The organism is Streptosporangium sp. NBC_01469, from assembly GCF_036227305.1.
Taxonomy (GTDB): domain Bacteria; phylum Actinomycetota; class Actinomycetes; order Streptosporangiales; family Streptosporangiaceae; genus Streptosporangium.
On the sequence record NZ_CP109465.1, the window covers coordinates 2,463,648 to 2,520,743 of the forward strand.

Genomic DNA, 57,096 nt, shown 5'->3' on the forward strand with positions numbered 1-57,096 from the left:
AAGCGCGTGGTGATCGTCCTGACCGCCAAGTCCAACGACTCCCGGGTCCTGTCCAAGGCCCGCGCGGTGGTCCAGCTGTCGTAGGCACCCCACGGCGGCACCCCACGGCGGCACTCGGCCGCGGGTGCCGCCGGCGCCCACGGGGCACGGCCCGGGGCTCACCGGCCACGGGCGGGCCGGGGCGCGGTTCACCGGCAGGCTCACGAAAGGACGGGGCGCGGTTCACCGGCACCGTCCTCGGCGGGCTGGAACGCGGTTCACCGGCGGGCCGGTGCATGGTTCACCGGCACCGTCCCCGGCGGGCCGGAGTGCGGTTCACCGGCAGGCTCGCGGGCCGGGGCCGAATCTTCTCCCTGTCTCGGGGTAGCCCCCCAGCATGAGCGAAGTACCTCCTAACGTGACCGGCCTGGCCGAGCGGCGGGCCAAGGCACGAGCCGAGCAGGACCACGCCGCCGCCGACGCGCTCCGTGACGAGATCAGAACCGAGGGCTGGCTCGTCCGGGACACCGCGGACGGCTTCGAGCTCATCCCCTCTCCCTCCTTCGACGTGTGGCCCACGGTGAGTTCCCTGCCCGAGGGGGGTTCCCCGGAGGCGGAGCGGGGCGGTTCGAGCGGGGAACCGGGAGCCTCCACGTCCCCGGGACGGGTCAGCACCGAAGACGGGGATGCCGGGGACGCCGCCGCCGGGCGGGACCGGTCGGCCGATGCCGGGCGGGTCGCCGAGGCAGCGGATCCGGGACGCCACCCCGGGCGGCTCGGTGACCTGGACGCGAAGAAGGTCGCCGAGAGCGAGGCGGCGCCCCAGCAGAAGCCCGAGGGTTCGGAGCTGGTCGGCCGGGCCGACGATCTCCACGGCCATCCCGAGCGGATGGTCTCCTCCCAGCTGCTGTGGGACGCGAGCCTGTCGGTCTCCCGGCTCGACGAGACCATCGTTCCCCCGGCCGGCGCCGAGGAGCCGAGAGCCGCGCGGTCGACGGTGACCGTCGCGCTGCTGGTCGACGGCCGCCCCGACGAGCTGCGCGAGTGCGTACGCGCCCTGGTCGCCCGTACGGAGGCCAGGATCCTCGCCCTCGATCTGGGGGACGTGGACGGCGCGGGAGCGGTCCTACAGGAGCTGGTGGAGGAGTTCCCCCGCCGGGTGGAGGCCTGGCACGTGGCCGAGTCGCCGCACTGGAGGGGTGGTTCCGCGGGGTGGGGCGAGAGCCGCGACAAGTTGCTGCGCCTCGACACCTCGGACGTGCACGTCGTCATGGACACCTCCGTGATCCTGGAGGGCGACCCCGTCACCCCGCTGGTCAAGGCGCTGGACGACGACGCGACCGCGGCCGGGTGGAAGGGCGTGAATCCTCGCGAGGACGACAGGGAATGGCTGGAGGCCGAGCCCGGCGAGGTCCGGGGGCTGCTCGGCCACCTGTTCGCGATCAGGCGCGACACCGCGCTCGCCGCGGGGGGCTTCCCCGCCGACGCCCGCTACTACCGCAACGCCGACCTGGAGTTCTCGCTCAGGCTGCCCGGCACCCTCGTCGCCCTGGGGAAGGATCTCCCGGTCCGCCAGGAGCGGCACCGCCGCGACGACGGCGCGGACCTCGAATACCGCGACAGGGAGTCCCAGCGGACCTACGACCGGGTGCTGAAGCTGCTGCGCGCCCCGTAGGCTGGTCCCGGATTTCGGCCGGGTCGCGGGTGGGGAAGCGCATGACGGAGCGGGTGGCGGGGGTGCGGCTGGCGCCGTACACGACGTTGGGGCTGGGAGGACCGGCCGGGGCGTTCGTGGAGGCGGGGTCGTCCGAGGAGATCGTCGAGCTGGTGGCGGCGGCCGACCGGGCGGGCGAGCCGGTGCTCGTGCTGGGGGGCGGCAGCAATCTGGTCGTCTCCGACGAGGGCTTCGACGGCCTGGTCGTACGCGTCGCCTCCCGGGGCGTCGAGGTCGAGGGGGACCGGGTCACCGCGCAGGCGGGCGAGGACTGGGACGCCCTGGTCGAGCGCGCGGTGAAGGAGGGCCGGTCGGGTGTGGAGTGCCTGTCCGGCATCCCCGGGCTGGTCGGGTCCACGCCGATCCAGAACGTCGGCGCCTACGGGCAGGACGTCTCCCAGACGATCGTCGCCGTCCGGGCCTACGACCGCCGGGCCGGTGAGGTGCGGGATCTGACCGCGCGGGAGTGCGGGTTCGCCTACCGGCACAGCACGTTCAAGGATGATCTGGGGCGATACGTCGTGCTCGCGGTCACCTACGAGCTGGCCGGGGACGCGCTGTCCGGCCCGGTCGCCTACCGGGAGCTGGCCTCCCGGCTGGGCGTCGCGCTGGGCGACCGGGTGCCGCCCGCTGAGGCTCGGGCGGCGGTGCTGGAGCTGCGCGCGGGCAAGGGCATGGTCCTGGACGCCGCCGACCCGGACACCCGCAGCGCGGGGTCGTTCTTCACCAACCCGGTCCTGACCGCCGCGCGGGCCGCCGAGCTGGAGCTGCGGGCGCCGGGGTTCCCCCGCTGGGACATGCCGGACGGGGCCGTCAAGGTCCCGGCGGCGTGGCTGATCGAGAACGCCGGGTTCCCGAAGGGTTACCGGCGCGGCCCGGCCCGCATTTCCACCAAGCACACCCTTGCTATGACAAATCCGGAAATGGTGGCCTCGACGGAGGAGCTCCTCGACCTCGCCCGCGAGGTCAGGGACGGCGTCCTGGAGAAGTTCGGCGTCACCCTGGTCAACGAGCCCGTGATGGTCGGCACCCGGCTCTGAGATTTTCCTGGGTTCTGGGGCCTTCGAGGTTCTCCCCAAGGGTTTCCCGCGGTCCGCTGCGATCCTGTGAGCGGGAATGGGCCGGCGTCCCCACCTCACGCAAGCCCCGCAAGAAGTGTCCGCTGCGGTCCTGTGAGCGGGAATGGGCATCCGATTTCTGCTGCTATGGTCTGATGGAAAGACCCGAAGGGGAGTAGTCCCAATCGCGTGATCGACATGCTGGCGCCTGAGGCGCCCGGTCGCGCGGGCCTCGGATCCAGCCGGTTCGGCTCGGCTCCGTGGCGGACGAGACCTTCGGCCTGGCAGGCATTAATGGATGCCGCCGGGCCGAAGACGTGCCCGAGACTCCCCGGGTGTCCCCCTTCCGCCCGGCTGCGTACGCGGGAAGGGCACCTTCGTTGGAAGCGTTCTGGATCAGTCTCGTCGTGATCTTCGTCGCCGAACTCGGCGACAAGAGCCAGCTCATGGCCATGACCTTCGCCACCCGGTTCAAACCGTGGCCGGTCCTCGCGGGAATCACCCTGGCCACCGCGGTGGTCCACCTCCTCAGCGTCGGCCTGGGCGGGCTGGCCGGCGACTTTCTCCCCACCACGGCGATCACGATCATCGCCGGCATCGCCTTCCTGGGCTTCGCGCTGTGGACGCTGCGCGGGGACGAGCTGACCGAGGAGGAGTCGCGAAAGGCGCAGCGCACCACCCGGTCGGCGATCATCGCCGTGACCGTCGCCTTCTTCCTCGCCGAGCTGGGTGACAAGACGATGCTCGCGACCATCACACTCGCCACCCAGTACGGCTGGTTCGGCACCTGGATCGGCTCGACGGTGGGCATGGTCGCCGCCGACGCCCTCGCCATCGTGGTCGGCCGGATGCTCGGCAGGCACCTGCCGGAGAAGGTCATCCGGTACGGCGCCGCCGCGGCCTTCGCCGTCTTCGGGGTGATCCTGCTGCTCGAACCGCTGTTCGCCTGACCGGGGCCGACGGCGAGGGGCGGGAGGCGGTGGTCGAGCGGTCGGCTGATCAGGACGAGGCGGTGGTCGAGAGTCAGCCGATCGGGGCGAGGCGGTGGGTAAGAGGCGGTGGGTAAGAGGTCAGCCGATCAGGGCGAGGCGGTGGGCGGCCGCGACCGCCTCGCCGCGGGTGGAGACGCCCAGCTTGCCGAGGATGTTGGAGACGTGGACGCTCACGGTCTTGGCCGAGATGAACAGCTCGGCGGCGACCTCGCGGTTGGACCGTCCCAGGGCGACCAGCCGGAGCACCTCCAGCTCGCGCGGGGTCAGCGGCGACTCCCCGCCTCCGGCCTGCCCGGTGGCTCCGGCCTGCTCGGCGAGGGAGATCCCGATCCGGCGGGCCAGAGCCTCGATCTCGGTGGCCAGCGGCCGGGCCGAGAGTGCCACGGCGATCGGGTAGGCCGCGCGCAGCCGGGGCGCGGCGCCCTCGCGGTCACCGCTGCCGGCCGCCATCCGTCCCCCGTGGAGCAACGACTTCGCCTGGAGGAAGGGACGGCCCAGCCGTTCCCAGGCGGTGGCCGCGGCGTCGTGGTCGCGGGTGAGACCGAGCCGGTAGGCCTCGGCGACGGGGCTGTCCACGGTCATCGCCGCCGCGGCCTTCCCGACGTGGGCGCGCAGCGCCGCCACCCGCTCGGGCGCGAGCGCCTCGACCGTCTCGCAGATCCCCCCGAGCAGGCCGAGCGTCCGCCAGCCCAGCATGGGCTTGCTCGTGATCTGCGCCTCGAGGGCGACCCGCTCGGCCACCTCCAGCGCGGCCAGCGGCTCCCCGCTGAGCATGTGCAGGCCGATCATGAGCCGGGCGTTCGCCGTCAGCTCCTGCATGAACTCCTCGGGGACGGTGCCGAAGGCGCCCACCTCGTTCAGGACGGATCTGAGCACGTCCGTCTCGCCGCGGGCGACCGCCACGTCCCCGCGGATCCGCCGCAGGTCGTGGCGGGTGCGTAGGGTGGGGTCCATGTCGAGGGCCTGCTCGGCCAGCCGGGCCGCCTCCTCGAACCTGCCCAGCGCCTCCAGCGCCTCGGCCCGGTTGTTGGCGATGAAGGTGCCCTGGGCCCGGTAGCGGCCGTACTTCCTCGCCAGCCGCTCCCCTTCGAGCGCGAGCTCGATCGCCTCGGTGGAGCGGCCCATGTTGTTCAGCGCGTCCACGTTGTTGGCGATGGCGCGCAGGACGCTGCGGCCGGACTCGACACGCTCGCCGATGGCCTGCGCGGTCTCGTTGAGCTCGATCGTGACGTCGATGCGCCCCGCGATCGAGTGGCCCAGCGCGAGGTTGAGCAGCAGCTCCGCCTCCAGGGTCTCCTCACCGTGCTCGCGCGCGATCCGCAGCGCTTCCTCGGTGAGCGCCGTCCCCTCCGCCAGCTCGCCGCTGAATATCAGGTACGAGCCCAGCTTGGACAGCACCGCGGCGCGTTCCAGCCCCGGTTCGGGGACCAGCCGCTCGGCGTAGCGGAGGTCGTCGAGCACCCCCGGCCGCCGCTTGGCCTTCTTGAACTGCGATCTTCGTACGACCAGGTTCGCCACCCGGGCGGGCTCGGTCCGTTCGTCGAGCTCGTTCAGCGCGGCCTTGACGAACTTGCTGCCCCGGTCGACCTCCCCGCACGCGCTCGCGGCCTCGGCGGCGTGCTCCAGGACGGTGGTGTGGTCCACACCGATGCGCTCGGCGGCGTCGGGGACCTTGCTCCACAGCGTCAGCACCCGCTCCAGCAGCTGCATCATCTCCTTGTGGGCGAAGGTCCTGGCGGCCTTGCCCGCCGCCTCCCAGGCGGAGATGAGGGCCCAGAGGTCGTCGCGGGCGGAGTGCCAGTGGTGGGCGATCTCGATGGCGGCCCGGCCGGGAGGCACCAGCGTGCGGTCGTTGCCGATCTCCTCGGCGAAGCGGGCGTGCAGCCGTGCGTGCTCGCCGGGCAGGAGCTCGTCGTGCACGGCCTCGCGGATCAGCGCGTGCCGGAAGACGTAGGCGCGGCCGTCGGCGACCTGCAGCACGTTGGCCGCGATCGCGGTGCGCAGCGCGTCGTCGAGCTCGACGTCCGACAGCGCGCTGACCGCGACGAGCAGAGCGTGGCCCACCCGGATGCCGCCGGCCGCGGCGATGCGCAGCACCCGCTGCGTCTCCTCGGGGAGCTGCTCCACGGAGCCGATGATCAGGTCGTGCAGGGAGTCGGGGAAGGTGCCGCTACCGCCGCACTCCATCAGCGCCTCGACGAACAGCGGGATGCCCTCGCTGCGCTGGAAGACCTTGTCGACCTGGGCGAACTCGGGCGTGGTGCCGAGGATGCCGGCCATCTGGGCCGCCACCTCCGACTGGGTGAGCCGGGGCAGGTCCATCCGGAGGACCCCGTCCAGCCGGCCGAGCTCGGCGAGCACCGGCCGGAGCGGGTGCTGGCGGTGGAGCTCGTCGGAGCGGTAGGTGAGGACCATCAGCACCGGAGCGGTGCGGAGGTTCCGGCTGAGGAAGGCGATCAGGTCGCGGCTGGAGCTGTCGGCCCAGTGGACGTCCTCGATGAGGAGGATCACCGGGTGGCGCTCCGCGAGCCGTTCCAGCAGGGTGAGGATCTGTTCGAAGAGGCGTGCGCGGGCGGTGTCGCTCTCGGTGTCGCCGCTGGGCTCGCCGAACTCGGGGAGCAGCCTGGCCAGGTCGCGCGCCCCTCCCTCGGGGAGGAGGGCCGCGACCTCCTTGGCGCCGCACTCGCGGACGAGCTGGCGGATCGCCGCGGTGAACGGCGCGTAGGCGAGGCCCTCGGTCGACAGCTCCACGCAGCCCCCGTTGAGCACGTGGGCGCCGTCGGCCGTGGCCCGCTCCGCGAAACACCCGATCAGCCGTGACTTGCCGACACCTGCCTCGCCGCCGAGCAGCACGGTCACCGCCGCGTCCTTGCGAGCCTGCTCGAACGCCTCGGTCAGGTCCGCGAGCTCCTTCTCCCGCCCCACGAAGATGGGGCTTACCGCCCGACCCACCATGTCTGCCAGCATGTCATGCCTTAAAGGTGTCATCTCCCTATTTTTCGCTCGGTGAAATCAGCGGTTAGGGAGGCTGTGAGGCCCGGCCGGGCAGATGGTGGCGGCCGGGCTCTCGGGGCGGGGTCATGCCGGGATGATCTTGCCGAAGAGGCCCCGGCGGCGCTTCTCGGGCGAGTGATCCTTCTTGTCCTCCTGTGCCTCACGGGCGAGGCGGTAGTTGTCGGCCTGCTCGCGAAGCTCGGTGGTCCGGTGGGCGATCATCTGAAGGTGGAGCTCGGGACCCATGAGGGTTCCTTCCTGGTGTGGCGCCTCGCGGCGCGCTTTCCTTACAGACTCAAGATTCGTCCTAAGACCCCCGGTCCCACATCGGGAGGATGTCCTATCTCCCGGACACTTCTCGCCCCGGCACTACCTAGGCCGTCCCTAGGCCGTCCCGGCGCACCTTAGACGGCCTCTTCGGGGGCGGTCCCGGCACCGCCCTCGGGAATGACTCCGCGTTACCGCCGGGCCTCCGCAGGACGGGGAGGGCCGGTGGTGTCCGCCCTCGCGCGGGCCGGTCGGCGGATGTTGACGAAAACCGACAAGGCGGCTGGGCAGGGTCCAGTTTGGAAGTAATCACACCAGTAGGCATGCTGGAGAGGTGTCAACTATGACGACCTCGCTCACCGACGTGGCAACGTCCAACGTCACGCTGCGAAGCTTCCTGCACGGCCTGCCCGGTGTCGACCGCGTGGGCGCCGACCAGCGCGCCGCGACGCTCGGCACCCGATCCATCAAGACCACCGCCAAGGCCCAGGCCATCGACCTCGCCATCGGCATGGTGGACCTGACGACCCTGGAGGGGGCCGACACCCCGGGTAAGGTCCGCGCGATGTGCGCCAAGGCGGTCCACCCCGACCCGGCCGACCCCTCCGTGCCCAAGGTGGCCGCGGTGTGCGTCTACCCCGACATGGTCGCCGGGGCCGCGGCGGCCCTGAAGGGTTCCGGCGTCAAGGTGGCCAGCGTCGCGACCGCCTTCCCCAGCGGACGCTCCTCGCTCGACGTCAAGATCGCCGACACCGCCTTCGCGGTGGCGGCCGGCGCCGACGAGATCGACATGGTCATCGACCGGGGCGCGTTCCTCGCGGGCGACTACCTCAAGGTCTTCGAGGAGATCGTCGCGATCAAGGCCGCGTGCGGCACCGCCCACCTGAAGGTGATCCTGGAGACCGGCGAGCTGTCCACGTACGACAACGTGCGCCGCGCGTCCTGGCTGGCCATGCTGGCCGGGGGCGACTTCATCAAGACCTCCACGGGAAAGGTGCAGCCCGCCGCGACCCTCCCCGTGACGCTGATCATGCTGGAGGCGGTCCGGGACTTCCTGGCCGTGACCGGCCGCAAGGTCGGGGTGAAGCCCGCGGGCGGCATCAAGACCACCAAGGACGCGATCAAGATGCTCGTCCTGGTCAACGAGACCGTCGGCGACGGCTGGCTCAGCCCCGACTGGTTCCGGCTCGGCGCCTCCAGCGTCCTCAACGACCTGCTGATGCAGCGCCAGAAGATGGCCACCGGCAGGTACGCGGGTCCCGACTACTTCACCCTCGACTAAGGCGTTCACATGTTTGAGTACGCACCGGCGCCCGAGTCGCGTGACGTCGTCGACATCAGGCCGTCCTACGGCCTGTTCATCGGCGGCGAGTGGGTCGACTCCCAGGGCGAGAACCGCAACAAGACCGTCAACCCGGCCTCGGAGGAGGTCCTGGCGGAGGTCGCCTGGGCCACGGAGGCCGATGTCGACCGGGCGGTCCAGGCCGCCCGCAAGGCGTTCGGCGTCTGGTCGGCGCTGCCCGGCTCCGAGCGGGCCAAGTACCTGTTCCGGATCGCGCGCATCATCCAGGAGCGCTCGCGCGAGCTGGCCGTGCTGGAGTCCCTGGACAACGGCAAGCCGATCCGCGAGTCCCGCGACGTGGACCTGCCCCTGGTGGCGGCTCACTTCTTCTACTACGCCGGCTGGGCCGACAAGCTCGGCTACGCGGGGTACGGCCCCGGCCCGCGCCCGCTCGGGGTGGCCGGCCAGGTCATCCCGTGGAACTTCCCGCTGCTCATGCTCGCGTGGAAGATCGCACCCGCGCTGGCCTGCGGCAACACGGTCGTTCTCAAGCCCGCGGAGACCACCCCGCTGACCGCGCTGCTGTTCGCGGAGATCTGCGCGCAGGCCGACCTGCCGCCCGGCGTGGTCAACATCGTGACCGGCGCGGGCGAGACCGGCGCAGCCCTGGTGAACCACCCCGACGTCGACAAGGTGGCCTTCACCGGCTCCACCGAGGTCGGCCGCCAGATCGCCAGGTCGGTCGCGGGCACCGGCAAGAAGGTCACCCTGGAGCTCGGCGGCAAGGCCGCGAACATCGTGTTCGAGGACGCCGCGCTCGACCAGGCCGTCGAGGGCATCGTCAACGGGATCTTCTTCAACCAGGGCCACGTCTGCTGCGCGGGCTCCCGGTTGCTGGTGCAGGAGTCGATCGAGACGGAGCTGCTCGACGCGCTGAAGCGGCGGCTCGGCACCCTCCGGCTGGGCGATCCGCTGGACAAGAACACCGACATCGGCGCGATCAACTCCGCGGCCCAGCTCGCCAAGATCCGCGAGCTGTCCGACCTGGGGGAGGCGGAGGGCGCCGAACGCTGGTCCCCGGCCTGCTCGCTGCCCGACAAGGGCTTCTGGTTCCCGCCGACCATCTTCACCGGCGTCGCCCAGTCGCACAGGATCGCCCGCGAGGAGGTCTTCGGCCCCGTCCTGTCCGTGCTGACCTTCCGCACCCCGGCCGAGGCGGTGGAGAAGGCCAACAACACCCCGTTCGGCCTGTCGGCGGGCGTGTGGACGGAGAAGGGCTCGCGCATCCTGTGGATGGCGGACAAGCTCCGCGCCGGCGTCGTCTGGGCCAACACCTTCAACCGGTTCGACCCCACCTCGCCGTTCGGCGGCTACAAGGAGTCCGGGTACGGGCGCGAGGGCGGACGGCACGGGCTGGAGGCGTATCTCGATGTGTGAGCATCACAGGGCCAAACGCCGCCCCCGCCGTGCCCAGAGCACCCGGGGCCACGGCTTCGCCCGCGCCGGACGGCCGATGCTGCGTGGCTGGTTCGCCCACCGATGCGGCGTGAGCCGCTGCGGTCAGATCTTCGTGCCGGCTCGGCTGGCGCAGCAGGAGAGCTCGTGGAGAGGGCTGGGAAATGACTAAGGCGGAGAAGCCGGGCAGGGCGAGGGCCGGCAAGCAGTCCGGCGGCCAGACGACCCGGCGGGCCGACGCCTCCGTGGACGCCGCGGCTCCGGCTGCCTCTGGGGAGACCGCAGTGGAATCAGTGGACCCGGTGGAGTCCGCGGACGGCGGTTCCGGCGTGGGCGAGACGGCCCCGGCCCGCGAGCGGGCGGCGCGGCTCGCCGTGCGCAAGACGTACAAGCTGTACATCGGCGGGGCGTTCCCGCGCTCCGAGAGCGGAAGGTCCTACGCCGTGGCCTCCTCCAGGGGCGACTTCCTCGCCAACGCGTCCAGGGCCTCCCGCAAGGACGCCCGCGACGCGGTGACGGCCGCGCGCAAGGCCTTCGGCGGCTGGTCGGGCGCCACGGCGTACAACCGGGGGCAGATCCTCTACCGCGTCGCCGAGATGCTGGAGGGCCGCCGGGCCCAGTTCACCGCCGAGCTGGCGGAGGCGGGGACGAAGAGGGCCGGGGAGGTCGTGGACGCGGCCGTCGACCGGCTGGTCTGGTACGCGGGGTGGTCCGACAAGATCGCTGCCGTCGCCGGATCCACCAACCCGGTCGCCGGGCCCTATTTCAACGTCTCCTCGCCGGAGCCGACAGGCGTGGTCGCGATGGTCGCCCCCGACGAGCCGCTGCTGGGGCTCGTCTCGGTGATCGCCCCGGTGATCGTCACGGGCAACACCTGCGTCGTGATCGCGAGCGAGCGCGCCCCGTTGCCCTCGATCACCCTGGCCGAGGTGCTCGCCACCTCGGACCTGCCCGGCGGGGTGGTGAACATCCTCACCGGCTCGGCCGCCGAGATCGCCCCCTGGCTGGCCGCGCACATGGACGTCAACGCCCTCGACCTCACCGGGGTCACCGACGAGGGCCTGGCGGTCGCGTGCGAGGCGGCGGCGGCGGAGAACCTCAAGCGCGTCTTCCGCCCCGCCGCGACCGACTGGTCCGCCGACCCCGGAACCAGGCGCCTGACGGCCTTCCTGGAGACCAAGACGGTCTGGCACCCCACCGGGGTCTGACCCGCCGGGTCCGACGCGCCCGGCCTGGTCCGTCCAGGCCGGCCCGTCCGTCCACCCGCCCAGGCCGGTCCGTCTGGCCTGATCCGTCTGGTCTGCCTGGTCCCGGTCTGGTCTAGTTCATCCGGTGCGTCTGGTCTGTCCGTCTGGCCTGGCCCGTCAGGTCCGTTCGGCCTGGTACGTCCAGGTCGGCAGGGCCGGTCCGGCATGCCCGCGCGGCGCGGGGTTCTTCCCGCCCGCGCGGCCTCGCCCTCGTTCCGCGTTCCGCGCTCCGGTGGATCGTCCGGGCGAGCGGCTGTCAGGCGAGCGGGGCGTGGCGGGTCCAGGGACGGGCGGCCTCCAGCTGGCCGGCCAGGGCCAGGAGCTGCGCCTCGCCGCCAGGGGCCGCGACGAGCTGGACACCGATCGGCGTGCCGCTGGAGTGCCTGCCGTACGGGACGTTCATGGCGGGCCAGCCGGCCATGTTCCACGCCGCGGTGGCGGGCGCGTACGTCAGGTTGGCGCGGACGTTGGCCAGGAGCCCCCGGCGGCCCCAGCGCTCGGCGGGCGGCGGTACGGCGGCGAGTGTCGGGGTGACGAGCACGTCGGCGTTGCCGAACCACTGGTCGGCGCCGTACGCGCGCCAGCGGTCGCGGCCCGTCGCGCCGTCCGCCCCGAACCTGGCGAGCAGCCGACCCGCCCTGGCCAGGGACCTGGTGCGCCGCTCCAGCCTGCGCGGGTCGAGGCCCTCGACGTCGCCCCTGGCACACGCGAACCAGGTGGCCATGGCGGCGGCGCCGATCCGGAGGGACATCCGCTCGGTGTGGTCCACCACGGTGTGCCCCGCCGCGCCCAGGACCTCCGCCGCCCCGGTCACCGCCCGCTGGAACTCGGTGTCCATCGAGAGACCCGGCGGCAGCGGCATCGGCGCGACCGCGATCCGCAGCCTCAGCGGCTCCGACAGGGTCAGCCCGCCCGGGTAGTCGTCGATGGCGCTGCCCACGCCGAGGGCCTCGCTCTCGCCGGGCGTCGCCAGCGACATGTCACCCGCCATGACGGCGAGGGCGAGGGCGAGGTCGGCGACGGTCGTGGCCAGCGGCCCGTTCTCCGACATCCGGTACCAGTCGTGCTCGGGCGGCGGGACCAGCCCCTGTCCCGGCTTGATCGAGACCAGGCCGCAGCAGGCCGCGGGGATGCGCAGCGAGCCCAGCCCGTCGGCGCCGTGGGCCAGCGGGACCATCCCCGCCGCCACGGCCGCCGCGCTCCCGCCGGAGGAGCCGCCGGGGGTGCGGCTCGGGTCCCACGGGTTGCGCGTGACGCCGTACACGCTGTCTGAGAAGCCGACCAGGCACAGCTCCGGCACGTTGGTGATGCCGACGACCACCGCGCCCGCCGCCCTGAGCCTGGCGACCACGGGGTGATCCTCGTCCGCGGGCACGTCGGGCGTCGCCGCGGAACCGTTGCGCGACGTCTCACCCCGGACCGCGACATTGTCCTTGATCGCGATCGGCACCCCGGCGAGCGGCAGCTCGGACAGGTTCTCCCGCTCCTGCAGGACCCGCGCCTCGGCCAGCGCCCGTTCGGCGAGGACCACGCGGAACGCCCCGACACGCCCGTCACGCTCGGCGATGGCGTCGAGGTGCTCGGCGACCACCACGGGTGCCGTGACCTTCCCCCGTCGCACGGCATCCGCGATCTCCACTGCGGAACTTCCCACCCACGACATGCACCGAGTGTGGTCCGGCGAATGCGTAAGGGGAAGCGTCCCACGTCTCAATCAGATGACTTGTCCGGCTCATCGGCGTTATCCCGCCCGGCCCGTCCGGGCCTTCGGAGCGCCGGGGTCAGCGGCGGTCGCGGTACACCAGCCGGTCGAACGTGAGGCGCATGCCGACCGGGCTCTCGGAGCGCCGGGGTCAGCGGCGGGGGTTGGTACGCCGGGTGGCGGTGGCCGACAGGGGATCGTCGGGCCAGGGATGCCTGGGGTAGCGCCCGCGGAGCTCGGCGCGGACCGCGCGGTAGCCCTCGCGCCAGAACGAGGCCAGGTCGGCGGTGACGGCGGCCGGGCGGCCCGCCGGGGAGAGCAGGTGGATCACCAGCGGAACCCCCGCGACGCGTGGGGCCTCGGCCCAGCCGAACAGTTCCTGCACCTTGGCCGCCAGCACCGGTTGCTCACCCGAGTAGTCGATCCTGATCCGCGACCCGCTCGGCACCTCGACCCGCTCCGGGGCCGTCTCCGCCAGCCGGGCGTTCCACGGGACCAGGCGGTGCAGCGCGGAGACCACGTCGAGGCGCTCCAGGTCGGACCGGCGGCGGGCCCGCGACAGCTCGGGCTCCAGCCAGCGGTCGGCCGCGCCGATCAGCGCGTCGTCGTCGGTCGCGGGCCACGGGTCGCCGAGCGTACGGCGGCAGAAGGCCAGCCGCTCGCGCAGGGCGACGGCCTCGGGCGTCCAGCGCAGGATCGACAGGCCCTCGGAACGCAGGCCCTCCAGGACGGCGGGCCGCACGTCGGCGCCGCGGAGCGCGCGGCTGGACAGCTCGATCGCGCCCAGCCGCTCCACCCGGCGCGCCGACACGTCGCCGCGCCGCTCTCCCGGCGGCACATGCCAGGTGATCTCCTCGGCGGAGCCGTAGAGGGAGGCCGCGGCGATCCTGGCGATCTCCTCGTCGATCACCACCGCCTGCCTGATCCTGGCGGACGCCGCTCCGGTGGGCCGGTCCGCGACCGCGATGGCCAGCCACTCCGCCGTGCCCAGCCGCGACCCGCGCGGCAGCTCCGCGGCCGTTCCCGAGGCCATCAGGTACGATCCGCCGCGCCGCCGCGCGACCCGCTCCGGGTAGGCCAGCGCCACGACCGTCCCGGCCACCGCGTCGTCACCGCCGACCATCCCGATCACCGCGCCGTCACCCCCGGCCGCCCCGGCGCTCCGGGGCGGGGCGCTGTCAACGCCGGCCGCCGCGCCCTCGCTCCTCGCGGCCTTGCTTCCGGCATCCCCCTTGCCCTGCCGGGCCGTGGCAGCGGGCTTCCGCCCCCGGCGCCGATCGGTTGCGGGCACGGCCCTGGCCAGGCGCCCCGCCTCCTGGCGCCACCGGGCGGAGAAGCCGTCACCGCCCTGGCGTGCGGAACGCCAGACCGCCACCAGGTCGTCGCCCGCGTCCCGGGGCAGCTGCTCCGACAGCAGCGCCACGACCTCGGCGGCCCGGGGCCCGGCGCCGATCCCGTCCGTGCCGGTGTCCGTGCCGGCGTCGATCAGGGCGCGCGCCAGGCGCGGATGGACCCCGACCCCGGCCATCCGCCGTCCCCGGTCGGTCACCCGGCCCGCGGGAAGGTCCTGCGAGTGCTCCGGCGAATACCCCGGCGCGTTCGGTGGCCGCGAGGTGCCGGGGGAGTCCAGGGCGCCCAGGGCGTACAGGGTGCGGCGGGCGGCGTCCATCGCGGCGGGTGGTGGCGCGTCGAGCAGGGCCAGGCCGGTGGCCGCGGGGTCGCCCCAGCAGGCGACCTGGAGGGCGAAGCCGGTCAGATCGGCGAGCGCGATCTCCGGTCGCGCGTGCTCGGGCAGCCGGTCGTGCTCGGCCCGCGACCAGCACCGGTAGACCACGCCCGGGGCCTCGCGGCCCGCCCGTCCCGCCCGCTGGGTGGCCGAGGCCCTGGACGCGCGGACGGTGGTGAGCGAGCCGAGACCTCGGGCGTGGTCGGTGCGGGGCTCCCTGGCCAGGCCGGAGTCGACCACGATCCGCACGCCCGGGACGGTCAGGCTCGACTCGGCGACCGAGGTGGCGAGCACCACCCTTCTCCCGTCGCCGGGGGACAGGACCGCGTCCTGGACGCGGGCCGGGGCCTGGCCGTGCACCTGGAGGACGTCGACACCGGGGAGCATCGCGGCCACCCGGCCGATCTCGCCGACGCCCGGCAGGAAGCAGAGCACGTCCCCCTCGTGCTCGGCCAGCGCACGCCGTACGACACCGGCGACGTGGGCCAGGAACGCCGGGTCGACCCGCATGCCGTGGGGCGGTGCGATGGTCCCGGCGGGCGGGGCCCAGACGGGCGTGACCGGGTGCATGGTGCCGGAGGCGTGCACGATCGGCGCGGGGTCGCCGGGGTCGCCGGGGTCGCCCGGGTCGCCCGGGTGGCCCAGGTCGCCGGGGTGGCCGGGGGCGTCGGATGGGGAGGATCCGCCGGGGGGCGGGGGAGCGGCGGGGGAGCCGAGAAGGCGGGCCCAGGGGGCGGCGTCGGCCGTGGCGGAGGTGGCGACGATCCGCAGGTCGGGGCGGAGCGCGGCGCGGACGTCCAGGAGGAAGGCCAGGGCGGTGTCGGCGTCCAGGTGGCGCTCGTGGCACTCGTCGAGCAGGACCGCGTCCACGCCTTCGAGCTCGGGGTCGCGCTGCAGCCGCTGCAGGAGGACTCCCGTGGTGACGACCTCGACGACCGTCCTCGGACCGACCTTGCGCTCGCCGCGTATCGAGAACCCGACCTCCGCGCCCACCTCGGACTCCAGCAGCCACGCCATCCGCCTCGCCGCCGCCCGTACCGCCATCCGCCTCGGCTCGGCCACGATCACCCGCTTCGGTGCCGAGCCGTCGAGGAGCCCGGCCAGCGCGAGCGGGACGAGCGTGGTCTTGCCGGTGCCCGGGGGAGCGGTGAGCACGGCGACGCCCCGCCCGTCCAGTGCCGCGAGCAACTCGGGCAGGGCGTGGCGTACGGGCAGGCCGGACCAGTCGGAACGCACCCGTCCAGTGTCCCCGAGTCCGGTACCGGGTGAGACGCGGTCCGAAACGGCCCATTCCGGACCCCACCCTCGTCCCGTGAGTGGTGCGTGACCGGCGGGGGCCGTTCCGGCATGGGCCGGTGACGATCGGGAGGTGACGGTGAGGGAATCCGTTGTCCGGGACACGACCAAGGGCTCTCGCTCGCGGTGGTGTCGTCGTGCCGGGCGGGGGAATGATCCCTCCGTGATCGGTCTGACCGCTATGTTCGTCGCCGCCGTGACCGCCTACCAACATGCCGCCCGGCTGCGGGCGGAAGACCGGCCGCCTCCCGCCGGAGCCGGAGCCGGGCTCGGGCTCGGAGCTGGACCCGGAGTCGGACTCGGAGCCGAAGTCGGAGCCGGACCCGAAGTCGGAACGGGAGTCGCTCCGGGGAGTGATGCCTCGCGGCGGTCGCCGAGGGGTCCCATGGAGGGCTTCCGCGCGGTTCGGGGAGGTCGGAAGGCCCGAAGAGCCGGAAAAGTTCGTGACGTTCGGGGAGGGAAAGCCCCGCCCGCCCCCGTGTGATCCATAACGCGGAGACGAAGAGTGTGTCTCGTGAACATGTCGAAGGGGTTACGGCGGTTTTAACGTGCGCTGGTAAGGGCCGGTGATACAGGTCACAAGGCCACGAAGGAGCACGTCATGGCCGCAACCTTTCCAGCGGGACTTCTCCGCACCCTCCGCATCCTCCTCACCCTGTCGCTCGGGCTGCTCGGATCACTCGGCGTGGCGACCGCGACGACGGCTCCCGCGCGGGCCGCGTCGCTCGTCCAGGTCGGCTCGTTCGGCAGCAATCCCGGCAACCTCACCATGTTCAGCTACCGTCCCGACGGGTCGACCGCCGGACGCCCGCTGGTGGTGCTGCTGCACGGCTGCACACAGAACGCGAGCGGCTACTTCGCCAACTCGGGATGGCGCAAGTACGCCGACCAGTCGGGATTCACCCTCGTGCTGCCGCAGACCGGCAGCGCGAACAACTCGTCGAGCTGCTTCAACTGGTTCGAGACCGGCGACACCACCCGGGGCCAGGGCGAGGCCGCCTCGATCCGCGCCATGGTCGCCTACGCGGTCTCCAACTACGGGACCGACCCGGCGCGCGTCTACGTCAGCGGGCTGTCGGCGGGCGGCGCCATGTCGGCGGTCATGCTCGCCACGTACCCGGACGTCTTCGCGGGCGGCTCGATCGGGGCGGGGCTCGCCTACCGGTGCGCCGCCAGCCTGCTCCAGGCCTCCACCTGCCAGTACGGTCCGGTCAGCAAGACCCCGCAGCAGTGGGGCGACCTGGTGCGCAACGCCCACTCCGGCTACTCGGGGCCGTATCCGCGCGTCGCGATCTGGCAGGGGCTGTCCGACTACACCGTCGTCCCGGCCAACGCGGCCCAGCTGCGCGACCAGTGGACGAATGTGCGGGGGGTCTCGCAGAGCCCCACCTCCACGCGGAGCCTCACCGGCGGCACCTCCCTGAAGGTGTACGGGAGCGACGCGGTGCGCGTGTACGAGATCACGGGCATGGGGCACGGCCTGCCGATCGATCCCGGCGGCGCCGCCGACCAGTGCGGCAGCGCGGCGGCGTACTTCCTCGACACCATCTGCTCGGCCTATCACGACGCGCAGTTCTTCGGCCTGACCGGTGGGACGCAGCCGACCCCGCCCCCGACCGCCACGCCGACCCCCACCCCGACGGTGCCCCAGACCTGCGTGCGGGCGAGCAACTACGCCCACACCACCGCCGGACGGGCCTACCAGTCCGGCGGCTACACCTACGCCAACGGGTCCAACAACGCCATGGGCCTGTGGAACACCATGGTCACGCACGGCCTCAGGCAGACCGGACCCAACCACTGGGTCCTCGCCGACAGCCAGTGCTGACGAGTCACCGGACGAGGGGAACCTGAGGGCGACCCGGCCGGCCGGTCCGGCCGGCCGGGTCGCGCAGCGGACGCAGGCCGCCGCCGGCCGGGACGCCGGCGCGGAAGCCGTGGCAGCCCGGTACGTCGAGGTTCGCGTGCCTGAGCGGGCGAAGCCGGGCGACGTCCTCGTCAGGGACGTCGTGCTCACACTGGTCAGCGGGCGGCACGCGCAACCGTGCGACGGCTGCGTCCGGATCCAGAGCCACTCCGAGAGGACATTTGTCCTGGGGTGCTCGGGATCGATGAATCTGCCGGAGCAGCCCGTCCATTGACAGCGTGGAGGGCATGAGACGGAAAGCGACGAGTGCCGCGGTGGCGGCGACGATGCTGGTGTCGGCGTGTGCGAGCGTGCCCGAGGGCCGGGCGCCGGAAAAGGCCGGCGAGACCTTGGTCCGGACGGACGCGGGAGCCGTACGGGGGACGGTGACGAGTGAGCACCGGATCTTCCAGGGGATTCCCTACGCGGCCCCGCCGGTGGGTGAGCTGCGGTGGAACTCGCCGGCGCCGGTGCGAGCCTGGACCGGGATCAGGGAGGCCACCAGGCCGGGCAGCGTGTGCCCGCAGGTGGGAAGTGACTACGCCAAGGTGACCGGCTCCGATGAGGACTGCCTGTTCCTCAACGTGACGGCGCCGCGCACGCCCGAAAAGAGCCGGCCGGTGATGGTGTGGATCCACGGCGACGGAGCCCTGGGCTCCGGCGACCTCAGCGACGTGCGCCGGATCGCCACCCGCGGGGATGTGGTGGTCGTCACGATCAACTACCGGCTCGGGGTGTTCGGCGGCTTCGGGTACCCGGGGCTTGGGGGATCGGGCACGTACGGTCTGCAGGACCAGCAGGCGGCTCTGCGCTGGGTTCGCCGCAATGCCGCCGCGTTCGGCGGGGATCCGGCGAACGTGACGGTGTTCGGCGTCTCGTGGGGCGCGCTGAGCATCAGCGGGCACCTGACCTCGCCGGGCGGCGGAGGGCTGTTCGACCGGGCCGTCATGCAGAGCGGCGAGGGCATGATGGACATGCTCGCAGGCAGCATGGGTGAGGGCGTTCCCGCCTACCCGTCCTACGCCTGGCGCACGGTGGCGGAGGTCGAGAAGATGGGAACGTATGTGGCCCCGCGGCTCGGCTGTAAGGATCTCCGCTGCCTGCGGGCCCTCCCGGTGAAGAAGATCCTCGAAGTGCCGCAGATCATGAACATGTTCCAGACATACGCCTACGGAAGCGAGACGCTGCCCAGATCGCCGTCCGCGGAGTTGCGGGCGGGTCGTTTCCACCGGGTTCCGGTGATCTCCGGGGCGACTCGCGACGAGCACCGGATCTTCGTCGGGTTGTTCCACGACGTGGCGGGCAGGCCGGTTACCACCGAGCAGTACGACAGGCTGCTGAAGACCGCGTTCGGCAAGGACGCGGCGAGGGTGCGCGCGCGGTATCCGGTAGCCCGGTACGGCTCGCCGGGGCTGGCGTGGGCCGCCGTGATCACCGACCGCATGTGGGCCAGGGCCACCTTCGAGCAGAACGAGCTGCTCAGCGGGAAGACACCAACGTACGCCTACCAGTTCGCCGACCGCCGAGCCCCGATGTTCCTGCCGTTGGGGACGGACTTTCCCTGGGGCGCCTACCATGCGGGCGACATGCCGTACCTGTTCGCCGAGAAGACGGTCACGTTCACCCCGGCCCAGCGGAGGCTGTCCGACCAGATGATCGCCTACTGGACCAACTTCGCCCGGACGGGTGATCCCAACGGAAAAGGGCTGCCTCGCTGGGAGCGCTTCGACCGTGCCCTCCCCGTCCCGCACACCCAGTCTTTGGAGCCGGACGCGATCAAATCGGTCGACTACGCCGCCGACCACAATCTCGGCTTCTGGCCGGCACCGGGCGTCGGATCCGCGCCAGGCTCGTGAGAACGCCAGGCCCGTGAGAACGCCAGGCTCGTGAGAACGCCAGGTGAGGGCGACACCCTCGTCGTACCGAGTCTGGACGGCCGGTCGCGCTCCCCGCGGGAGATGATCGTCATGGTGGCCGAACCACGACGGCGCGTCATCCGCCCAGCCGGGAGAAACCGCCGCGGTTTCTCCCACTCCTCCGCTGTCAGCTCATGGCGCCGGATCATGCCGGAGATGACGGCGGGCCTGGCTCACCCTGAAGGCACGGCCTAGGCCGAAGGGTCGAGGACCCCGAAGCTCACCAGGGCGATGATGATGATCCCGAGGGCGATCCGGTAGATCACGAAGCCGGTGAAGCGGTGGGTGCTGATGTACTTCAGGAACCACGAGACCGCCAGGTAGCCCACGATGAACGAGATCACGGTGGCCAGGATCGTGGGACCCCACTCGGGAGCCTTCCCCTCGCCGATCTTGAACAGCTGCAGGAAGCCCGCGCCCAGCACGGCCGGGATGGCGAGCAGGAAGGAGTACTTGGCGGCCTCCTCGCGGCGGTAGTCCAGCAGCAGGCCGGCGCTGATCGTGCCGCCGGAGCGGGACACGCCGGGGATCAGGGCGAGCGACTGGGCGAAGCCGTAGATCAGGGCGTGGGTGAAGCTGAGGTGCCGCTCCAGGGTGAGCCTGTTGCGCGCGGTGTGGTCGGCGAACCACAGGACCAGGCCGAAGACGATCAGCGTCGTGCCGATCAGGCGCAGGTCGCGGAAGGCGTTGTCGATGGAGTTCTCGAAGAGCAGGCCGAGCACCACGATCGGGATGGTTCCCACGATGACGTACCAGCCCATCCGGGCGGCGTAGTGGGCGCGCAGGTCGGGGGTCCACAGGGATCGCGTCCAGGTGGAGATGATCTCCCAGATCTCCTTGCGGAAGTAGATCACCACCGCGGCCTCGGTGCCGAGCTGGATGACCGCGGTGAACGCGGCCCCCGGGTCCTGCCAGCCGAAGAACGCCGACACGACCCTGATGTGGGCACTGGAGGAGATCGGCAGAAACTCCGTCAATCCCTGAATCAGTCCGAGGACCACCGCTTCGAACCAGCCCATCACATGAGCACCTTCCGTACCAGCGCGTGCGTAACCTACGCGAGGCTAGCGGAGCGGCGGGGCAACTGTGACCCGGCCGTTCGGCCGAGACCCGCCGGACTCTTTCCTGATCGGCTGTAAACCGGACCCACCCGCCAGGCGGTAGTCATCGTCGGAGCACCGAGGCGGAGGCACGATGACTGAGTTCGCGGAGTACGTCGAGCAGCGCTACGAGCGGCTGCGGAAAACGGCGTACCTCCTCACCAGGGACTGGGCGATCGCCGAGGACCTGGTGCAGACCGCGCTGGCCAGGGCCTGGCTCGCCTGGCGGCGGATCGACGGCGATCCCGACCCGTACGTCTACCGGATCATCGCCAACACCCACGCCTCCTGGTGGCGGCGGAGCTGGCGGCGGGAGATCCCGACGGGAGAACTGCCCGACCGGGCGGACGGACGGGACTTCACGAGCGACGTCGGCGACCGGGACGCGCTGTGGACGGCGATCGGCACCCTGTCGGGGCGCCAGCGCGCGGTGATCGTCCTGCACTACTTCGAGCACATGCCGCTGACCCAGGTGGCGGGGGTGCTCGAATGCTCGGTCGGGACGGTGAAGAGCCAGCTCAACAGGGCTCTCACCCGGCTCAGGGTGGATAAGGGGATCCAGGCGACGACGGGAGTACGGCGATGAGCAGCACCGAGAACGACCTCAGGACGCTCCTGGAGGAGCGCGGCGCGGGTGGTGGCGGGGGCACCGCCCAGCTGGAGGCGATCCTTGCCAGGGGCCGGGAGATCCGGCGGCGGCGCGCGGTGGCCACGGCCGCGGCGATCGTCACCGCCGGGGCGCTGGCGGTCGCCGTGGTGGCGCCGTCGCTGTCCGCCGGGGACCGGGGAGAGGCGCCGATCGTGGCCGTCGCCGCCGACCCCCCGCCCGTTCCCGGCAAGGACCTCCCCGCGACCGTCAAGGACGTCTTGAACAAGGAAGTGCGGCTGCTCCAGACGTACCGGGGGAAGACCTTGGGATCGCGGCGCATCGTGAAGTTCACGCCGACCAGCACCTTCACCGGATTCCGGGTCGTCTGTGAGGACCCGAGGGCGATGGTGGTCACGATGAGCGGGATGGGGAGGTACCGCTCGGGCTCGGCCGGCGAATGCGGCAAGGACCTGCCGGGACTGTCCATACAGAAAAACGAGCGGTCGCTGCTCGCCGACTGGACGTCGAACCAGCAGAGCATGACGATCTGGGTTCTTCCCCCCGCACCGCCCATCTCCCGTGAGGCAATGCAAAACCTGAAATGTCCGGAAAAGGAAACGGAGAAAACGGGGATGTGCGGCGGGCAGTACGTCACCGGGGCTCTGGTGAACCCGAGGACAGCCGAGCGGGTGATCGAGCGGGTTGCTGCGAAGGTGGGCACCAAACCCGGCCGCTGGGCGATCGGCGTATACGACCGCCCGTCCTCCTGACCTGGGCTCTCGCCCTCGAAACGACCAGGGCCCTCGCCTTCGAAGCGGCCTGGGCTCTCGCCCTCGGAACGACTTGGGCCCTCGCCTTCGAAGCGGCCTGGGCTCTCACCCTCGGAACGACCTGGGCTCTCGCCCTCGAAACGGCCAGGGTCGAGATCTCGTCAGACGGCTCGGCCGCGGGCGTACCTGGCCGCCATCGTGTGGAAGACCTTCTTCGGCGCCCAGCGCTCCCGGTCGAGCATCCTGACCACGCCGTAGGAGGCGACGTCCCTGTCCCCGATGTGGCTGAAGCCCGCGAAGGTGAACCAGAGCGCGGTGTCCACCCCCTCCTTCTCGAAGACGTCCAGCAGCTCGGTGAGGTAGCGGACCTGCTCGCCCTCGTCCCGTACGGCGTCCTCGGGCGGCTGCCAGGCCATGCCGCCACGCTCGCCCGCGCCCCGGTAGGCGCAGGTGCCGAACTCGGTCACCGCGACCGGCTTGCCGTGTTCGAAGTGGCGGCGCAGCTCCTCCGAGAAGGTGTCGGCGTTGTAGGCGGCCCGGTAGGCGTCGACGCCGACGATGTCGAACGGGGCCCAGTCGACGGACGACTCCCAGGGGGCCGACGCGTAGGTGACCGGGCCGCCGAAGCGGGTCCTGACGACGCCCGCGCTCTCGGCGAGGAAGCCGTTGAGCCGTTCCAGGACGGGGCCGAGCGATTGCCACCACTCGATGTCGGCGCCCGCCATCGCCGTCATGCGGTCGTGGTACGTGGCGCCGGGGATGAAACCGGCGCCGAACGCGCTGATCTCGCACCCGGTCACGAACACCACCTCGGCCCCGCCGCGTCGTACGGCCTCGGCCCGCTCCGCGCAGTCGGCGAAGGTCGAGAGCATCGCCTCCGGCGGGAGATCGACGGGGAAGGGGGCGAACCAGATCTCGAGCCCCTCCGCCGCGGCGTGCCCGGCGGCGACGCTCAGCCGCGCGGGATCGCCACCGGAGATCCGTACGGTGTCGCAGTGCAGCTTGTTGGCGATGACGTCCATGTCGCGCCGGACGGCATCGGGGTCGAACACCTTGCGGGTCGTGCTCTCACCGGGGAGGAACCCGGTGTCGTAGTTAATCCCTTTCGCGCGCATTACTCTCCCGATTGGTCGAGACCGTTTTCCAGTAGATCGAAGGCGAGTTCGACGTCCCCGCAGAGGCGGCGGCCCGCCTCGTCCAGCGAGGCGCCGGAGACCAGGTGGCGGAAGAACCGCTCCTGGAGGGTGAGCACGGAAGCGGTGATCTGGGCGGCCATCAGGGCGGCCGTCAGCTCGTCGCGTTCTTCGGCGAGCACCCGCGCCAGCGCCTCGCGCTGACCGTGGAGCAGGTCGTTCGCGCCGCTGCTGAGCGTGGGGCTGGCGAAGATCACCCGCATCTGGATGATCAAGGTGTCCCTGTCCATCGCCTCCGCGGGCTCGGTGGCGAACCCGCGGTAGTACTCCCGCAGCGCCTCCAGCGGCGACCGCCCGGGTGGCCGCGCGGCGACGATCCCCGCCAGGTCCTCCTGGCCCACGTCACGCAGGACGAGTGACTCCTTGGTCGGGAAGTATTTGAACAGCGTCACCTTCGCCACCTCGGCGGCCTCGGCGATCTCGTTCACGGTCACCGCGTCGAAGCCCCGCTCGGCGAACAGCCGCAGCGCCACCGCGGCGATCCGCCGTTGGGTCTGTTCCTTCTTCCGCTCCCGCAGTCCTGCCATGCGAGAATCATAAATATGAACCGGGTTCAAAAGCAAACCCGGTTCATATTTTTACGAGGGGAGGGGAGAGTCGGGTTGGCTCCGGCGCGCGGTTCGGCGAAGGTGGCACAGTGCTCGGGCGCTGCCCGGGGACGACGATCGGAGAGCTGGGGATGACGATCAAGACGATCGCGGACTTCTGGTTCGACCCCTCCTGCCCGTACACCTGGATCACCTCCCGGTGGCTGGTGGAGGTGGAGAGGGTGCGGCCGGTCGAGGTGCGCTGGCACGTGATGAGCCTGTCGGTGCTCAACGAGGGCCGCGACGAGGACCCCGAGGGTGACACGGAGGGGTACCTCTGGGTGCCCGTGCGCGTCTGCATGGCCGTGCAGCAGGAGTACGGGCAGGAGGCGCTCGGGAGGCTCTACACGGCGATGTGGACCGTCGGACGCGCTCGCGGTGAGGACTGGGCCGGTTCCCTCCACGACTCCCTGGTCGCCGCGGACCTGCCGCCGGAGCTGGCCGAGGCCGGCACGTCGACGGCCTACGACGAGGCAATACGCGCCTCGCACGCGGAGGGCATCGGCCTGATCGGCGAGCACGTCGGCACCCCGGTGGTCGCCGCCACCGGCCCCGACACCGGTGGCGAGCGCGTGGTGTTCTTCGGCCCGGTGATCTCCCGGATCCCCGAGGGCGAGCGGGCGGGCCGCCTGTGGGACGGGACGCTGCTGGTGGCCGGGACCCCGGGCTTCCACGAGCTCAAGGGGACCTCGCACGAGGAGCCCCGGCTCGACGATCCGAGCTGACGGGCCGCAGGTCCGAGAACGGTCTTTCCGAGGGATCTTTCCGCGGCGAGGGGGGCTTCAGGGGGCTTTACGCGGCGCGAACGGTCTTTCCGAGAGCGGTCTTTCCGAGACGAGAGGTCTTTCCGAGAGGGGTGCGACCCGCGTGGCGGGCCGTCCGGAGGGGGTCCGGACGGCCCGTGGAGGGGGAAGGCGCGGGCCGCACCCGGTCTCGTCTACTGCCGCCGGTTCACCGTCCCGCTCACTGGCGGGTCAGCTTGACGTCGTCCACCCCGGCCTCGACCAGGGAGGCGCCGGAGGCGTCACCGGCCTCGACCAGGATCCGGACGCTCTGCCCCGCGAAGGCGGAGACGTCGACGTCGGCCGCGCCCCAGGCACCGTTGCGGTTGGAGGCCGCGCCGAGCTGCTGGAACACCTGGGTGGTGGTGGAGCCGACGACCTTCACCCGAAGGAAGTCGGCGCTGGAGGCGTTGGAACCGTGCGCGAGATACCAGGAGAACGCGAGCTTGAGCGTTCCCGTCGACGGCAGGGTGACGGCCGGCGACCGTACGCTGGTGATGCCTCCGTCGAGGTCGTAATCGCCCGCCGCGGCGCCCGCGAGCCTGCCGGTGACCAGGTCGTTGGTACCGCTGACGGTGGTGCCGAGCTGCTTGGCGCCGCTGGAGGTGGTGGCCTCGGGGTCACCGCGCTCCCACAGGCCGAGCGTGGCGGTGTCGGTCCCCGAGGGGTTCACCGTCCAGCCGGTCGCGGTCTCGAAGGTGTCCTGCCAGACGACCGTCGGAGGTACGGCGGTCGCGGTCGTCCACACCGCGTAGGCGATGGCGTCGGCGTTGCGGTTCAGCGCGGTGTCGTTGATGTTGGACGTGGTGTCGCACGCCCGGTGGTAGCAGGGATCGAACGCCTGCCCCGCCGTACCGCCCCAGAGGGTGGCCTGGGCGCTGGACTTGACGCCCTCGGCGCCGGTGAAGGTGCCGCCCGCGGGGATGCCGACGGCGATGAACGGCCCGTAGTCGGAGCGGCCGTCGAAGTCGGTGCCCCGGGTGGCCACGCCGATCGAGGTGAAGTACGCCTGGAGCGTCGACTCCAGCTGCGCCGAACCCGCCGGGCCGGGGCCCGAGCCGACGCCGTCGGAGTTGTCGCCGTCGTAGACGAAGTAACCGGCGTTGGGCGAGCCGACCATGTCGAAGTTGTAGTAGCCCTTGACCTTGGCCCGCTCGGCGGCCGGGAGGTTGTTCACGTAGTACTGGGAGCCGCGCAGGCCCAGCTCCTCCGCGCCCCACCAGGCGAAGCGGAGGTGCTTGGTGGGTGCCAGCGACTGGCGGGAGACCTCGAGGGCGGTCTCCAGGATGGCGGCGCTGCCGGAGCCGTTGTCGTTGATGCCGGGCCCGGCGGTCACGCTGTCGAGGTGGGCGCCGACCATGAGGATGTCGTTCGGGTCGCCGCCCGGCCAGTCGGCGATGACGTTGTAGCCGGTCGCGCCGTTGTAGGTGAACGACTGCAGGGAGGTGGTGAATCCCGCGCCGTCCAGCAGGCCCTTGACATAGTTGGCCGAGGCCAGGTAGCCGGGGCGGCCGTGGGCGCGGTTGCCGCCGTTGGCGGTGGCGATGGACTGGAGCTGGGTGAGGTGTGCCTTCACGGCGGTCAGGGAGATGTCCGGTGGGACGGCGGCCGACGCCGATGGTGCGGTGAACGCCAACGGGATGGCCAGGATCGCCGCCATGCCCATGGTCCACAGACTGCGCATCATGCTCCTCGGGTTTGAGGGTGTGTGGTTCCCCCGAGCGGCGCGCACCCGTGGCGGGTGCGCGCCGTACAGCGTGGTGGTGCGCTTGCGGAGCGGTCCCTAGCGGGCGGCGCCCTCGGGTGCCGCCGCGGACTTCGCGGCGGACTTGGCGAGTGCCGCGTTGCGGTCGGGAATGCCGGTCAGGTCGTAGGCGAAGAACGCGGTGGAGTAGCCCACGGCCTTGGAGTTGCGCTCGAGCGCGGCGGCGTTGATGTTGTTGATGCCGTCGCAGGCGGCGTGGTAGCAGGGGTCGTAGGCGAGGCCCGCGGTCCCGCCGAACTTGGCGGCCTGCTCGGGGGTCTTGATGCCTTCGGCGCCGGTGAAGATGCCGCCGGCCGGGATGCCGTTGGCGATGAACGCGCCGTAGTCGGAGCGGCCGGTGAAGTCGGTGCCCTCGAAGGGCAGGCTGCGCTTGGCGTAGAACGCCTCGAGACGCTTCTCGATCTCGGGCGATCCGGCCGGGCCCGCGGGGGCGCCCTCGGCGTCGGAGTCGTCACCGTCGTACAGGAAGGTGCCGTCGTTCGGCGAGGCGATCATGTCGAAGTTCAGGTAGAGCCTGATCTTGTCCTTCTCGGCCTGCGACAGGCTCGCGACGTACTGGTCGGAGCCGAGCAGACCCAGCTCCTCGGCGCCCCACCAGGCGAAGCGCACCTTGTACTTGGTCGGCACGTGAGCCAGCTTCAGCGCGGTCTCCAGGACGGCGGCGCTGCCGGAACCGTTGTCGTTGATGCCGGCGCCCTCGGGCACGCCGTCCAGGTGGGCGCCGACCGCCACGATCTCGCCGGACTTGCCCCAGCGGGAGTCGGCGATCAGGTTCTTGGTACGGCCGACCTCGGTCTCGGCGTCGACCTTCAGGTGGACGGTGGTGTTCGGGCTGTCGGCCAGGTCCAGGCCGACGGCCGTGCTCGCCATCACGATGGGGAAGCCGAAGCGCCACTCGACGATGTCGAAGACGAGCGGGTCGGTACGGCCGGGCTGGCCCTCGTTGAAGAAGATCACACCGGCCGCGCCGGCGGCCTTGGCGTTGGTGGCCTTGTCGACGAACGGGCAGGTGCCGCGCTGGATCAGCGCGATCCGGCCGGGGACGAACCCGGCGAAGTCGGAGGTCTCACAACCCGCCGTCGAGGTGTTCGCGACCGGCGCCGGCGGGATGACGGCGTCGACGACCTGGACCTGCGCGGTGACGTCGCCTCCGCTGGAGGAGATCACGGTCACGAAGTCGGCCGGGTTGGCGTAGGTCTTCGCCTCGGGGGCCGTCTGCTGCAGGACGGAGGGGCTCGCCTCCTCCCAACCCAGCGGGAACTCGACATCGGTCGTGGAGGTCTTGTACCCGGCCTTGCGCAGCTTGTCCTGCACGTAGGCCAGGGAGGCGTCGTAACCGGGCGTACCCGCGGCGCGGTTGCCGCCGTTGGCGGTCGCGATCTGCTGGAACTTGTCCAGGTGCTTCTTGACGTTACTGCCCTTGATCTGTGTCGCGAACACGTTGGCGAGGACGTCGGTGACGCCGGGTGACGTGGTGGTCGCGATGGTCGCGCTCGCCGGGACGGTGAGGGCGAGAGGGAGGGCGATGGCCGTGACCAGGGTGGCGGCCTGGACCATGCTGCGTCGTAACCTCAGGCGCATAGCGCTCCTCGGGGTGGAACGGAGGGGGATCCCCTATTACGTACATGGCGGAACGTACCGTGATCAACAGGTTTCGCCTAGATGCGTCATCGCTCAGGTGCACGAAAAGTTATCAAGCCGACCCTGACAGGGTTTTCTCAGGGGTGTCTCGGGAACGGGTGGGTTCCGGTCGTTCGTTTGAAGAGACGAAGAACACCGATTCGGGGAGAGGTACCGTGCACCGTTCGAGAAACCACAAGATAGTCGCCGGAGTCTGCGGCGGGATCGCGGAGAGCCTCAACCTGCCGCCCACCCTTGTCCGGGTGTTCTGGCTGCTGCTCTCGCTCATCCCGGGACCCCTGTGGGTCGCCTACGTGCTCATGTGGATCTTCGTCCCCAAGGCGCCGGCGGTCCGATACTGAAAATAGGCTGGGGGCATGAGGCGACGTCCACTGTCCCTGGTCCAGGACGACCTGGTCGACTACGAGAAGGCGATGGAGCGGATGACCGACCTGGTCGGTCGGCGGCAGCGCGACGAGCGCTCCGACACGCTCTGGTTGCTCAGCCACCCGCAGGTGTACACCGTGGGCAGGCGAACCCCTGAGCAGCACCTGCCCGACCCCGCTCACGGCATCCCGGTCGTGAGCACGGGTCGCGGCGGGCAGCTCACCTACCACGGCCCCGGCCAGCTGGTCGGATACCTGATCGTCAAGCTCGGCGAGGACGAGGGGATCGTCGACTACGTCCGCGAGGTCGAGCTGAGGCTCGTCGCCGCGCTCGGCGCGCTGGGCGTCCCGGCCGAGCGCCGCGACACCCCGCCGGGCTCGGAGCTGCTGACCGGCGTGTGGACGATCGAGACGGGACGAAAGATCGTCTCGATCGGCATGCGGCAGAGCCGGGGCGTCACCAGCCACGGGTTCGCCCTCAACGTCGACGGCGACCTCACCCCGTGGGGCTGGGCGGTGGCCTGCGGCATGCCCGACGTCGACATGACGTCCATGGGCCGGGAGGCCCCCGCCGCCGCCGCGATGGACCGGGTCCGTGCCGCGGTGGCGGAGGCCTTCGAGGCGAGCTGACCGGTTTCCCGGTCCTCTCGGTGATCTCTCAGCCGATCGGCTCCTTGCCGGTCGGGCCGGTCGGGTCGAACGCCTCGGCCATGTCGACCGTGCGGCGCGGGCCGGTGAACCAGTGCCTGGCCGACAGCACCCACCACAGGCCCACGGCCAGCACCATCACGCCGACCACGATCGGCGCGTAGTTGACCGCGGTCCAGGTGAAGTCGTCGCTGAACGGCACGGCGGCCGGGACCAGCGGCATGATGAAGTAGATCGAGACGATGACGATCTCGACGATGGCGATCCAGCACATGACCTTGTACTTCGACCCCAGCGTCCAGGGCCCCGGCTGGAACCGGTCGCCCATCCGCAGCCGGAGCCAGATCGGGATCGCGAAGGCGATGTAGAGGCCGATGACCGCCACCGACACGACCGCGTAGAAGGCCAGCGGCAGACCGCCGGGGGCCTCGTACAACGCGGGCAGGGTGAGGATCAGCGCGGCCGTGCAGCCGAAGACGATCGCGTTGACGGGGGTCCGGTTGGCGTCCACCCTCGACCACAGGCGCCAGCCGGGGATGGCGCCGTCGCGGGAGAAGGCGTAGGTCATCCGGGACATCGAGGTCACGCAGCTCATCCCGCAGAAGAACTGGCCGATGGTGGAGATCGCGAAGATCGCCGTGGCCAGGTTGCCGGGGAGCGCGCTGTCGAAGATGGCGCCGACGAAGCCGCCCGCCTCGTTGACCGCGTCCACGTCGGTGGCCGCGAACAGGAAGGCCAGCAGCAGGATCCAGCCGCCGATCGCCGAGTAGAAGATCGACTGCCACAGTCCCCTGGCGGCGGCGGTGGAGGCGCCCTGGGTCTCCTCCGACACGTGCGCGCACGCGTCGAACCCGGTGATCGTGTACTGGGTCAGCAGGAAGCCGAGCGGCAGCACGTAGAACCAGTACGAGGAGTCGGAGAAGCCGGAGTTGTTGATCGTCTCGGTGAAGACGAACGACATCGACTGGTGCGAGTCGGGGCCGAAGATCAGGATCAGCACGACCACCGCCGCGCCGAACACATGCCACCACACCGAGACGTTCTGCAGCGTCGAGATCAGCCGGTGGCTGAAGATGTTGATCAGGCCGTGCAGGACGAGGATCACCGCGAACAGGATGAACGCGTTGGTCAGGCTGGGGTCCCAGCCGGGGAAGAACCGGTTGAGGGTGATGTTCAGGAAGGTCGCGCAGCCGTAGTCGACCGAGGCCGTCACGGCGATCAGGCCGATGAGGTTGAACCAGCCGGTGAACCAGCCGTGGATCGGCTTGCCCATCTTGGCGGCCCACCAGTAGATGCCGCCGGCGGTCGGATAGGCCGAGACCAGTTCCGACATGCACAGTCCGATGATCAGGATGAAGATCGAGATCAGCGGCCACCCCCACGCGATGGCGATGGGCCCACCGTTGTTCCAGGCCTGGCCGAACGTGGTGAAGCAGCCGGCCAGGATGGAGATGATCGAGAAGGAGATGGCGAAGTTGGAGAAGCCGCTCCAGGTCCTGGAGAGCTCCTGCTTGTAACCGAGTTCGGCGAGGCGTTTCGCGTCCTCGTCGACCGGTATTGGCTTGGTCACTCAAGCCTCCTTGCGTGGTGGTGCGGGGGGTGGGGAGATCCGGTGCTCGCGCCCCGGACGTCATCGACGAGCCGCCCGAACCCCGGGTCGTCCAGGTCCCGTACGGCTTGTGAGAACTTGTCGGCCGCCTCGGCCTCGTAGTCGAAGTCGGCGTCGGCCGCCTGCTCCTTGAGCAGCCCGTGGTGCACGGCGAACCAGAGCGTCCAGGTCAGGTTGGACATGATCAGGTTGAGCCGGACCCTGGAGATGAGCCGCCGGTCGTCGGTGCCGAAGTAGGCGCGGGCCAGCCGGGTGGTCAGGTCCGGGTCGTAGTCGGCCTCGGCGGCGATGTCGCCCAGCTCGAAGGCCGGGTCGTTGTTCCCCGAGAGCTGGTAGTCGACGATCCTGACCTCGGTGCCGCAGCGGATGAAGTTCTCCGGCAGCAGGTCGTTGTGGCACGGCACCGTGGGCAGCGGATCGGCGGCCAGTGCCCGTTCGATCTCCGCCGCCGCGGGAAGACGGTCCTCGTAGCCGTCGGGTGTGCCCAGTTCGTGGGTACGGCAGAGGGCGAGGAACTCGTCGAGCTTGCGGAAGATGGAGAAGTCGTTGACGAACCGGGGCCCGGCGTGCAGCCGGCGGCAGGCCGCCGCGACGGGGCCCGGGATCGTCCGTACGGCGTGGGCGTCCAGGGTGACGCCGTCGAGATACTCCAGCACCAGCGCGCCCGGCAGCCGGTGCAGCACCCTGGGGCCGACCCCCGCGTCCGCCGCGTGGATCGTGTTGGCGATCTCCTGGTCGAGCGGTATGCCCAGGCCGGCCTCCGAGACCCGGGGATCCAGCACGCGCAGCACCCATCGCTGCCCGTCGGCCGTGACGAGCCGAGAGATCCGGTGGCTGAGGCCACCCTTGATCGGTGTCTCGGTAACGGGCTGGTCAGCCCATTTACGGACGTCCGCTAGAGGATCTGGCATGCCGCCCTCCTTTGGCCTACCTTCATACCATTGATCCGATTCTGTGGACTAGTTGTTACAGAGGGGTTGCGCGCCTTGAAACTTCCCAGCTCCGCGCGAGCCGTCGTGATCGGCGGCGGGGTGGCCGGTTGCAGCGTGGCCTACCACCTGGCAAGGCTCGGCTGGACCGAGGTGATCCTCGTTGAGCAGCACGAACTCACCGAGGGGACCACCTGGCACTCGGCCGGGTTCGTGGGCCAACTCCGCTCCACCGTCACCCAGACCAAGATGATCATGTATTCGGCCGGTCTCTATCCCGAGCTGGCGGAACTCACCGGACTGGACCCGGGATGGCACGGGGTGGGCGGCCTCCGACTGGCGACCACGCCCGAGCGGGTGGAGGAGTCGCTGCGGCTGGCCGGGGCGGGGGAGACCTACGGGCTGGGCCTGGAGGTGATCTCCGGTGCCGAGGCGAAGGAGATGCTCCCGCTGCTGCGCGCCGACGACGTGCGGGCCGCGCTCTGGCTGCCCGGGGACGGCTGGCTGGACCCGGCGCTGCTGGCCAGGGCGCTGGCGGCCGGGGCGCAGAAGCTGGGCGTGCGGATCCACACCGGGACCCGCGTGACGGGGCTCGACGTGGCGGGCGGCGCGATCACCGGGGTACGGCTCGCGTCGGGAACCGGGGGCTCCGGGGGATCCGACGACGTCGAGGAGTGGTCGGTCCTGGCGGAGACCGTGATCGTCGCGGCGGGCGCGGCCAGCAGGCGGGTCGGGCGACTGGCCGGGGTGGACATTCCGGTTGTGCCGATAAAACACCAATATGTGGTCACCGAATCATTCGGGGTTCCGTCGTCCATGCCTACGGTGCGGGATCCGGATAACATTGTCTATTTCCGGGAAGAGAATGCCGGCATTTTGGTAGGCGGATATATTCGAAATCCGGAGATCTGGGACACGACCGCTCCGCTGGAGGAGTCTCGAACCCTTTTCCCGCCGGATATGCCGAAATTTCAAGAATCGTGGGAATCGGCGGTGCGACGGGTCCCCGCCCTGGCCCGTACCGAGATCACGAAGGTCGTCCACGGCCCCGAGGCGTTCACTCCCGACGGCGAGTTCCTCCTCGGCGAGACCCCGGTCCGCGGACTGTGGGCGGCGGCCGGATTCTGCGTCCACGGCCTGGCGGCTGCCGGAGGCGTGGGCAAGGTGATGGCCGAATGGATCGTGGATGGCTCACCCGAGTACGACGTGTTCGGCATGGATCTGCGGCGTTTCGGGACCCACGCCCGTTCCGCGTCGTGGACCCGCGCCAAGGCCCTGGACTCGTACTCGAAGTACTACGACATCGTCTACCCCGGCGAGGAGCGCACCGCCGCCCGGCCGCTCCGCCGCTCTCCCGCCTGGGTGCGGCACGTGGAGCTGGGGGCGGCGTTCGGCGAGAAGTCCGGCTGGGAACGGGTCAACTGGTACGAGCCCGGCGGGCGCCCGGCCGTGGAGTCCGGCGGGGACCTTCCCGCGGACGACCGGGGCCTGCGCCCGGCCGGCCATGACGTCCCCCCGGACGTCCGAGACGTCCCCTCAGACGTCCATGACGTCCCCCCGGGTGGCCGGAGCCCCCGTCCGGACGGCTGGGCGGGCCGGGTCTGGTCGCCCGCCGTACGCGAGGAGTGCCTGGCCACCCGCGACGCCGCGGGCCTCTTCGACCAGACCTCGTTCTCCAAGCTGGAGGTGTCGGGACCCGGGGCCCTGGAGGGGCTGCAGCGGGCGTGCGCCGGGCAGCTCGACAGGCCCGTGGGCTCGATCGTCTACACCCAGCTCCTCAACGGTCGCGGCGGCATCGAGGCCGACCTGACCGTCACCCGCCTGGCGGACGATCGCTTCCGCCTGGTCACCGGAACCGCCTTCGGTGTTCACGACGCCGCCTGGCTCCGGGGCCAGGGCCTCGACGTCCGCGACGTCACCTCGGCCCACGCCTGCTACTGCCTGTGGGGTCCGCGGGCGCTCGACATCCTCGGTTCCGTCTCCGGTGACGACCTGACCTTCGGCTACATGAGGGCCAGGGAGATCAGTGTCGGGAACGTCCCGGTGCTGGCCCAGCGGGTGACGTTCGTGGGCGAGTTCGGCTGGGAGCTGTACTGCCCGTCGGAGTACGGGCTGACGCTGTGGGACACGCTCATGGAGGCGGGAACGCCGTACGGCATGCGTCCGGCCGGGTACCGCGCGATCGACTCGATGCGCCTGGAGAAGGGCTACCGCGTCTGGGGCATGGACATCACCCCGGAGACCACCCCCCACGAGGCGGGCCTGGGGTTCGCGGTCGCCCGCGACAAGGACTTCCTCGGCCGCGCGGCCCTGGACGCCGCCGACCGCCCCGCCGCCGACCGCTCAGCTGACGATCGTCCAGCCGTCAGCCGTCCAGCTGACGACCGTCCCGCTGACGGCGGTCCCGCTGACGGCCGCTCTGCCAGCGGTTCCGCCGACGACCGCTCAGCCGACGAACGTCCCGCGCGGCGGCTGTTCTGCCTGGTCCTGGACGACCCCCGCCAGGTCTGCCTCGGCGGGGAGCCGGTCCGCGCCGGTGGGCTGCCCGCCTCGCGGGTGACCAGCGGCGGGTACGGCCACCGTGTCGACCTCTCGATCGCCTACGCCTACCTGCCCGAGGGCACCACCCCCGGCGACCGTGTCGAGGTCGGTGTCACCGGCACCTGGGTGGGCGCCTCCGTCACCGCGGACCCCCTCTACGACCCGTCCTCGGAGCGCGTCCGGCGCCTGCCGTCCTGACCACGCCCCGGGCGCGCCGGGGAAGGCGCGTCCACCGGGCCCGAGGGGGAGACGCGCAGGATCCGCGGAGAGGCGCGCAGAGTCCGCGGGAAGGCGGACCCCCGGGAAGGCGTACCGGATCAAGGGGGCGTACCGGGCCCCGGGAAGGCGCGCAGGGTTTCCAGAGAAGGCGTACCGGCCTCCGGGGAAGGCGTACCGGACCGGCGGGGAGGCGTACCGAGCGCGCGTCCCCGCCCCGCCGCTTCAGTCCCCGCCGCTTCAGTCGTCGGCGGTCAGGCCGGCCGCGACCCTGGTCAGCTCACGATCGATCGCCCTCTCGCCGCCGAGGTCCTTCGCGTAGTCGGGACTCATCAGCACCTCGACCACCCTTTCCTCGCCCACCCGTACGAAGGCGGTCGGGGTTCCCTTGCCACCGTCCTCGCCGACCCACTGGGTGGAGATGAGGCCGGTCCGGCCGGCGCCGAGGGACACCGTTTTCGCCGTGCCCTTGTCCTGGTACCCCCGCCACGACTTGTCGGTGGCCGCGACGGCCAGGCCCTCGAAGACGTAGATCTGGATGCGGTAGGTGCCCTCGCCGTCATCCGGGTAGTGCCACGCGGCGGTGTACTGGTCGCCGAGGTTCGCCGCCCACACGTCCCGTACGAGGCCCTCAGGCATGTAGCCCACGTGGACCCGTCCCACCGTGTTACCGCTGCCGATGTCGATGGGCGGCCGAGAGATGCGCGGGGTGGCGGTGGGCGTCGACACGGGTGGTGGGAGCTGGGTGAAAAGGGGCTGCGGTGCGCTCTGGTCGGCGGTGTCCGGCCCCGTCGTTCCCGAGGTCGCGGCCGGGCCCGGTCGCGCCGGGGTCGTGTCGAGGACCAGGTAGGCGGGGACCGTGATCCCCACGACGGCCGCGGCGGCGGCCACGGCGGCGATCCCGAGCCGCCTGGCGTTTCTGCGCCGAGAGGCACGGATCACCCGCTCGGCCAGGTCGGGGGCCGCGCGCAGCCTCGCCGTCTCCTCCGCCATGATCTGGTGCATTTCATGCTCAAGCATGGGCATTCCTGACCACCTTCTCCGGGGACTCCCCGCCGATCGCCGGCCGCAGTTTGGCGAGCGCCTTGAACGCCTGGCTCTTGACCGTTCCCGTCGAGCAGCCGAGGATCTCCGCGGTCTGCGCCTCGCTGAGGTCCTCCCAGTAGCGCAGGACGACCACCGCGCGCTGCCGGGGCGGCAGGTCGCGCAGCGCGTCCATGAGCGCGTGGCGGAGCGGGATGTCGGCCTCCCGCGACGGCTGCTCGGGCGGGGTGCTCATCGGGACGATCCGCAGAATGGCTCGGCGCCGGGCACGGCTGATGGCCGTGTTGACGATGATGCGACGGACGTAGGGCTCGGGATCGTTGTCGTCGCGCACCCGGCTCCAGTTGCGGTACGCCCGCTCCAGCGACGTCTGCAGCAGGTCCTCGGCGTCCTCGGCGGCGTCGCAGGCGAGATGGGCGATCCTCAGCAGGCTGGTGCCGCGTGCGGCGACGAAAGCCGAGAATCCGGCGTCGTCCCGGCCGCTCACCTCAGTTCATCCGATCTCATACACCCTCATACGCCTGGGCGGGGGGAAGGGTTGCCCGCCCTCGACATCCCAGGATCCCCGAGATCCTCAGAATTCCGGTAAGTCCCGTCATCCTCCTGCGCATCGGCCACCCTGTGACCTGGAGACCGGCGTCAGGTATACCCCCCTGGGGCTGCTGCCCTCTACGACCCGTCCTCGGAGCGCGTCCGGCGCCTGCCGTCCTGATCGTCCAGGCGGGAGGCCGCCGCCCGGCCGGCCCCGCCTGGACGCCCTGGTCTTGAAGGCGCGCCCGTCCGTGCCCGGCGAGGTTATTTCGGTACTTCCCTAATATGCCCACAAAGTGGCCTATACGATCATTTGGCCCTTCGTCCCCATGAGGCCACGGGCCCCGGGGGACGGCGATGATCGACAGAAGGAACGAATCCCCATGAGAACTCGAAGCAAGATCGCCACTCTGGCCGGTGCGGCGGTGCTGGTCTCCACCTGGCTGGTGTCCGGCGCCACTCCGGCCAGTGCGGCCGGCCCCTGCGGCGGCGGCTACAACCGCGTCGGCGTCTACCCCATCCCCGCCGGTGGTGCCAGGACAGGCACCCTGGAGGTCTACTACAACTCCAGCTCGGGCAAGAACTGTGCCCTCGCCTACGGCTACGGTCGCTACGCCGGTAGCAAGAACCGCAAGCAGGTGGCGATCAGCCTCAGCGGAAAGACGTCCTGGGCAGACGCCGACAACGGGTTGTTCGTGCACTACGCGGGTCCCGTGTACGTCTCGGCCCGTGGTAAGTGCATCAGCCTCCGGGGGCAGGTCGCGAGCGGGGTGCGGCAACTGTACAAGGCGCACTGCCGCTGAGCGAAAGAGCGGCCGCACGACGCCCACGGTTCGCCGGGAGGTCGGCGCGTCGGCGTGTGAGGTGTCCGGTCGGCGCGAAGCGGGATGACGTGCCGGCCCTTCGAGAAGGCCCGGTCTCCCAGCCGGCCAGGTGAGTCGGAGTGACGTATCCCGATCACGAGAGTTTCCTGAACGGAAACGACGGCTCGCAGGGGATCTGTAGGTTCGCCGGGGTTCGTGCCGCAGTTACGAACCCCGGCGAACTTTGTTGAGAACTTCCCTCTCTCCCCTTGGTATCGGCGATCCTGTGTCCTGGAGACCGCGTCAGATATACCCCCCGGGGGTTGCGAAAAAGGTGGTGGTGTGGCACTGTAGCCGAGCGAGATGATACCCCCATAGGGTATTGAGGAAGGGTGGTCAAGATGAACGGCGCGATCAAGGTGGGTGCGTACGCGCTGGGGCTGGCCGTGGTGTTCGGCGGCGCCCTGGGGGCGGGCCGGGTGGCCGGGCCGGTCGGAGGCGCCGCGGCGGAGAGCTCTCAGGGAGCCGGCGTCGGGCGGGGCGCGGGCCAGGACGCCGGGCAGGGCACGGAGCACGGCGCCCATCAGAGCGCCGGGCCGGAGGCGCCGGCCGCGAAGGCGCCGACCGTTCCCGCGGGGCTCCAGGTCTCCCAGGGCGGATACATGCTCATGCCGGAGACCGACGAGGTCAAGGTGGGCAAGCGGACCGACTTCCGCTTCACGGTGATCGGCCCCGATGGCTCTCCCGTCACCGGGTTCACCACGCAGCACGACAAGAAGCTGCACTTCATCGTGGTCCGCCGCGACCTGACGGGCTTCCAGCACCTGCATCCCACCCAGCTGGGAGGCGGGGTGTGGTCGGTCCCGCTCAAGCTTCCCGTCGCGGGGGAGTACCGCGCGTTCGCCGACTTCGCCCCCGAGGGGGCGGGACCCCTGACACTCGGCATGGACCTGTCGGTGGCGGGCGACTACCGGCCCGAGCCGCCCGCGATTCCGGCCGAGACCGCCAAGGTGGGCGACTACACCGTCACCCTGAGGGGGGATCTCATCCCCGGCCGTACGAGCATGCTCACCCTCTCGATCGCCAAGGACGGCGAGCCGGTCACCGACCTCCAGCCCTACCTGGCCGCGTACGGGCACCTGGTCGCGCTGCGTGACGGCGACCTGGCCTACCTGCACGTGCACCCCGACGGCGCGCCCGGTGACGGGCGCACCGTGCCCGGTCCGGACATCACCTTCTACGCCGAGGTGCCGAGCGCGGGGACCTACGGCCTCTACCTGGACTTCAAGCACGCCGGGACCGTGCGCACCGCCGTGTTCACCGCCGCCACGAGCCCGGATCCCGAAGGGGGCGGGGCCACGGGGCCGTCCGGGGACGGCCATGGGCACAGTCACCAGCCGTGAAATACCCCGTAGGGGTTACGCGTTCTCATAACGAGGAGAGACACATGCCTGGGCACACCCACTCTGGGGACGCCATCTCGTGCCGGGCCGGGGGCCGGGCTCGCTCCCGGACGGCGGCACCGGGCCGCGCACGACGACGGACAAGGCACGAGGCAAGGTACGAGGAGAGGCCGTGACGTCCATGACCACCGGCGAAGCGCCCGCCCACGGCGAGATCGAGCTCGCCATCGGCGGCATGACCTGCGCCTCCTGCGCGGCCCGCATCGAACGCAAGCTCAACAAGCTGGACGGCGTGACCGCGACCGTCAACTACGCCACCGAGAAGGCGAAGGTCGCCTACCCCGCCGAGGTCACCCCCGGCGACCTGGTCGCGGAGGTGGAGAAGGCCGGATACACCGCCGAACTGCCCGCGCCGCCGGTATCCACCGGGACGGACGGGACGGCCGGGGAAGGGGAGGAGGGAGAGCCCGACGGGCTCGCCCCGCTCAGGCAGCGCCTGACCACCTCCGCCGTGCTGTCGGTGCCGGTCGTCGCGATGGCGATGATCCCGGCGCTGCAGTTCGACAACTGGCAGTGGCTCTCCCTGGCCCTGGCCGGTCCCGTCGTGGTCTACGGCGGGTGGCCCTTCCACCGGGCGGCCTGGACCAACCTGCGGCACGGCGCCGCGACCATGGACACGCTGGTCTCGCTGGGGACGATCGCCGCCTTCTCCTGGTCGCTCTGGGCCCTGTTCTTCGGCACGGCGGGCATGCCGGGCATGCGGCACGGCTTCGAGTTCACCCTGTCCAGGGGCGACGGCTCGGGAAACATCTACTTCGAGGCCGCCGCCGGGGTGGTCACCTTCATCCTCGCGGGCCGCTACTTCGAGGCCCGCTCCAAGCGCCGCGCCGGTGCCGCGCTCCGCGCGCTGTTGTCGATGGGCGCCAAGGAGGTCACGCTGGCCTCCGGGGAACTCGTCCCGGTCGACCGGCTCAAGGTGGGTGACCTCTTCGTCGTACGACCGGGGGAGAAGATCGCGACGGACGGCGTGGTCGAGGAGGGCTCCTCGGCCGTGGACGCGTCCATGCTGACCGGCGAGTCGGTCCCCGTCGAGGTGCGGCCGGGGGACGCGGTGGTCGGCGCCACCGTGAACGCCGGGGGGCGGCTCGTGGTCAGGGCGACCCGGGTCGGCTCGGACACCCAGCTCGCCCAGATGGCCAGGCTGGTGGAGGACGCGCAGAACGGCAAGGCCGCCGTGCAGCGGCTGGCCGACCGGATCTCCGCGGTGTTCGTGCCGATCGTGATCGCCCTGTCCGTGGCCACCCTCGGCTTCTGGCTCGGTACCGGTTCCGGCGCCGCCGGGGCCTTCACCGCCGCCGTGGCGGTACTGATCATCGCCTGCCCCTGCGCCCTGGGTCTCGCCACGCCGACCGCGCTGCTGGTCGGCACCGGCCGAGGCGCCCAGCTGGGAATCCTGATCAAGGGCCCGGAGGCGCTGGAGTCGACCCACGGCATCGACACCGTGATCCTGGACAAGACCGGCACCGTGACGTCGGGCACGATGACCCTCAAGGACGTCTTCCCCGCCGCCGGTGAGGAGCGCGAGGAGGTGCTCCGGCTGGCCGGGGCGCTGGAGGCCGCCTCCGAGCACCCCGTGGCCCGCGCGGTCGCCCGCGCGGCGGACTCCACCGCCGAGGTCGAGGACTTCGCGAACATCGAGGGCCTCGGCGTCCAGGGCGTCGTCGACGGGCACGCCGTCCTCGTCGGGCGGCCCCGGCTGCTCGCCGACTGGTCGCAGCACCTGCCGTCCGAGCTGGAGGAGGAGCTGGAGCGGGCACGGGCGCGCGGGGAGACGGCCGTCGCGGTCGGCTGGGACGGGAAGGCCCGCGCGGTGCTCACCGTCGCCGACGCGATCAAGCCCACCTCGGCCGAGGCGGTCGCCGCGCTGCGCGCGCTCGGCCTGCGCCCGATCCTGCTGACCGGCGACAACGAGACGGTGGCCCGTACGGTCGCCGAGGCCGTCGGCATCGAGGACGTGGTCGCCGACGTGCTGCCCGCCGACAAGGTGGAGGTCGTCAAGCGGCTCCAGTCCGAGGGCCGTACCGTGGCGATGATCGGCGACGGGGTCAACGACGCCGCCGCGCTCGCCCAGGCCGATCTCGGCATGGCGATGGGCACCGGCACCGACGTCGCGATCGAGGCCTCCGACCTCACCCTGGTCCGGGGCGACCTGCGGGTCGCCGCCGACGCGATCAGGCTGTCCCGCCGCACGTTGCGCACCATCAGGGGCAACCTGTTCTGGGCCTTCGCCTACAACGTCGCCGCCATCCCGCTGGCCGCGTTCGGGCTGCTCACCCCGATGATCGCCGGGGGTGCGATGGCGCTCTCCTCGGTGTTCGTGGTCAGCAACAGCCTGCGATTGCGTCGTTTCAGGTGAGGTCCGGGATCACGACCGTGTTCGGGTCGGCCGCGTGGACGACCGGCAACGGCCTCCGACCGCGCCGCTTCAGGTGAGGGGCGCCCTCGCGGAGTGGGCGTCATCCCTTGAAGGTGACCAGGACGAGGGCGATCAGGACGGCTGAGGGTGACCGGGACGGCTGAGGGCGATCAGGACGGCTAAGGGTGGTCCGGACGGCTGAGGGTGACCGGGACGGCTGAGGAATGACCGGGACGGCGCTCTCGCGGCGCGGGCGTTATGGTGGAGGCCGCGCGGCAGGGCGCACCCGGTCCGCGGGAAGGGCAGAGCCCACCTGAGCGTCACCCCGCTCATGCGGCCAACCTCCTTTTCGGCCCGATCACGCGGACATCGGGCGCGACGAAAGGGAGGCACCCGTGCCTGTTCGCCGTCTTCCCGACAACCCCAGCCTGGAACACCTGAGAAATCAGGCCAAGCGCCTCAGGAAGGCGGTCCGCGCCGGCGACACCGCCGCGCTGGAGCTGGTCGCGGAGTTCCACCCCCACCCGGCACCGGGGCTCCCGGTGCGCCCCTCGGTATCGCCGGGGGGTGAGGACCACCCGCGCCCGCCGGAGGGGTCCACGACGCGGGGGCTGCCCGCGCCGCCACCGCCGGTCGGGGGAGGTCCGCGCCCGCCGGAGGGATTCACGCTGGCCGACGCCCAGCTGACGGTCGCGAGGACGTACGGCTTCGCGAGCTGGCCCCGGCTCCGCGCCCACCTCGACGTCCTCGCGCGGCACTCCCGCTCTCCCCACCTGGTACCCGAGAGCGCGGACCCGGTCGCGGAGTTCCTCCGGCTGGCCTGCCTGCCGTACGGCAACGACCCGTACGGCAACGACCCGTACGGGAACGACGACCCGTCGCGCGGTCGCGGGGCGGCGCGGGCGCTGGCCCTGGACCCGGGACTCGCGGTCGCGAGCGTCCACACCATGGCCGCGACCGGTCAGGCGGAGGCGATGGCGGCGACGCTGGCGGCCGACCCGGCCCAGGCGCGGGCCGAGGGCGGGCCGCACCGGTGGGAGCCGCTGCTCTACCTGGCGTACTCGCGGGTCGAGGGCGGCGACGCGCTGGAGACCGCCCGGGTGCTGCTCGAACACGATGCCGACCCGGACGCGGGATACCTGTGGGACGGGCTGCCCTCGCCGTTCACCGCGCTCACCGGGGTCTTCGGCGGCGGCGAGCGCGGCGAGCCGCCGCACCCGCGCTCCGCCGAGCTGGCCCGGCTCCTGCTGGAGGCGGGCGCCGATCCCAACGACAGCCAGGCCCTCTACAACCGGGGGCTCAGCGGGTTCGGCGCCGACGACACCGAGCACCTGGAACTGCTCTTCGAGTACGGTCTCGGCCGGGGGGACGGCGGGCCGTGGCACCGGCGCCTCGGTCCCGCGCACGCGACACCGGAGCAGATGCTCCAGGACGAGGTGCTCGCCGCGGCCATGATGCGGCGGCCCCGCCGCCTGCGGCTCCTGATCGAGCACGGCGCGGGCGTGAACGGCCCCGGTACCGGCCATCCGATCTTCGAGGGCCGTACGCCCTACGAGCTGGCCGTGCTCGGCGGGAGCACCGAGCTGGCCGGAATGCTCGCCGAGGCCGGGGTGAGGGTCTCCCCCTGACACGCCCACCGGTCGCGCGCCGATCCGGCGGCCGTCGCCGCGATCACGGGCCTCTCCCTGACACGCCGACCGGTCGCGCGCCGATCCGGCGGCCGTCGCCGTGATCAGGGGTCTACCCCTGACGCGCCGACCGGTCATCGTTATCCCCTCACCCGCCGGAACGGCGGGAGCCGGGAGACGACCGGTCGTCGCGTCGGCGGTCCGCACGGTCAGAAGATGGGGCAGGGCCGATGATCAGGGTCCGGTACCGGGTCTCCCGCGCCGGGCCCGTCGCGCTCCGACAGCTGGAGGATCCTCTCGACCGTCGCCTCGTCCGCGGTGTAGATGTGCGGCACGTCGACGAAGACCCTCATCGATCCGCAGCCCACCGTGAGGCCGTCCGCGACCTCGCTCTGGATGCCGCGCAGCGGTACGTAGTTCAGATATGAGGTGAAGACGTTCTGCGACCGGAAGGCGGCGGTCATGACCAGCCGCCCGGCACGGAGCCTGAAGGCGAGACTGGTCAGGCAGGGCACCGCGTCGGGAGGCTCGCCGGGAACGGTCAGCGAGATCCAGCCGCTCTTGGTGTACGGCTTGGCGCGCAGCACGTCGGCGATCCAGCCGAGCTGGTCGACGCCGAGGAACTGGCGGAGCCGCCCTCCGTAGCTGTACTTGAACGGCGGGACGATCGACCGCTCGCTGAACTTGCTGGAGTACAGCGGGATCTTTCCGGCGTCGCCGTAGCATTTCAGGACAGGATCGTCCCAGGCCAGGCCGGTGACCTCGAACAGCACCGCCGGAGCCTCGATGATCGGGCCGCGGTCGTCCAGGGCGGGCCCGCCGTTGTCTGTCACGTGTCGCATCAGCCAGATCCACGTCTCCCCACAAGACGCGAATCTGAGGAGGTCGGGCATTCAGGTCTCCACGTTGGGGAAATGGAAGGGGTTGTGTGGGAGTCGGCGTTGCCGGGAGACATTGGCGCGGACGTAGTAGACGAAATAGTGGACCAGTGCGAGCAGCCCGATGATCACCAGGAGCAGGGCGGCGGTCGGCGCGGCCCCGATCATCCCGAGCACGCCGACCGCGATGTAGGAGCTGTTGACCAGGGCCAGCATCATCACGTTGATCCCCGGCCAGGCCAGTGGCGCGTACGTCTCCGGATAGCGGGGGTCCACCGGCAGGTTGGGCGTCCAGCCGAGGGCCGCGAACTGGTCCTTGAGGTGGACCGTGTAGAGCAGGCGGAAGTTGTTGAGCGCCCGCGCGGTCCTCATGTGCGCGTTGACCGCCTCGACCAGTCGCAGGAAGGGCAGCACGCTGAGCAGCCCGAACGCGGCGACCATCGCGAACAGGTGCCAGGGAACGCTGTGCCAGGTGGTCAGCATCTGCGGGCTGACCACCTTCGCGCTGGCCAGCGCGACCGCGGCGGCGAACGGGGCGGCGAGCAGGCTCATGGACAGCCGGGTCATCTTGATGCGCTCGTCCTTGGCCGCCAGGTAGACCTGGTACGTCCCGGTGAAGTCCACGGACACAAGGGCGAGGAATTCCCCGGGTTTGACGGGTAGCCCGTCCAGGTTCTCCGGCAGTGCTTCCGCGGTCGTCCGCGGCGACATTCTCCGCATCGGGACCCCACTTTCGACGGATAGTGGATTTTCCCGTAAGAAGATATTGACCCACTTGTCAGGTGAATGAGTGGGTTTTAACGACATATGTCTCAAACTTCTGCGGAGGTCTGTCTCGCGGGACCGTCGTCCACCCGCGTGTCAGTGCCCTTCCGCCGTCCTGAACTCCTCCCCGACAAGTGCCGCCTCCACGGAGGGGGCCATCGCGAAGTAGGCCAGGAGCCCGGTGGTGGCCATCATGTGACGCAGTGTCCGGCTCGCTCCGGCCACCACCAGGCGGGTTCGCGTCTCCTGGCTCCTGCGCAGGATCCACAGCAGCTCCGCGAGCCCGGTGGAGTCGCAGAAGGTGAGCCCCTCCAGATCGAGGATGATCCAGGGCGCGGTCTCGGCCGGCGTATCCGGGGACGTCTCAAAGAAGGAAGCAGGGGCCTGGGGTGACGGAGAAGTCATCGTGGAGAGCGACGGCTGCCCGTCCGGTGGTGGCGTGTCCGGGGAGAGTGGTGGCGTGTCCGGGGAGAGGGGAGAGGGGCCGTCGGGGAAGAGCGGCGGCGGACTTCCCGGGGCGGGGGGAGGCGGGCTGCCGGGAAAGAACGGCGAAGGGGGCTCGGGTGACAGCGGTGACGGCGGCCCCGGGGGGAGCGGGCCTCCCGAGGTCAGCGGGACGTCCGAGAAGAACGGCGTCTCCGGGAGGAGCGACGTCTCCGAGAAGAAGGACGTCTCCGGGAGAAGTGGTGACGGGCTGGAGAGCAGCGGTGCCGGAAGCCCCGGAAGCGCGGATGGCGAGTCGAGTGAGGGGGACGCCGGGAACTCGGGGGGCGGGTCAAGTGAAGGAGGTGCCGGGAACCCGGGTGGCGGGTCGAGCGAGGGGGGCGCCGGAAGTCCGGGTGGCGAGTCGAGCGAGGAAGGCGCTGGAAGCTCGGAGGACGAGTCGCCGGTGCCCATGCTCCAGGCCCGGGTGAGCTCCCTCCGGAAGATCGGTGCGTAGTCGTAGTCGAGCTCGCCGATCACCCGGACCACGATGGCGCTTCCGCGCACGTCGGCCGATATCGAGAGCGTGTTCACACCTTCGGGTGGCATGGAAAGACTCCTTAGACCCGCAGTTCACAGGGCGGGCGTTCCCTCCGTCTTACCAGGTATGCAGATCTGGTCGCCCCGGTGGGGGAATTACAGTGTACTTGCGGGTTTTCGTCCTATCTGGCGTACCGCAGGGTGCGAACCGGCCGCCCGACGCGCTCCGGACCGCCGTCACGGGCTGGGCCGGGCGGAGACGTGGATCTCCGCCAGCTCCGCGAGATCTCTTCTTATCCCCCACGATGTCTCCTTCATCCGAGGCGCCGTCCCCCGCAGGCCGTGGCGGATCGCCGGGACGGCAGGCGCTAGGTTGAGTCGGCCCGTATCATTTATCTCACGAGCTAAGCTTCTTGGATAGTAAGGAGATTTTGTGGTGGAACGCAAATCCGAAGCCGATGCCTCGCCGCCGGAGGTCCTGGCCCGGATGGACCGGTTGATCGCGTTGAGCCTGGTCGGGCAGCACACGCTCGCCGAGCGCCTCGGCATCAACGTCACGGACCTGACGTGTCTCGGCTTCGTTCTCGGGGCGGGGGAGGAGGCGCTCACCGCGGGACGCCTCGCCGAGCTGGCCGGTCTCACCACCGGGGCCGTCACCGGGGTGGTCAACCGTTTGGAGAGCGCGGGCTACGCCCGGCGCGTTCCCGATCCCCACGACCGGCGCCGTGTCCGGATCGTCCCGGAAGGGGACTCGGCCGCCCGCATCGCGGCGGCGTACGAGCCCACCTACCGGCGGCTCACCGAGCTCTTCGAGAGCTACGGCCCGGACGAGCTGGCCGCCATCTCCGACTGGTTCGCGCGTGCCGCCGACGCCATGCGGATCTCCCTGGCCGAGATCCGCGAATCTCCGGCCCCCTGAGGGGTGCCGTACCCGCGGTGCCCGACGACGCCGTTTCGGATGAACAGGTGGAAAGTGGGCGGAGGTCGGCGACCTCGAGGGGTGGGGCGGCCTTCGCGCGAAGAGGCGTCAGGGTGAGGGCGTCATAAAGTGGTCCAGCGTGGAAAGGCTCTTGATTCGTCGCTCTCGACGGCGGTGCCGGTGTTTCACGCGCTTTCCGGGAGGTCCCACCGGTGGCCACGGAGGATCGGCCGGCACTCACATCAAGACGGGTCCCGCGGCGACCCGGGGTGTCCACGGGTCGTGGCGTCGATCATGGCGTATGACGCCGATCGGAGTGTCGATCACCGGCGCGCGGGCGAGCTCGCGGCCGGTTCCCGTCGAGCGTTCATCCTCCGTCGCGGCGTGCGTTCTGCTTCGCGATTCCCTGGAGGACCTCGGTGACATGGGGGGCGCAGACCGGATCGCGGGAGTGCCTGCCGGAGAACCAGCGCGTTTCGATCACGTAGTCGGCCGGATGGCCGCAGAGACACTTGCCGGGCGTTCCTGAATCTGCCGGTACGACCGCCGTGCGGTGAGTCACCATGAGCTAACTTTAGACTCGTTTGACGCTTTTATGATATTTCCTCGCTTTTTTTGCTGATAAATCAATTGAGGTTTGCCTGGAACCGTTCCGGCCTCCGGCCCGGAGGGCTCCCCGGGCCGGAACGGCGTGCGGGCGGTGGTTCACCTGACGCCGGCGGGCAGCGGTTCCGCGATCCGCGCGCCGGCCAGATCGGCGCTGACGGCGAACCTCCCCGACAGCCCGCTGGCCTTCAACAGCCCGCGCACCACCGGCGCCGGCGCGATCAGCCGCAGCGTGCCGCCGTGTCGTACGGCCCTGCGCAGGGTGGAGAGCAGCACGGCCACCCCGCTGGCGTCCATGGCGGTGACCATGGACATGTCGAGGAGGAGCCGGTACCCCGGGCGGCCCAGCGCGGCCAGCAGGTGCTCGCGAAGCGCGTGGGCCGTGAAGATGTCAATCTTCCCTGCGACGTCGCAGACCATCCAGTCTGGGTGGGCGTGCGTGGACAGGTCCATACGGACCTCCGATCGGCGGCTGCGGGCATCAGCCCGTGGCGCGTCCGTTGGAATGGGGCGGGCGGTGTGACCGATCGATGCCGCTGTGGCGATGTCGAAAGTGTGCCACACCGGGGTGCGTTTCCGTGGCGCCTGTTCGACACCACCGACGTGTCCTGGGCCGGTGAGCCCGCTTTCCACCGATACTCGACCCGGCGAATTCGCTTTCCATCGAGGCTCGATTCGGCGGACCCGCTTTCCCGTGACGCCCGGACTTCCGCTGGGCTTCACGTCGGTTTTTCGGGTTTCGCCGGGCTTCACGTCGATCCTTCGGTTTCCGCCGAGCTTCACGTCGGTCCTTCGGATTTCGTTGGACTCGTATCGGTATTCAGGTTTCCGCCGGACCTCACGTCGGCGGGTTCGCCTGCCGCGCGGCTCACCCGGCCGTCGGCAGGTCGGCGCCGAGCGCCGCCAGCGCGGCGGCCACCGCCGGAGGGCCGAGCGTCGTGGCCGGTACGTCGGCGAACTCCACGGTGCAGTCCGAGAGCCCGCCGATGGCCACGACCGCGCGGGCGCGGGCGGCCAGGTCGGGATCCGGGCCGAGCAGCAGGGTGATGAGCCGCCGTCGCCAGTGGCCCATGCGGGGCCCCAGATCGAGGTGGGCCAGGGTGGACAGATCGCGTACCACCATCACGGTCACCTCGCGGTGCCGGAAGGTGATGTCGAAGTAGCCCTGGAGGAGCTCGCGAGGACTCTGCGGAGCGTTCGCCTCGGTGTCGGCCAGGAAGGCGTCGACATCGTCGATCAGTGGCTGGACGATGCTGCGGAGCAGGTCCTCCCGCGAGGTGAAGTGGTAGTAGAGCGCGGGTTTGGTGATCCCGAGCCGGTCGGCGATGTCGCGCAGGCTCGTCTGCTGCACGCCCTTCTCGGCGAACAGTTCCCTCGCGACCGCCTGGATGCGCGCCTTGGTGTCGGACGGCCTCGCCACCTGTTGTTCTCTCCTGTCCTCGCGCCGGACTCCCGCACGCTCGGGCGTCCTCGTGCTCGGACCAAGGGTACCGGCACGGCGAAGGTGACTGACTTAACGATAGGTAAGCACTTGTGCGTGGCCGCCCGAAGGACTTACCTTCCGTTAAGTAAAACAGTCGAGAGGGAGGGAGAACCATGCGAATCCTCGTCTCCGGAGCCAGTGTCGCCGGGCCGGTCCTGGCGTACTGGCTGGACCACCACGGCTTCGAGGTCACCGTGGTCGAGCGGGCACCGGCACTGCGCATGACGGGCGGGCACGCGGTCGACCTGTTCAGACCGGCCATGGAGGTCGTGGAGCGGATGGGCCTGCTCCCCGCGATCGAGGAGAGGAAGACGGGCACCCGGCACGTCACCCTCGTCGGCGCGGGGAGCGAGCGGCCCGTGCGCGTGGACGTCGGCCGCCTGGTCGTCGCGTTCTCCGATCGGCATGTCGAGGTCATGCGCGACGACCTGAGCGAGATCTTCCACGGGGCGACCCGCGATCGTGTGGAGTACGTGTTCGGCGATTCGATCGTGTCCCTCCAGGAGGACGCCGGCGGGATCGACGTCACCTTCGAGACGGGCGCACCCCGCAGGTTCGACCTGGTGATCGGTGCCGACGGCGTCCACTCCAACGTGCGCGGCCTGGCCTTCGGCGAGGAGTCGAGGTTCGCCGACTTCGTCGGCACCTACCTCGGGGTCTTCTCCCTGCCCGACTACCGCGACCTCGACGCCGAGATGCTCGCGTACAGCGACGTGGGCAGGATGGCCGCGTTCTACAGCGCGGCGCACCTGGACGAGGCGCGGGCGATCCTCCTGTTCCGCAGCGAGGAGCTGGACTACCACCACCGTGACGTCCCGCGCCAGAGGCGGTTGCTGCGGGAGGCGTTCTCCGGGGCGGGCTGGGAGGTGCCGAGGCTGCTCGACGAGATGGACGCGAGCTCCGCCTTCTACTTCGACTCGATCACCCAGATCCGGATGGACTCCTGGTCGCGCGGCCGGATCAGCCTGGTCGGCGACGCGGGTTACTCACCGGGCGCGGCGGTCGGGGGCGGCACCAGCCTCGCGGTGGTCGGCGCCTACGTCCTCGCCGGAGAGCTGGCGGTGGCCGGCGGCGACCACGAGCGGGCCTTTCGCGCGTACGAGAGCGAGCTGGGCGAGTACGTGAGACGCAGCCGGGAACTGGGCCGGGGGATGGCGAGGACCCTCGTGCCGGACAGCCGGTTCCAGCTGTGGGCCACCCTGTGGGGCACCCGGCTGCTCGCACGCCTTCCGCACGGCGTGATCCGCGCCCTGGCCGGGCTCCGGCGTACGAGCGTGCGCCCGCACGACACGATCGAGCTCAGGGACTACTCCGGCGGGGAGCAGGCCGGGCGCGAACGGGTGTGACGCCGGTCGGCACCGGTCACTCGAACCGCCAGCGCGTCGCCGTCATGCCGTCCGGGCCGTAACCGAAGGCCCGCGTGGGCGTGACCTGGTAGAAGCCGTACTCGGGTGAGCCCGGGAGGCTGTCCTCGTAGACGGAGCCGTCGCGCACCGCGAGCTCCCACCGGTACTTCGCCTTGAAGGCGTCGGCCACCCGCCGGAGCTCGTCCTCGTCCCGCGCCCGGGTGGCGTTGCCCTCGACCACGAGGTCGAGGCTCTCGCCGGCGACGGTGAGGACGCAGTGGGAGTTGACGGCGAGGTTCTTGGCCTTCCGGGACCTCGGGCGGGTGGGGATCCAGGGGGTGCCTCCGGCCCACACCAGCAGCACGGGCATGGCGTGCGCGCGGCCGTCGGGCCGCACCGTCGAGAGCCAGGCCTTCGGCGCGGACTCCAGGCACGCCCGCGCCTCGTCCCACGGTTTGATCGTCGCCTCGTCCGTGCTGATCGGTGTCGCGTCGGCCTCGCTGAACAGGAGTTCGGCGACGGGCGTCGTCTCGGTCATTGCGGGACTCCTCATCATGGGCTCGCCTTCGGTTAGTTCCCTCAGGGAACTGACGGGAAGACGGTAACAGGTGATCGTTCCCTAAGGGAACCCTCTCGTTAGACTGCTCTCATGCAGCGAACCCGATTCGGTGACATGGCCTGCTCGATCGCCCGCACGCTGGATGTCATCGGTGAGCCGTGGTCGCCACTGATCCTGCGGAACGTCTATGTCGGTATCAGTCGCTTCGACCAGATCCAGCAGAGCCTGGACATCTCACGCAAGGTGCTCACCGAGCGGCTCAAGTGGCTGGTCGAGAACGGCGTACTGGAGCGGCAGGAGTATTCGAGCCGGCCGCCCCGCCACGAGTACACGCTCACCACCAAGGGGCTGGAGCTGTGTGACCTGCTCCTGGTGATGGTGCGCTGGGGCGACCGGTGGGCCGCGGGCGAGTCCGGTCCGCCGGTGCTCTACCGCCACCACGCCTGCGGCGAGATCAGCCATGTCGAACTGCACTGCGCGGTATGCGACCGGCCGATGCGCGCCACCGACGTCGACGTGCTGCCCGGCCCCGGGGCCGAGACCCCGGCCGCCTCGCCTGATCAGGCCCGCACGGACCGGTACGAGCACGCCACGCCCTGAAACACGCGCCGGTCACCGGGGCGACGGCGGCCGGTGAGGGCGTCAGCCGCCCGCGGCGGTCGCGCGGGCGAGGAAGAGGGTCCGCTCGCGCTCGTTGCGGGTGAGCCCGGCGGCCCGTTCGAACTCCTCGCGCGCCTCGTCGAGGCGGCCCAGCTTCACGAGCAGATCACCCCGGACGGCGGCGAGCAGCGGATAGTTCCTGAGCGCGCGCTCCGTCACCAGCCCGTCCGCGATCTCCAGGCCACGCTCGGGGCCGTACGCCATGCCCACCGCGACCGCGCGGTTCAGCTCCACCACGGGCGAGGGGGCGACGTGGGCGAGCACCCGGTAGAGGGCGGCCATCCGCTCCCAGTCCGTGTCGCCGGCGGACGGCGCGCGGGCGTGGCAGGCGGCGATCGCGGCCTGCAGACCGTACGGGCCCAGTGTGCCGAGCGCCTCGGCGCGGGCGAGCGACTCCAACCCGCGGCGGACAAGCAGCCGGTCCCACAACCCCCGGTCCTGGTCGAGGAGCAGGACGGGCTCGCCGCCGGGTCCCGTCCTGGCGCGCGTGCGGGACGCCTGGATCTCCATCAGGGCGACGAGGCCGTGCACCTCGGACTCTCCCGGCATGAGACCCGCCAGGATCCGGCCCAGGCGCAGCGCCTCCTCACAGAGCGAGGGGCGCATCCAGTCGTCACCGGCGGTCGCCGAGTAGCCCTCGTTGAAGATGAGGTAGACGACTTCCAGGACCGACGAGAGCCGGTCACCCAGCTCGGCCGGGGCGGGCATCTCGATTCGGACCCGCTTCTCGGTGAGGGTGCGCTTGGCCCGGAAGATCCGCTGCCCGACGGTCGGCTCGGGCACCAGGAAGGCGCGCGCGATCTCCTCCGTCGTCAGGCCGCCGAGCAGGCGGAGGGTGAGCGCCAGGCGCCCTTCCGTGGACAGTACGGGGTGGCAGGCCGTGAAGAGGAGGCGCAGCACGTCGTCGCCGATGTGATCGTCGAGGGTGTCGTCCAACTCGGCCTCGGCCGCCTCCCGGCGGATCTCCATGTCCCGGCCGACCTCTTCGAGCTTCCGCTCGTACCGGTTCCTGCGGCGCAGCAGGTCGATCGCCCGATGCTTGGCGGTGAGCATGAGCCAGGCACCGGGGTTGTCCGGTACGCCGGTCTTGGGCCACTGCTCCAGTGCGATGACCAGGGCGTCCTGCGCCAGCTCCTCGGCCAGGCCGACGTCGTGCACCATCCGGGCGAGCCCCGCGATCACCCTCGCGGACTCGATCCGCCAGACCGCCTCGATCACCCGATGAGGATCCCCAACCGTCATGCCTCCCGATCCAAGCACGTCGTCCCCCGCCCGGACAGCGCGGTGCCCCGGCCGGAGTCCTCGCGGGGATCCGGCCGGGGCGACGGCGACGGTTTCACTCGGTGGCGGCGAAGTCCTCGGGGCCGAAGACGCGGTGGAGGTCGGCCTCGCCCTCCCAGCCCTCCCAGTGGTCGCGGTGGAGCCTCATGAAACGGGAGGTCCACTCGACGGCCTCCTCCTTCGTCCGGACCTGGTAGACGGCATAGCTGATCAGCTCCTTCGCCTCGGCGAACGGGCCGTCCGTGACGCTCAGCCTGCCCCCGGTGAGCTCGATCCGCGCGCCCTGGGCGCTCGGGGCCAGCCCGCCGTTGTCGAGCAGCGCGCCCGCTCCGGTGGCCTCCTCGCCGAGTTTGTTGATCGCCTCCATCAGCTCGGCGGGCGGCGGGGTGGCGGGCAGGTGGGTGACCTTGAGGGTGACCATGTATCGCATCGAATTTCTCCTTGATCTTGTTTTTGAACGGTCTGGTCGCGGGTCGAGTCAGGCGCGGTGCGTCGGTCGGCCGGTTTTCGTGTTCCTCCCGGCGTTCCTCCCGGCCCTCTGACCACGCTTCGAACGAGCACGGGCCGATTCGACACGGCGACGGGATTTCTTTCAAGATTTTTTTCCGGGCCCGGACCGCCTCGCTGTCTCCGGGCGGTTCCCGCTGCTCTGAGCTGCTCTGAGCCGCTCTGATCTGTGAGAACAGGGGGCCGAACCGGGACGGGCGGAGCCGGTCGCGAGCCGCGGTGGGTGGGACGACCCCGGCGCGCGGTGGCGACGAGGGCGCGAATCGCCCCGTGGGCCTCGGACTTCGCACCGCCGGGGTGGCGTGGGATGATTTTCCCATCATGCCCGCGACGTTGCCCTTCCGCCTCGCCCGCGCGGCCGCCTTCGCCGCGGTCTGCCTGGGGCTGGGCGTGATGGCACACGTCCTCGCGGGAGGCTCGGTCTCCGTGCCGACCGCGACCGCCGCCCTGGTCCTCGCCTTCGTCGCGGCCCTCGCCGTGTCGGGGCGCGAACGGACGCTGGCGGTGATCCTGCCGCTGCTGGCGAGCGTGCAGGCCGGATTGCACGTGCTGTTCTCCCTCGCGCACGCAGCCTCCCCCGCCGAGATGATCGGGCATGTTCACTCGGGTCTGCTGCCCGGTCTGGGCATGCTGGTGGCGCACGGCTGGGCCGTCGGGCTGACCGCGCTGTGGCTGGCGCGCGGTGAGGCGGTGCTGTGGGCGCTGCTGCGACGGCTCGGTGTCCGGCTGTGTCGCGTGCTCGTCGTGGTCGTGGTCCCGGCGTACACGTCCTTCCTCACCGCGGGCGCGATCGAGCCGGGAGCACTCCGCTCCGCCGTGCTGCGCCACGTCGTCAGCAGGCGCGGCCCTCCCCGGATCGTCACCGTCACCTCCGGCTGACCACTCAGGTCACCCGGGGGCCCGATCCGTTCCCGAGCCCGCGCGTACGTACGCGCGGGCCCGCGCCGATGCGGCCTTCCGGCTGCTCGGCGGACCGAATCAGCGTGACAATCCCGGCCGCGTGTCCGGCATGGCCATATCGAGGCGGCGTTCGTCCGCGGCCCTGCCGGTCCGGCCAGAAGAAAGGCCTCAGCGTGTCTGCTCGTCGTATCAATCGTGCCGGAAGCACCCGCGCCGGAATCCTCCGTGCCGGAAGCACCCGTGCCGGAATCCTCCGTACCGCTCCCGCGGGAATCCTGATCGCGGCCGTGACGGTCCTGGGCGGATGTGGTTCCCAGGACACCACGGCACCGGCCGCCGCCCCGAGTACCGCCGCCGCACCCGCCGCCACCCCCGCCGTCGCCGTCGCCTCCGCGTTGACGATCACCGATCCCTGGGTGAAGACCGCGAAGAAGGGGATGAGCGCAGCTTTCGGCACCCTGGTCAACAACACCGACGCCGAGGTGACGGTCGTCTCCGGCGCCTCACCACTGTCACCGAAGGTCGAGCTGCACGAGGTCGTCGACTCCAAGGGGAAAATGATCATGCGGCCCAAGGAGGGCGGGATCGTGATTCCCGCGAGGGGCACCCACCTGCTCCAGCCCGGTGGTGACCACATCATGCTGATGGGCGTCACCGAAGCGGTGAAGCCCGGCGCGCAGATCCCCTTCACCCTGACCCTCAAGGACGGCAAGACCGTGGAGTTCACCGCGGTCGGCAAGGACTTCGCCGGAGGCAAGGAGAACTACCAGCCCGGCATGGACATGGGAGACGGTCACGGCGACACGGGCGAGAGCGACGGCTGAGCGGGAAACGGAGAAGAACTCATGCGGGAACCCCGACTCAGCCGCAGGGGACTGCTCGCCGGAGGCGCCGCCACCGCGGTCGGCGCCCTCGCCGGGTGCGCCCCCGACCAGGCTGTCCCCTCAGTCGCCCCCCAAGCCGCTTCGGCGGCGTCCCCCGTCTCAGGAGGTTCCGGCGGTTCCGCCACGGAGCCCTTCGACGGCGTCCACCAGGCGGGGATCGCGACGGCGCCCCAGACGTACGGGGTGTTCGTCGGCCTGGATCTGCTGCCGGACACCGACCGCGAGGCGCTGGTCCGGATGATGCGGCTGCTCACCGACGACGCCAGGCGGTTGACCCAGGGCAGGCCCGCCCTGGCCGACACCGAGCCGGAGCTGGCCGTCCTGCCCGCCCGGCTGACCGTGACCTTCGGGTTCGGTCCCGGCTTCTTCACGGCGGCCGGGCTGACCGACCGCCGTCCGGAGGCGGTGGCGCCGCTGCCCGCCTTCGGGATCGACAGGCTCAGGAAGGAGTGGAGCGGCGGGGACCTGCTGCTGCAGATCTGCGCCGACGACGCCCTCACCCTGGCCCACGCCCTCCGCATGGTCGTCAAGGACGCCCGCTCCTTCGCGAAGGTCCGCTGGACCCAGCGGGGCTTCCGGCGCGGTGCGGGAACCCAGCCCGCCGGGCTGACCCAGCGCAACGTCATGGGCCAGCTCGACGGGACCGTCAACCCCGCACCCGGTTCCCCTGACTTCGACCGGGCCGTGTGGGTGAGCGGCGGCCCGGAGTGGCTGCGCGGTGGCACCACGCTGGTGCTGCGGCGCATCCGGGCGGAGATGGAGACCTGGGACGCCGTCGACCGGGTCGCCAAGGAGTTCACCGTGGGCCGGCGCCTGGACAACGGCGCCCCGCTCACCGGACGCGACGAGCACGACGGTGCCGATTTCGAGAAGCTCAACGCGATCGGCTTCCCCGTCATCTCCGAGCAGGCCCATATCCGCCGGGCCCATGTCACCGACCCGAACCTGCGGATCCTGCGCAGGGTCTACAACTACGACGAGGGGCTCACCCCGGAGGGGCACGCCGACTCCGGAATACTGTTCGCCTCCTACCAGGCCGACGTCTCCCGGCAGTTCGTCCCGATCCAGCGCAGGCTGGCCGAGGCCGACCTGCTCAACGAGTGGACGACCCCGATCGGCTCGGCCGTCTTCGCCATCCCGCCGGGCTGCTCACCCAACGGCTGGATCGGGGACGGCCTACTCACCTGACAGGAGTCGCCGTACGCCTGTGGCGAGCATGCTCGCCGCAGGCGTACGGCGGCACTTCCCGCGGCTCGCCGGCCTCCTCGGGACCAACGGGCCCGATCCCCGATCGGTCAGGACCCGACCGGCGGGCTCCGGTCTCCAACCACCGGGCCTTGGTCCTCGACCACCGGGCCTTGGTCCTCGAACCACCGGGCCCGGTCCCCGATGCCGGGGCCCGGTCCCCGATGGCCGGGATCGGGCCGGCCGTTCGGCCGGAAGGGCCGGGTCTCCGACGGCCGGGATCCGGTCAGCCGTTCGGGTGGATGACCGAGAAGCGCCCGCCCTGGGGGTCGTTGAGCAGCGCGACCCGCCCGGCCGGGATGTCATGGGGCGCCACCGCCACCGTGCCGCCCAGCTCGGCGGCCCGCGCGGCGGTGGCGTCGCAGTCGGACACCGTGAAGGTGACCGTCCAGCGGGGTGGGATCTCGGCGGGCCATCGCTCGTCCATCTGGGTCATCCAGCCGGCGGGCGTGCCGCCCGGTGTGCGCCACTCGGTGTAGGCGGCGGGGCCGGACGCGTGGGTGTCACCCTCCCAGCCGAGCACCGTTCCGTAGAACGCCCTGGCGCCCTCGACGTCGCGTACGGCCAGCTCGCTCCAGCAGTACGCGCCCGGCTCGCCGATGACCCCGGCGCCGTGGAAGTCCCTGGCCTGCCAGAGCCCGACCAACGCGCCCTGCGGGTCGAACAGCAGCGCGAAGCGGCCCAACTCCCCGGCGTCCGTCGGCCCCATGAACACCTGGCCGCCCGCACCCCGCACGAGCTCGGCCGTGGCGTCGACGTCGGCGACGCTGACGTAGGTCGTCCAGAAAGCCGGGGTTCCCGGCGGCGCTTCGGCGGTCATCGGCATCAGCGCGGCCACCGGACGGCTCAGGTCACCGTCCAGGGTCAGCGTGATGTGGCCCGCGACCAGCGGATCGGGGTCGACGTGCGCGTGCCAGCCGAACAGGCCGGTGTAGAAGGCCGTGGCGGCGTCCGGATCGGGCGCGTTGAGGTCCGCCCAGCAGAACGTCCCCGGCTCGTATGAGATTCTCCCAGGCATGGCCGATTCCCTTCCTCCGTATGCTGCGCTCGCCCGGCGGCTCACGCGCAGACTGAAACGACCACCCGGACGCTACCGAACAACGCGCCCGATCCGCGGAGTTCGTCAAGACCACGTGACGGGCGGCTAGCTGTACTTGCCGAAGCCGTGCAGCAGGGTGTCGACGAGGCGGGTGGCCAGACGGCGCCCGGCAGCCAAGCTCGGGACCGGTCACCTACACGACCGCGAAGGCGGCGCTGACGGCGTTCGGGAAGGCGTTGAACGAGGAGTTCGGGCCTCGGGGCGTGCGGGTCAACACGATCTCACCGGGACCGGTGCGAACCTCGCTGTGGGAGGACCCGGCGGGGTACGGGGCGGAGCTCGCCAGGTCGATAGGGGTGCCGCACGAGGAACTGCTCCGGCTGCTGCCGGAGCAGGTGGGCATGACGACCGGCCGGTTCGTCGAGCCCGCCGAGGTGGCCGCGCTGGTCGCCTACCTGGCCTCGCCGCTCGCGGGCAGCGTCGCCGGGTCCGACCACCTGATCGACGGCGGCGCGATCAAGACGATCTGACCGTCCGGCGGCGGTCGGCTCGCGGGCCACGACCGGCCGTACCGGATCGACGTCTGAACCAATCCGCTCAGGAGCCGTACCGGCGAGGACTGTACCGGTGGAGTCACCGGGAGCATGGTGATCCCTGTCTCTCGGACCTCGCGGGATCCAAGGGCGCGGTGACGGCGCGGGACCCTCGTCCCTCCCGTCAGGTCTGCTCTGAGGGATCTGAGGGAGGGGCGAGGGGCAGATCCACCGGACTCGATCCGGTCACACGCGATGACGAAGGCAGTCTCCTCACCCGGAGAGGCTGCCCGGTCAGAGAACTAGCGGTACTGGACGAAGACCGGGTTCGAGTAGAACCACAGGTCTTCCCAGGGGCTCTCCTTGCCGTCGGCGAGCGGCTCGGCCTCGTCGGTGCTCGTGCCACGTACGCGGGCGTAGAAGTCGCCTTCCAC

General features: G+C 71.1%; 49 protein-coding genes and 1 pseudogene (2 of these 50 running past the window's edge). 26 read left to right on the forward strand and 24 right to left on the reverse strand.

The features are described 5' to 3' along the window. The 4 genes from OG587_RS11245 to OG587_RS11260 all read left to right on the forward strand — a co-directional run. Positions 1-84: the final stretch of a MaoC family dehydratase gene (locus OG587_RS11245; RefSeq protein ID WP_329089425.1), read on the forward strand. It extends 345 nt beyond the left edge of the window; 84 of the gene's 429 nt are visible here — the last part of the coding sequence; its start codon lies beyond the left edge, outside the window; the stop codon is at positions 82-84. A gap of 292 nt (positions 85-376) precedes the next feature. Then, positions 377-1,654 carry a glycosyltransferase gene (locus OG587_RS11250; RefSeq protein WP_329089427.1) on the forward strand — a complete coding sequence of 426 codons (1,278 nt, stop codon included), beginning with the start codon at positions 377-379 and terminating at the stop codon, positions 1,652-1,654. 41 nt (positions 1,655-1,695) lie between these two features. Further along, positions 1,696-2,733, forward strand: a complete 1,038-nt coding sequence (locus OG587_RS11255; protein WP_329089429.1) for a UDP-N-acetylmuramate dehydrogenase — start codon at positions 1,696-1,698, stop codon at positions 2,731-2,733. A gap of 398 nt (positions 2,734-3,131) precedes the next feature. Further along, complete coding sequence (locus OG587_RS11260; protein WP_329089431.1) at positions 3,132-3,701, forward strand: TMEM165/GDT1 family protein; 570 nt, start codon at positions 3,132-3,134, stop codon at positions 3,699-3,701. A 120-nt stretch (positions 3,702-3,821) separates the two neighbouring features. Here OG587_RS11260 and OG587_RS11265 read toward each other — a convergent pair whose 3' ends face one another. Together OG587_RS11265 and OG587_RS11270 are read right to left on the reverse strand one after the other, a co-directional pair. Further along, a complete protein-coding gene (locus tag OG587_RS11265; protein WP_329089433.1) occupies positions 3,822-6,698 on the reverse strand; it encodes a helix-turn-helix transcriptional regulator in 2,877 nt (958 codons plus the stop codon). Between the two features lie 123 nt (positions 6,699-6,821). Continuing rightward, a complete protein-coding gene (locus OG587_RS11270; protein ID WP_329089435.1) occupies positions 6,822-6,983 on the reverse strand; it encodes a hypothetical protein in 162 nt (53 codons plus the stop codon). Between the two features lie 364 nt (positions 6,984-7,347). On the opposite strand from OG587_RS11270, the gene deoC reads away from it, so the two are divergent. The 3 genes from deoC (at position 7,348) to OG587_RS11285 (ending at position 10,949) form a co-directional block, all read left to right on the forward strand. Then, complete coding sequence (deoC, locus tag OG587_RS11275; protein WP_329089438.1) at positions 7,348-8,286, forward strand: deoxyribose-phosphate aldolase; 939 nt, start codon at positions 7,348-7,350, stop codon at positions 8,284-8,286. A gap of 9 nt (positions 8,287-8,295) precedes the next feature. Further along, positions 8,296-9,723 (forward strand): aldehyde dehydrogenase family protein, encoded by a 1,428-nt coding sequence (locus tag OG587_RS11280; protein WP_329089439.1) that lies wholly within the window; start codon positions 8,296-8,298, stop codon positions 9,721-9,723. 182 nt (positions 9,724-9,905) lie between these two features. After that, positions 9,906-10,949, forward strand: a complete 1,044-nt coding sequence (locus tag OG587_RS11285) for an aldehyde dehydrogenase family protein (protein ID WP_329089442.1) — start codon at positions 9,906-9,908, stop codon at positions 10,947-10,949. A 295-nt stretch (positions 10,950-11,244) separates the two neighbouring features. Here the strand turns inward: OG587_RS11285 and OG587_RS11290 are convergent, their stop codons facing one another. Together OG587_RS11290 and OG587_RS11295 are read right to left on the reverse strand one after the other, a co-directional pair. Next, complete coding sequence (locus tag OG587_RS11290; RefSeq protein WP_329089444.1) at positions 11,245-12,651, reverse strand: amidase; 1,407 nt, start codon at positions 12,649-12,651, stop codon at positions 11,245-11,247. A gap of 190 nt (positions 12,652-12,841) precedes the next feature. After that, positions 12,842-15,652: an ATP-dependent RNA helicase gene (locus OG587_RS11295; protein ID WP_329089446.1), complete on the reverse strand. Its 2,811-nt coding sequence runs from the start codon at positions 15,650-15,652 to the stop codon at positions 12,842-12,844. Between the two features lie 661 nt (positions 15,653-16,313). Between OG587_RS11295 and OG587_RS11300 the strand changes: the two genes are divergently transcribed. After that, positions 16,314-17,540, forward strand: coding sequence for an extracellular catalytic domain type 1 short-chain-length polyhydroxyalkanoate depolymerase (locus tag OG587_RS11300; protein ID WP_329089448.1), 1,227 nt, complete (start codon positions 16,314-16,316; stop codon positions 17,538-17,540). 4 nt (positions 17,541-17,544) lie between these two features. Here OG587_RS11300 and OG587_RS11305 read toward each other — a convergent pair whose 3' ends face one another. Further along, positions 17,545-17,787, reverse strand: coding sequence for a hypothetical protein (locus OG587_RS11305; RefSeq protein WP_329089450.1), 243 nt, complete (start codon positions 17,785-17,787; stop codon positions 17,545-17,547). A 79-nt stretch (positions 17,788-17,866) separates the two neighbouring features. On the opposite strand from OG587_RS11305, the gene OG587_RS11310 reads away from it, so the two are divergent. Next, positions 17,867-19,474 (forward strand): carboxylesterase/lipase family protein, encoded by a 1,608-nt coding sequence (locus OG587_RS11310; protein ID WP_329089452.1) that lies wholly within the window; start codon positions 17,867-17,869, stop codon positions 19,472-19,474. Between the two features lie 251 nt (positions 19,475-19,725). On the opposite strand, the gene OG587_RS11315 is transcribed toward OG587_RS11310, so the two are convergent. After that, on the reverse strand, positions 19,726-20,553 hold the full coding sequence (locus tag OG587_RS11315) for an undecaprenyl-diphosphate phosphatase (RefSeq protein WP_329089454.1): 828 nt from the start codon (positions 20,551-20,553) through the stop codon (positions 19,726-19,728). 175 nt (positions 20,554-20,728) lie between these two features. On the opposite strand from OG587_RS11315, the gene OG587_RS11320 reads away from it, so the two are divergent. Next, entirely contained in the window at positions 20,729-21,220 is a 492-nt protein-coding gene (locus tag OG587_RS11320; protein ID WP_329089456.1) for a SigE family RNA polymerase sigma factor, read from the forward strand. Further along, the gene (locus tag OG587_RS11325; protein ID WP_329089458.1) at positions 21,217-21,993 is read left to right on the forward strand and encodes a hypothetical protein; all 777 of its coding nucleotides are present in this window, start codon (positions 21,217-21,219) and stop codon (positions 21,991-21,993) included. The genes OG587_RS11320 and OG587_RS11325 overlap by 4 nt, the downstream gene beginning before the upstream one ends. A 161-nt stretch (positions 21,994-22,154) precedes the next feature. Here the strand turns inward: OG587_RS11325 and OG587_RS11330 are convergent, their stop codons facing one another. Both OG587_RS11330 and OG587_RS11335 read right to left on the reverse strand, forming a co-directional pair. Then, positions 22,155-23,108: a hypothetical protein gene (locus OG587_RS11330; RefSeq protein WP_329089460.1), complete on the reverse strand. Its 954-nt coding sequence runs from the start codon at positions 23,106-23,108 to the stop codon at positions 22,155-22,157. Further along, the gene (locus OG587_RS11335; protein ID WP_329089462.1) at positions 23,108-23,713 is read right to left on the reverse strand and encodes a TetR family transcriptional regulator; all 606 of its coding nucleotides are present in this window, start codon (positions 23,711-23,713) and stop codon (positions 23,108-23,110) included. The genes OG587_RS11330 and OG587_RS11335 overlap by 1 nt, the downstream gene beginning before the upstream one ends. 152 nt (positions 23,714-23,865) lie before the next feature. Here OG587_RS11335 and OG587_RS11340 point away from each other — a divergent pair, with 152 nt between their 5' ends. Then, complete coding sequence (locus OG587_RS11340) at positions 23,866-24,498, forward strand: mycothiol-dependent nitroreductase Rv2466c family protein (RefSeq protein ID WP_329093817.1); 633 nt, start codon at positions 23,866-23,868, stop codon at positions 24,496-24,498. Between the two features lie 238 nt (positions 24,499-24,736). On the opposite strand, the gene OG587_RS11345 is transcribed toward OG587_RS11340, so the two are convergent. Both OG587_RS11345 and OG587_RS11350 read right to left on the reverse strand, forming a co-directional pair. Beyond that, entirely contained in the window at positions 24,737-26,242 is a 1,506-nt protein-coding gene (locus OG587_RS11345) for a M28 family metallopeptidase (RefSeq protein ID WP_329089464.1), read from the reverse strand. A gap of 96 nt (positions 26,243-26,338) precedes the next feature. Next, positions 26,339-27,901, reverse strand: coding sequence for a M28 family metallopeptidase (locus OG587_RS11350; RefSeq protein WP_329089467.1), 1,563 nt, complete (start codon positions 27,899-27,901; stop codon positions 26,339-26,341). Positions 27,902-28,116: 215 nt separating this feature from the next. Here OG587_RS11350 and OG587_RS11355 point away from each other — a divergent pair, with 215 nt between their 5' ends. Both OG587_RS11355 and lipB read left to right on the forward strand, forming a co-directional pair. Next, on the forward strand, positions 28,117-28,302 hold the full coding sequence (locus tag OG587_RS11355) for a PspC domain-containing protein (RefSeq protein WP_329089469.1): 186 nt from the start codon (positions 28,117-28,119) through the stop codon (positions 28,300-28,302). A 15-nt stretch (positions 28,303-28,317) separates the two neighbouring features. Beyond that, the gene (gene lipB, locus OG587_RS11360; protein ID WP_329089471.1) at positions 28,318-28,956 is read left to right on the forward strand and encodes a lipoyl(octanoyl) transferase LipB; all 639 of its coding nucleotides are present in this window, start codon (positions 28,318-28,320) and stop codon (positions 28,954-28,956) included. A 28-nt stretch (positions 28,957-28,984) separates the two neighbouring features. On the opposite strand, the gene OG587_RS11365 is transcribed toward lipB, so the two are convergent. Together OG587_RS11365 and OG587_RS11370 are read right to left on the reverse strand one after the other, a co-directional pair. Further along, complete coding sequence (locus OG587_RS11365) at positions 28,985-30,544, reverse strand: amino acid permease (RefSeq protein WP_329089473.1); 1,560 nt, start codon at positions 30,542-30,544, stop codon at positions 28,985-28,987. After that, on the reverse strand, positions 30,541-31,494 hold the full coding sequence (locus OG587_RS11370) for a phosphotransferase (protein ID WP_329089475.1): 954 nt from the start codon (positions 31,492-31,494) through the stop codon (positions 30,541-30,543). The genes OG587_RS11365 and OG587_RS11370 overlap by 4 nt, the downstream gene beginning before the upstream one ends. A 75-nt stretch (positions 31,495-31,569) precedes the next feature. Here OG587_RS11370 and OG587_RS11375 point away from each other — a divergent pair, with 75 nt between their 5' ends. Continuing rightward, positions 31,570-34,251, forward strand: a complete 2,682-nt coding sequence (locus OG587_RS11375; RefSeq protein ID WP_329089477.1) for an FAD-dependent oxidoreductase — start codon at positions 31,570-31,572, stop codon at positions 34,249-34,251. 258 nt (positions 34,252-34,509) lie between these two features. Here OG587_RS11375 and OG587_RS11380 read toward each other — a convergent pair whose 3' ends face one another. Continuing rightward, positions 34,510-35,289, reverse strand: coding sequence for a hypothetical protein (locus OG587_RS11380; protein ID WP_329089479.1), 780 nt, complete (start codon positions 35,287-35,289; stop codon positions 34,510-34,512). Next, entirely contained in the window at positions 35,282-35,800 is a 519-nt protein-coding gene (locus OG587_RS11385) for a SigE family RNA polymerase sigma factor (protein ID WP_329089481.1), read from the reverse strand. The genes OG587_RS11380 and OG587_RS11385 overlap by 8 nt, the downstream gene beginning before the upstream one ends. Before the next feature lie 427 nt (positions 35,801-36,227). On the opposite strand from OG587_RS11385, the gene OG587_RS11390 reads away from it, so the two are divergent. From OG587_RS11390 to OG587_RS11405, 4 genes are all read left to right on the forward strand, one after another. Further along, entirely contained in the window at positions 36,228-36,647 is a 420-nt protein-coding gene (locus OG587_RS11390) for a hypothetical protein (protein ID WP_329089483.1), read from the forward strand. 401 nt (positions 36,648-37,048) lie between these two features. After that, entirely contained in the window at positions 37,049-38,050 is a 1,002-nt protein-coding gene (locus OG587_RS11395) for a hypothetical protein (protein ID WP_329089485.1), read from the forward strand. 181 nt (positions 38,051-38,231) lie between these two features. Beyond that, complete coding sequence (locus OG587_RS11400; RefSeq protein WP_329093819.1) at positions 38,232-40,466, forward strand: heavy metal translocating P-type ATPase; 2,235 nt, start codon at positions 38,232-38,234, stop codon at positions 40,464-40,466. Positions 40,467-40,861: 395 nt separating this feature from the next. Continuing rightward, positions 40,862-42,094 (forward strand): hypothetical protein, encoded by a 1,233-nt coding sequence (locus tag OG587_RS11405; RefSeq protein ID WP_329089487.1) that lies wholly within the window; start codon positions 40,862-40,864, stop codon positions 42,092-42,094. A 209-nt stretch (positions 42,095-42,303) separates the two neighbouring features. On the opposite strand, the gene OG587_RS11410 is transcribed toward OG587_RS11405, so the two are convergent. From OG587_RS11410 to OG587_RS11420, 3 genes are all read right to left on the reverse strand, one after another. After that, positions 42,304-42,936 (reverse strand): hypothetical protein, encoded by a 633-nt coding sequence (locus tag OG587_RS11410; protein WP_329089489.1) that lies wholly within the window; start codon positions 42,934-42,936, stop codon positions 42,304-42,306. A 51-nt stretch (positions 42,937-42,987) separates the two neighbouring features. Further along, complete coding sequence (locus OG587_RS11415) at positions 42,988-43,683, reverse strand: hypothetical protein (RefSeq protein ID WP_329089491.1); 696 nt, start codon at positions 43,681-43,683, stop codon at positions 42,988-42,990. A gap of 150 nt (positions 43,684-43,833) precedes the next feature. Next, positions 43,834-44,769 carry an STAS domain-containing protein gene (locus OG587_RS11420; RefSeq protein ID WP_329089493.1) on the reverse strand — a complete coding sequence of 312 codons (936 nt, stop codon included), beginning with the start codon at positions 44,767-44,769 and terminating at the stop codon, positions 43,834-43,836. A 367-nt stretch (positions 44,770-45,136) separates the two neighbouring features. Here OG587_RS11420 and OG587_RS11425 point away from each other — a divergent pair, with 367 nt between their 5' ends. Then, positions 45,137-45,619, forward strand: coding sequence for a MarR family winged helix-turn-helix transcriptional regulator (locus tag OG587_RS11425; protein ID WP_329089495.1), 483 nt, complete (start codon positions 45,137-45,139; stop codon positions 45,617-45,619). Between the two features lie 705 nt (positions 45,620-46,324). On the opposite strand, the gene OG587_RS11430 is transcribed toward OG587_RS11425, so the two are convergent. Together OG587_RS11430 and OG587_RS11435 are read right to left on the reverse strand one after the other, a co-directional pair. Further along, entirely contained in the window at positions 46,325-46,678 is a 354-nt protein-coding gene (locus OG587_RS11430) for an STAS domain-containing protein (RefSeq protein ID WP_329089497.1), read from the reverse strand. Positions 46,679-47,093: 415 nt separating this feature from the next. After that, entirely contained in the window at positions 47,094-47,645 is a 552-nt protein-coding gene (locus OG587_RS11435; protein WP_329089499.1) for a TetR/AcrR family transcriptional regulator, read from the reverse strand. Positions 47,646-47,821: 176 nt separating this feature from the next. Between OG587_RS11435 and OG587_RS11440 the strand changes: the two genes are divergently transcribed. After that, complete coding sequence (locus OG587_RS11440) at positions 47,822-49,054, forward strand: FAD-dependent monooxygenase (RefSeq protein WP_329089501.1); 1,233 nt, start codon at positions 47,822-47,824, stop codon at positions 49,052-49,054. A 16-nt stretch (positions 49,055-49,070) separates the two neighbouring features. Here OG587_RS11440 and OG587_RS11445 read toward each other — a convergent pair whose 3' ends face one another. Then, complete coding sequence (locus OG587_RS11445) at positions 49,071-49,592, reverse strand: pyridoxamine 5'-phosphate oxidase family protein (RefSeq protein WP_329089503.1); 522 nt, start codon at positions 49,590-49,592, stop codon at positions 49,071-49,073. Between the two features lie 111 nt (positions 49,593-49,703). Between OG587_RS11445 and OG587_RS11450 the strand changes: the two genes are divergently transcribed. Further along, a complete protein-coding gene (locus OG587_RS11450; protein ID WP_329089505.1) occupies positions 49,704-50,213 on the forward strand; it encodes a winged helix-turn-helix transcriptional regulator in 510 nt (169 codons plus the stop codon). A 42-nt stretch (positions 50,214-50,255) separates the two neighbouring features. Here OG587_RS11450 and OG587_RS11455 read toward each other — a convergent pair whose 3' ends face one another. Beyond that, positions 50,256-51,515 (reverse strand): RNA polymerase sigma factor, encoded by a 1,260-nt coding sequence (locus OG587_RS11455; protein ID WP_329089507.1) that lies wholly within the window; start codon positions 51,513-51,515, stop codon positions 50,256-50,258. 94 nt (positions 51,516-51,609) lie between these two features. Continuing rightward, positions 51,610-51,984, reverse strand: a complete 375-nt coding sequence (locus OG587_RS11460; protein ID WP_329089508.1) for a YciI family protein — start codon at positions 51,982-51,984, stop codon at positions 51,610-51,612. A 398-nt stretch (positions 51,985-52,382) separates the two neighbouring features. On the opposite strand from OG587_RS11460, the gene OG587_RS11465 reads away from it, so the two are divergent. From OG587_RS11465 to OG587_RS11475, 3 genes are all read left to right on the forward strand, one after another. Then, positions 52,383-52,940, forward strand: a complete 558-nt coding sequence (locus OG587_RS11465; protein WP_329089510.1) for an MFS transporter — start codon at positions 52,383-52,385, stop codon at positions 52,938-52,940. A 194-nt stretch (positions 52,941-53,134) separates the two neighbouring features. Next, positions 53,135-53,785, forward strand: coding sequence for a copper chaperone PCu(A)C (locus OG587_RS11470; protein WP_329089511.1), 651 nt, complete (start codon positions 53,135-53,137; stop codon positions 53,783-53,785). A gap of 21 nt (positions 53,786-53,806) precedes the next feature. Beyond that, complete coding sequence (locus OG587_RS11475) at positions 53,807-55,033, forward strand: Dyp-type peroxidase (RefSeq protein WP_329089513.1); 1,227 nt, start codon at positions 53,807-53,809, stop codon at positions 55,031-55,033. Positions 55,034-55,316: 283 nt separating this feature from the next. Here OG587_RS11475 and OG587_RS11480 read toward each other — a convergent pair whose 3' ends face one another. Then, entirely contained in the window at positions 55,317-56,108 is a 792-nt protein-coding gene (locus tag OG587_RS11480) for a VOC family protein (RefSeq protein WP_329089515.1), read from the reverse strand. Positions 56,109-56,308: 200 nt separating this feature from the next. Here OG587_RS11480 and OG587_RS11485 point away from each other — a divergent pair. Then, a pseudogene (locus OG587_RS11485) lies at positions 56,309-56,659 on the forward strand (SDR family oxidoreductase); the annotation flags it as partial. Positions 56,660-56,964: 305 nt separating this feature from the next. On the opposite strand, the gene OG587_RS11490 reads toward OG587_RS11485, so the two are convergent. Further along, on the reverse strand, positions 56,965-57,096 hold the end of the coding sequence (locus tag OG587_RS11490; protein WP_329089518.1) for a phosphoesterase. It continues 1,371 nt past the right edge of the window; 132 of the gene's 1,503 nt are visible here — the last part of the coding sequence; its start codon lies beyond the right edge, outside the window; the stop codon is at positions 56,965-56,967.

Bases quoted from the DNA above. Each gene is read 5' to 3' on its own strand.
- OG587_RS11250 (WP_329089427.1), top strand. From the start codon at position 377: ATGAGCGAAGTACCTCCTAACGTGACCGGCCTGGCCGAGCGGCGGGCC.
- OG587_RS11255 (WP_329089429.1), top strand. From the start codon at position 1,696: ATGACGGAGCGGGTGGCGGGGGTGCGGCTGGCGCCGTACACGACGTTG.
- OG587_RS11265 (WP_329089433.1), bottom strand. From the start codon at position 6,698: ATGGTGGGTCGGGCGGTAAGCCCCATCTTCGTGGGGCGGGAGAAGGAG.
- OG587_RS11270 (WP_329089435.1), bottom strand. From the start codon at position 6,983: ATGGGTCCCGAGCTCCACCTTCAGATGATCGCCCACCGGACCACCGAG.
- deoC (WP_329089438.1), top strand. From the start codon at position 7,348: ATGACGACCTCGCTCACCGACGTGGCAACGTCCAACGTCACGCTGCGA.
- OG587_RS11280 (WP_329089439.1), top strand. From the start codon at position 8,296: ATGTTTGAGTACGCACCGGCGCCCGAGTCGCGTGACGTCGTCGACATC.
- OG587_RS11285 (WP_329089442.1), top strand. From the start codon at position 9,906: ATGACTAAGGCGGAGAAGCCGGGCAGGGCGAGGGCCGGCAAGCAGTCC.
- OG587_RS11290 (WP_329089444.1), bottom strand. From the start codon at position 12,651: ATGTCGTGGGTGGGAAGTTCCGCAGTGGAGATCGCGGATGCCGTGCGA.
- OG587_RS11300 (WP_329089448.1), top strand. From the start codon at position 16,314: ATGGCCGCAACCTTTCCAGCGGGACTTCTCCGCACCCTCCGCATCCTC.
- OG587_RS11310 (WP_329089452.1), top strand. From the start codon at position 17,867: ATGAGACGGAAAGCGACGAGTGCCGCGGTGGCGGCGACGATGCTGGTG.
- OG587_RS11315 (WP_329089454.1), bottom strand. From the start codon at position 20,553: ATGGGCTGGTTCGAAGCGGTGGTCCTCGGACTGATTCAGGGATTGACG.
- OG587_RS11320 (WP_329089456.1), top strand. From the start codon at position 20,729: ATGACTGAGTTCGCGGAGTACGTCGAGCAGCGCTACGAGCGGCTGCGG.
- OG587_RS11325 (WP_329089458.1), top strand. From the start codon at position 21,217: ATGAGCAGCACCGAGAACGACCTCAGGACGCTCCTGGAGGAGCGCGGC.
- OG587_RS11330 (WP_329089460.1), bottom strand. From the start codon at position 23,108: ATGCGCGCGAAAGGGATTAACTACGACACCGGGTTCCTCCCCGGTGAG.
- OG587_RS11335 (WP_329089462.1), bottom strand. From the start codon at position 23,713: ATGGCAGGACTGCGGGAGCGGAAGAAGGAACAGACCCAACGGCGGATC.
- OG587_RS11340 (WP_329093817.1), top strand. From the start codon at position 23,866: ATGACGATCAAGACGATCGCGGACTTCTGGTTCGACCCCTCCTGCCCG.
- OG587_RS11345 (WP_329089464.1), bottom strand. From the start codon at position 26,242: ATGATGCGCAGTCTGTGGACCATGGGCATGGCGGCGATCCTGGCCATC.
- OG587_RS11350 (WP_329089467.1), bottom strand. From the start codon at position 27,901: ATGCGCCTGAGGTTACGACGCAGCATGGTCCAGGCCGCCACCCTGGTC.
- lipB (WP_329089471.1), top strand. From the start codon at position 28,318: ATGAGGCGACGTCCACTGTCCCTGGTCCAGGACGACCTGGTCGACTAC.
- OG587_RS11370 (WP_329089475.1), bottom strand. From the start codon at position 31,494: ATGCCAGATCCTCTAGCGGACGTCCGTAAATGGGCTGACCAGCCCGTT.
- OG587_RS11380 (WP_329089479.1), bottom strand. From the start codon at position 35,289: ATGCTTGAGCATGAAATGCACCAGATCATGGCGGAGGAGACGGCGAGG.
- OG587_RS11390 (WP_329089483.1), top strand. From the start codon at position 36,228: ATGAGAACTCGAAGCAAGATCGCCACTCTGGCCGGTGCGGCGGTGCTG.
- OG587_RS11395 (WP_329089485.1), top strand. From the start codon at position 37,049: ATGAACGGCGCGATCAAGGTGGGTGCGTACGCGCTGGGGCTGGCCGTG.
- OG587_RS11400 (WP_329093819.1), top strand. From the start codon at position 38,232: ATGACCACCGGCGAAGCGCCCGCCCACGGCGAGATCGAGCTCGCCATC.
- OG587_RS11410 (WP_329089489.1), bottom strand. From the start codon at position 42,936: ATGCGACACGTGACAGACAACGGCGGGCCCGCCCTGGACGACCGCGGC.
- OG587_RS11415 (WP_329089491.1), bottom strand. From the start codon at position 43,683: ATGTCGCCGCGGACGACCGCGGAAGCACTGCCGGAGAACCTGGACGGG.
- OG587_RS11420 (WP_329089493.1), bottom strand. From the start codon at position 44,769: ATGCCACCCGAAGGTGTGAACACGCTCTCGATATCGGCCGACGTGCGC.
- OG587_RS11430 (WP_329089497.1), bottom strand. From the start codon at position 46,678: ATGGACCTGTCCACGCACGCCCACCCAGACTGGATGGTCTGCGACGTC.
- OG587_RS11440 (WP_329089501.1), top strand. From the start codon at position 47,822: ATGCGAATCCTCGTCTCCGGAGCCAGTGTCGCCGGGCCGGTCCTGGCG.
- OG587_RS11445 (WP_329089503.1), bottom strand. From the start codon at position 49,592: ATGACCGAGACGACGCCCGTCGCCGAACTCCTGTTCAGCGAGGCCGAC.
- OG587_RS11450 (WP_329089505.1), top strand. From the start codon at position 49,704: ATGCAGCGAACCCGATTCGGTGACATGGCCTGCTCGATCGCCCGCACG.
- OG587_RS11455 (WP_329089507.1), bottom strand. From the start codon at position 51,515: ATGACGGTTGGGGATCCTCATCGGGTGATCGAGGCGGTCTGGCGGATC.
- OG587_RS11460 (WP_329089508.1), bottom strand. From the start codon at position 51,984: ATGCGATACATGGTCACCCTCAAGGTCACCCACCTGCCCGCCACCCCG.
- OG587_RS11465 (WP_329089510.1), top strand. From the start codon at position 52,383: ATGCCCGCGACGTTGCCCTTCCGCCTCGCCCGCGCGGCCGCCTTCGCC.
- OG587_RS11475 (WP_329089513.1), top strand. From the start codon at position 53,807: ATGCGGGAACCCCGACTCAGCCGCAGGGGACTGCTCGCCGGAGGCGCC.
- OG587_RS11480 (WP_329089515.1), bottom strand. From the start codon at position 56,108: ATGCCTGGGAGAATCTCATACGAGCCGGGGACGTTCTGCTGGGCGGAC.